The organism is Rhodococcus sp. IEGM 1408 (assembly GCF_033142235.1).
Taxonomy (GTDB): domain Bacteria; phylum Actinomycetota; class Actinomycetes; order Mycobacteriales; family Mycobacteriaceae; genus Dietzia.
Genome location: NZ_JAWLRW010000005.1, coordinates 1 through 57,671, shown reverse-complemented (window position 1 = coordinate 57,671; position 57,671 = coordinate 1). Strand labels below are relative to the sequence as shown.

Sequence of the window (57,671 nt, the reverse complement as noted above, 5' to 3'; positions counted from 1 at the left end):
CCAACACCGGCGACCGGGCCGTGCAGGTGGGCTCGCACTACCACTTCTTCGAGGCCAACCGGGAGCTGCGCTTCGACCGCCCGGCGGCCTACGGGCGGCACCTGGCGATCGGCGCGGGCCTGGCGGTGCGCTTCGAGCCCGGCCAGAGCCGCACGGTCCGCCTGGTGGACTACGCCGGCGAGCGCGTGTGTCACGGCTTCTCCGGTCTGGTCGACGGGCCGCTCGACGACCCGGCCATCCGCGAGCGCGCGCTGCAGCGCATGGTCACCGGTAGGTTTCTGAGCACGGCCGGACCAGGCGGTGGGGACGTCACCGACCGTAAGGACGACGACGACGAGGTCGCGCAGCCCGCGGGCCGGGAGCCCGTCGTCGAGGGCCCGCCCACGGTCATGCCGCGTGCCACGTACACCGACATCTACGGACCCACCGTCGGTGATCGCCTGCAGCTGGCCGACACCGTGCTGACGATCGAGGTCACGACCGACCACAACGCGGTGACCACCGACGGCTCCAGCGGGTATGGCGAGGAGGCCGTCTACGGCGGCGGCAAGGCGATCCGCGACGGAATGGCGCAGGACCCGGCGGGCACCCGGGCGTCCGGCGCGCTGGACATGGTCATCACGGGCGCGATCATCGTGGACGCGGTGCTCGGCGTGGTCAAGGGCGACATCGGGGTGCGCGACGGGCGGATCGTGGCTATCGGCAAGGCCGGCAACCCGCACCTGCAGGACGGCGTGCACCCCGACCTGGTGATCGGCCCCGGCACGGAGGTGGTGGCGGGCGAGCACAAGATCGTCACCGCCGGAGGAGTGGACACCCATATCCACTTCATCGCGCCCCAGCAGGTGGAGGAGGCGCTGTCCAACGGCGTGACCACACTGTTCGGCGGCGGCACCGGACCGGCCGAGGGCACCAAGGGCACCACCTGCACGCCGGGCGCGTGGAACATCGGGCGGATGCTGCAGGCCGCCGACGGGCTGCCGGTGAACATCGGGATCCTGGGTAAGGGCAACACCTCGCAGCCGGAGTCGGCGATCGAGCAGATCGTCGCCGGCGCGGTGGGGCTGAAGATCCACGAGGACTGGGGCACCACTCCCGCCACGATCCGCTGCGTGCAGGCGGTGGCCGATGAGTACGACGTGCAGGTGGCGATCCACACCGACACCCTCAACGAGTCCGGCTTCTACGAGGACACGCGCGCCGCGCTGGGCGACTCCACCATCCACACCTTCCACTCCGAGGGCGCGGGCGGTGGTCACGCCCCGGACATCCTGCGGGTGTGCGGCGAGCCCAACGTGCTGCCCGCCTCCACCAACCCGACGCTGCCGTACACGGTGAACTCGGTGGACGAGCTGCTGGACATGGTGATGGTCTGCCACCACCTGTCCCACGACATCCCCGAGGACGTGAGCTTTGCCGACTCCCGCGTGCGCGCGGAGACCATCGCCGCCGAGACGGTGCTGCACGACGAGGGGATCATCTCGATCTTCTCCTCGGATTCGCAGGCCATGGGCCGGATCGGCGAGTCGTGGCAGCGCGCGTTCCAGACCGCCCACCACTGCCGCGTCGAGCGCGGGCCGCTGCCCGAGGACGTGGCGGCCTCGCCCGACGGCTCGTCGCCCGACGGACGCGGCGGGGCGCGCAACGACAACGAGCGGGTCCTGCGCTACGTCGCCAAGATGACCATCAACCCCGCGATCGCCGCCGGCATCGCCGACCACCTCGGCTCGATCGAGCCGGGCAAGCTCGCGGACCTGGTGGTGTGGCCGGTCGACTCGTTTGCCGCCAAGCCCTCGCTGATCATCAAGGGCGGCATGATCGTGTGGGCGCCGATGGGCGATCCCAACGCGTCCCTGCCCACGCCGCAGCCGGTGATCTACCGCCCGATGTTCGGGGCCTACGGCGGGGCGCTGCAGTCCACGCGGGTGACGTTCCTGTCCGCGGCCGCGATCGAGGCGGGCATCCCCGAGCAGCTGGGCCTGACCTCGCCGTGCCTGCCGGTGCGTGGCTGCCGCGGGATCGGCAAGAAAGACATGGTCCGCAACGACCGCTGCCCGGACATCCAGGTGGATCCCGAGACCTACGTGGTCACCGTCGACGGCGAGCCCGCCACCATCGCCCCGGCCACCACGTTGCCGCTGGCCCAGCTGCACTACCTGGCGTGATGGGCGGCGTCGGCGGGGTTGGTGCGGAGAGGGGCGACGACGACGAGGCCGGCCGCGCGCCGGGACTGGCGCAGTTACTCCTTGCGCTCCAGTTCACCGACTCCTCGTTCCCCTCGGGCATGTACACGCTCTCGCACGGGCTGGAGGGGCTGCGGCAGCAGGGCGCCGTCGATTCGGGGTCCCTGCCGGAGGTGTTGCACGGGATCCTGCGGCACTCGGCCGGACCCGCCGATGCCACGGCGCTGGCCCTGGCGTGGGCGGCGACCCGCGAGCACGGGCCGGGCGGAGGGGGTTCCGAGCAGGGCGACGTCGGCCCTGCGGACCCTGAGCAGGGCAGCGCCGACCATGACTCTCTGCTCTCCGCGCTCACCCGCATCGACCAGCGGCTGCATGCCACCCGGCTGGCCCGCGAGTTCCGCGACGGCGCCACTCGCACCGGCAAGCAGGTCCTCGACCTGGCCGCGGAGCTGCTCGAGGACCCGGTGGTCAGTGTGTGGAACGCCCACGTCCGGGCCCGGCGCACGCCGGGTTCGCAGTCGGTGGTGATGGGCGTGGTCTACGCCCGCGGCGGGCTGGCCCAACGCGATGCCGTGGCCGCGGACCTGACAGCCCTGGTCGTCAGCCTGGCCGGCGCCAGCCTGCGCCTACGCCTGAGCGATCACCGCAGCGCGCAGGCGCTGGTCCGGGGGGCGGCGCCGGTGATCGCCGAGGTCGCCGACGCCGCGGTAAGCCGGTCGCTTGAGGAGCTCGGCGGCTTCGCCCCGATGCTCGACCTGGCCTCGTGCCACCACGAGCGCGCGGACGCGCGGCTGTTCGCCAGCTGAGCCCAACGCTCTAGTCGACCCAGTTCTCTAGTCGACCCAGTGCTCTAGCTGATCGCAGTGCTCTGACCTGCGGTGCCCTGAACAGCCTGTGCAGGGCACCCCAGGTCAGCGGCTATCAGGAGGTGCTCCCCGCGACAGCGCTGCGCAACACTGCCGAAACACGGCTCCAGTAGCGTTTCCGCCATGGCAGAGGCACAGCAGGTGTTGCGGGTCGGGATCGGTGGGCCGGTCGGCTCCGGCAAGACCGCACTCATTGAGGCACTGATCCCGGAGTTGATCGCCCGCGGGCGCACCCCGGCCGTGATCACCAACGACATCTACACGCAGGAGGACGCCGAACACGTCCGCCGCACGCTCGCCGGGGTGCTCGACCCCGCCCGCGTGGTGGGCGTGGAGACCGGCTCGTGCCCGCACACCGCCGTCCGCGACGACCCGACCATGAACCTCGCCGCGGGGGCCGAGATGCTCGAGGAGCACCCCGACGTCGACACGCTGATCTACGAATCGGGCGGCGACAACCTCACGCTCACCTTCTCCCCGGCGCTGGTGGACCTGTTCCTGTTCGTCCTGGACACCGCCGAGGGCGACAAGATGCCCCGCAAGCGCGGCCCCGGGATCACCGAGTGCGACCTGCTGGTGATCAACAAGATCGACATCGCCCAGTACGTGCGCTGCGACCTGGGCATAATGTCCTCCGACGCCGACCGCGTGCGCTCGGGCAAGCCCGTCGTCCTCACCGACTGCCTGAGCGGCACCGGGATCGACGAGGTTCTGGACTACCTCGAGTCCCGCCGGACAGGTCTGCTCGTCACGTCGTGAGCGAACACCGCGACCACGGCGCACCAGTCGGGAGCGGTGGCTCCGCAGACCGCCTCTCTCGCGCCGCCGACCCCGGGTTCGTCTGGCCCGTGGTGGCCGCCGGACCCCAGCACGGGCCGGGTTCGTTGCCCGTCGGTTCGCCCGGCAAGGTCGGGGTGCTGGACCTGGACTTCCGCGTGGACGCCGGCGGCCGCACCGTGCTGGCCGATCGGTTCCAGAAGTCGCCACTGCAGGTCATGCGCCCGCTGTACGTGGACCCGGTGCTGCGTGGGGTGCCCGTGGTCTACGTGATGTCGACCGGCGGCGGGATCGTCGGCGGCGACCGCCTGGACATGGACATCCGGCTGGCCCCCGGCGCGCACGCCCTGGTCACCACCCAGGCCGCGAACCGGGTGCACCGGATGGACGTGGGCTATGCGACCCAGACGGTCTCGCTGCGGCTGGGCGCCGGGGCGGTCTGCGAATGGCTGCCCGACCCGCTCATCCCGTACGGCGGCAGCCGGTTCCAGCAGCGGCTGCGGGCCGAGGTGCCCGAGGACGCGGTGTTGATCGCCGCCGACATCCTCTCGGCCGGACGAGTAGCCCGCGGGGAGCGCTGGGACGTGGATGCCTACGTGTCCGCTGTGGAGATCGTCCGACCCGACCAGACCCCGCTCGCGGTGGACACCACCCGCATCACCTCGGGCGAAGCCGGCCACCCGCTGGTCACGGGGGACGCCGACGCCATCGCCACTCTGTTCGTGGTGGCCCCGGGCCCGGCCGAGGAGCTGGCAACGGTGATGCGCGATGCTGCGGATGTGGCCGCGGGACAGGCCGAGGCGGAGGGGCGAACCGCGAGCGAGGGACGGGAGGGCCGGCCCGGCAGCGCGGGAGCAGTGCGCTGCGGGGTGAGCACCCTTCCCAACGGCTGCGGTGCGTGGCTGCGCGCTGTGGGCCGCGATCAGGAAGGCGTCGAAGCCGCAGTTCGCCAGGTGTGGTCGGCGGTCCGCACCCATCTGCTCGGGGCGCCGGCGCCCGACCTGCGCAAGAGCTGACCGTCGTCGTCAGGCGGGCAGTTGGGCTGGGGCTCCCCGTCGTCGTGGCGGTGCGGCGCTGTGACCTGGCGGGCGTACACAGCAGCAGCGCGACCGGCCCGGGATGCGCTGCCCCACTGTCCTGCGCGCCCTCTTGGGTCCATTCCCGCAGCGCACCAGGGCGTTCGGCGTACGAAGTGGCATCGCAAGCCGAGGGGGCAGCGTATACGGCGACGGTTACGCGGCCCCTCTGCTCGCACGGAACCCGGGGCTGGCGCCTGACCTGCGCAAAAGCTGACTGGACACGTGTCACACAGCGTTCACGCCACAGGGGTAGAGGCAACGCGCGCGAAACATTGGCGACCCCCGGGACTCACACAGCGTGAATAGCTTTACCTGCATCGAGCTTCGAGCCCCGCACCGCGGGGGAAATCGACAGCCGGTCGTCAAAGGTCAGGTCTTCAGTGAACTTCACCTCCATCTCCTCTGGTCAGCAGGGCCGCGCGAGCCGTACCCGGCGCGCGCTGGCCGCCGCCGGTCTCGTGATCCTGGGCGCCGGCGCGCTCACCGCCTGCGGCAGCAAGACATCTGACACGGCGGCGGCCGCAGCCGAGTCGTGTGTCGACACCTCCGGCGACAGCATCAAGATCGGGTCGCTGCACTCGCTCTCGGGCACCATGGCGATCTCCGAGAAGACCGTGCGCGACTCGGTGGCCCTGGCGGTCGAGCAGATCAACGCCGAGGGCGGCGTCCTGGGCAAGCAGATCGTCCCGGTGGTCGAGGACGGCGCGTCCGATCCGGCGGTGTTCGCCGAGAAGGCGCAGAAGCTCATCACCAGCGACTGCGTGGCCGCGATCTTCGGTGGCTGGACCTCGTCCTCGCGCAAGGCGATGCTGCCCGTGGTCGAGGACGCCAACGCGCTGCTCTACTACCCGGTGCAGTACGAGGGGTTGGAGGCGTCCGAGAACATCTTCTACACCGGCGCCACCACCAACCAGCAGATCGTGCCGGCACTGGACTACCTCAAGCAAGAGGGCATCAAGTCCATGTACCTGGTGGGCTCGGACTACGTGTTCCCGCAGACCGCCAACCGCGTGATCAAGGCCTGGGCCGACGCCAACGGTGTCGAGATCCTGGGCGAGGACTACACCCCGCTCGGTTCCACGGACTTCTCCACCATCGTCAACAAGGTGCGCACCGCCAACCCGGACGCGGTGTTCAACACCCTCAATGGCGACTCCAACGTGGCGTTCTTCCGCGAGTACTCCAACGCGGGGCTGTCCGCCGAGGACACCCCCGTGGTGAGCGTGTCCATCGCAGAGGAGGAGGTCCAGGGCATCGGCGCCACGAACATCGAGGGTCAGCTGACCTCGTGGAACTACTACCAGACCATCGAGTCGCCCGAGAACACCTCCTTCGTCGAGGCGTTCAAGGCCAAGTACGGCGCGAACCGCGTGACCTCCGATCCCATGGAGGCCGCGTACACCTCGCTGTTCCTGTGGAAGAACACGGTCGAGAAGGCGGGCAGCTTCGACGTGGCCGCGATCCAGGAGGCCGCCGACGGCGTGAGCTTCGACGCCCCCGAGGGCACCGTGACCATCGACGGCAGCAACAACCACATCGCCAAGACCGCGATCATCGGCGAGATCCGACCCGACGGCCTGATCTACGAGGTGTGGAGCTCCGGCGAGCCCATCCAGCCGGACCCGTTCCTCGAGACCTACGACTGGGCCGGTGAGCTGTCGGGTAACTGACACCGCACCCGGCAGACGCTTCCCGTCCCGCGCATCACACCACGCAACACGCCCGCATCCCGCCGCGGCGGTCCCGGTAAGTAAGGGCCCGCCGCGGCGGGGGGCGGGACCCGGAGAAAGGAGCCGATGTGGACATCCTCATCGGACAACTCGCGACCGGATTGAGCATCGGCTCCATCCTCCTGCTCGCCGCGCTCGGCCTGAGCCTGACCTTCGGCCAGATGGGCGTGATCAACATGGCCCACGGCGAGTTCATCATGGCCGGCTGCTACACCGCCTATGTCACCCAGCAGATCGGCTCCGCCTCCGGAATGGGGCTCGCGGTGTCCCTCGTCCTGGGCTTCATCGTGGGTGGGCTCCTGGGCGTGCTGCTGGAAATGCTCCTCATCAGACGCCTCTACGCCCGCCCCCTGGACACCCTGCTGGTGACCTTCGGCGTGGGCCTGGTCCTGCAACAGATCGCCCGCGACATCTGGGGCGCCCCCGCCGTCAACGTGGAGGTGCCCGAATTCCTGCGCGGCAGCGTCGAACTGCTGGGCGCCTCCGTCCCGCTGACCCGCGTGTTCATCTTCGTCCTGGCGATCACCTGCGTGGCCGCCGTGATGGCCGCCATGCGATTCACCCCGATGGGCCGACGCATCCGGGCCGTCACGCTCAACCGTGACCTCGCCGAGAGCTCGGGCATCAACTCCCGCCGCAGCGACGTGACCACCTTCTTCATCGGCTCCGGCCTGGCCGGTGTCGCCGGGGTGGCGCTGACGCTCATCGGCTCGACCAGCCCGACGATCGGCCAGTCCTACCTCATCGACGCGTTCCTCGTGGTGGTGGTCGGCGGCCTCGGGCAGCTGCGCGGCGCGGTGATCGCGGCCTTCGCGCTGGGCGTCCTGCACTCGTTCTTCGAATACTCCACCACCGCCTCTGTGGCCAAGGTGCTCGTCTTTGTGGCGATCATCTTCTTCCTCCAGGTCCGCCCGCAGGGCTTGTTCGCCGTCAAGACCAGGAGCCTGGCATGACTGACACCACCTCCGTCGCCCGAAACGCTGCTGCCCGACAGGACGCCGCGGCCACCTCGTCGTCGTCGTCCAGTGGTCCGGCCAGGAACGGTCCGGCCGGGAGCACGACGCACGCCGGCACCGCGCCACCCCGCCTGGCCCGCGCCCGGCGCCTGCTCGCCGGGGAGGGCGAGCGGCCCCGCTGGCTGTTCTGGGCCGGGCTCGCCGTGGCCGCGATCGTCATCTTTGGCCTCGCGCCCGCCCTGCTGTCGGACTTCCGACTGAGCCTGCTGGCCAAGTTCTTCTGCTACGCCATCGTCGCGAGCGGCATCGGCCTGGCCTGGGGGCGCGGCGGCATGCTGACCCTGGGCCAGGGCGTCTACTTCGGCGTCGGCGCCTACGCCATGGCCATGTTCCTCAAGATCTCCGACGCCCGCGACCGCGGCGGCCCGGACGCGCTGCCGGACTTCATGCAGATCGCCGGCATGCGCGCGCTGCCGTCCTACTGGGAGCCGTTCGCCTCCCCGGGGTTCGCGCTCGCGGTGATCCTGCTGGTGCCGCCGCTGCTGGCGTTCGGCTTCGGCTACCTGGTGTTCAACCGCAAGGTCAAGGGCGCCTACTTCGCGATCCTGTCGCAGGCCCTGGCCGCGGCCGCCGCGATCTTCCTTGTCAGCCGGGCCGAGCTGGGCGGCTCCAACGGGCTCAACCGCTTCACCGGGTTCTTCGGCTTCGCGCTGGCCGACCCCGCCAACCGTCAGATGCTGTACTTCCTGGCCGGCGGCGCGCTGATCGGCGTGGTGCTGCTGGTGCGCCAGCTCATGAACTCCCGCTTCGGCGAGCTGCTGGTGGCCGTGCGCGACCAGGAGGAGCGCGTCCGCTTCCTGGGTTACGACCCGGCGCTGGTCAAGTCCTTCGCCTACGCCGTCGCGGCCTTCGCGGCCGGGCTCGCCGGGGCGCTGTTCGTGCCGATCGTGGGCATCATCTCGCCGTCGGCCATCGGCATCGCGCCGTCCATCGCGTTCCTGATCGGCGTCGCGATCGGCGGTCGCGCCACCCTCCTCGGCCCGGTGCTCGGCGCGATCGGCGTGGCCTGGGCGCAGACCGCGTTCTCCGAGGCCTACCCCTCGCAGTGGACCTACCTGCAGGGAATCCTGTTCATCGTGGTGGTGGGCTTCCTGCCCGGCGGGCTGGCCTCGCTGTTCGTGCTGCGGCGCCGGCACGCCAAGGTCCAGGCCGAGACGACGACGACAACCACGACGACGAGCGAGACGACGACGAGCGCCGCCACCGCCGACCCTTCCGAGGAGACCCGATGACCCCGACCACCGCCTTCGGCATCGGCGCCGCCCTCTCGGCGGGCACCCTGACCGGCTCGGAGATCACCTTGCCCGGCGCAGCCTCCACCCGCGCCCGCGAGTCGGGCTCGGGCACCTACCTCGAGGTTCGCGGCCTGACCGTGACCTTCGACGGCTTCAAGGCAGTCGACGGCGTGGACCTCACGCTGATCCAGGGTGACCTGCGCTTCCTGATCGGCCCCAACGGCGCCGGCAAAACCACGCTGGTCGATGCGATCACCGGGCTCGTGCCCGCCACCGGCACAGTGGACAAGTCGGGGCAGCCGGTCCTGGGGCGCAAGACGCACCGGATCGCCAAGATGGGGATCGGCCGCACGTTCCAGACGGCGTCGGTGTTCGAGGACCTGACCGTCGAGCAGAACCTGGACATCGCTGCCGGCGCCCGCCGCGGACTGCTCACCCTGCTGCGTCGTCGGCGCGGGCGGGAGACCAGGGTGACCGAGGCACTGGAGACCATCGGCCTGACCGCGATGGCGGGGACCAAGGCGGGAGTCCTGCCGCACGGGCAGAAGCAGTGGTTGGAGATCGGGATGCTGCTGGTGCAGGACTCCGACGTGATGCTGCTGGACGAGCCCGTGGCCGGCATGGGCGCCGAGGAGCGCCAGGCCACCGGCGAGCTGCTGCAGCGCATCGCCGCCGAGCGCACCGTGGTGGTGGTGGAGCACGACATGGACTTCATGCGCGCCTTCGCCACCACCGTCACCGTGCTGGCCGCGGGCAAGGTGCTCGCCGAGGGCACCGTCGCCGAGATCCAGGCCGACCCCCGCGTGCAGCAGGTCTACCTGGGTACCGCGGCCGCCACCGGCACCGAGTTGGCGGATCCCGATCTGGTCGCCGACCAGGTCGCAGCCGTCCCTGTTCCGGGCACCATCACCACCTCCACCAATCCCACCACCGAGGAGACCCCACGATGACCGCTCTGCTCACGCTGTCCGGAGTCCGCGCGGGTTACGGCAGCTCCGAGGTGGTCCACGGCGTGGACCTGGAGGTCCCGGCCGGGGGAGTGGCCGCGATCCTGGGGCACAACGGTGCCGGCAAGACGACGCTGCTGCGCACCGCCGTGGGCCTGCTGCCGTGCAAAGCCGGGACCATCACCTTCGACGGCGAGGACATCACCTCGATGCGTCCGCACGCCCGGGTGGCCCGCGGGATCGGCTACGTGCCGCAGGGGCAGCAGTCGTTCACCCAGCTCACCACCGCCGAGAACCTGCAGCTCGTGGCGGACGGCCGCAAGCGAGGAAAGGCGCTGATCGACGAATCGCTGGACCTGTTCCCGGCCCTGAAGGAGCTGCTCGATCGCAAGGCCGGCCTGCTCTCCGGCGGTCAGCGCCAGCAGCTCTCGATTGCCCGGACCCTGATCACCGAGCCGCGGATGCTGGTGCTGGACGAGCCCACCGAGGGCATCCAGCCCAACGTGGTGGCGGAGATCGAGCGGATCATCGTGGACCTGGCCTCCCGCGGTGACCTCTCGGTCCTGCTGGTGGAGCAGCACGTGGGCTTCTCGCTGCGCGCCTCGGACCAGTACTACGTGATGGAGTCCGGCCGGATCTCGCACTCGGGCGCCTCGGATTCCACCGCTGCCCACGAGGTGTCGGCGGCGCTGGCGATCTGAGCATAGGCTGTGGCCCGCAGCGGCGCCTCGATCCGCAGCCGCCCGATACCTGGGTTGACCTGCCGTGCCCTGCAGCCCCGTTGCAGGGCACGGTGCTGCAGAGCGTCCGTGGACGGGCAGGCGGACCGGCCCCGGCGGCAGATGCTGCCGATCGGGCGCTGACCTGCATTGCCCTGCGGCCCCGCTTCAGGGCACCGCTGGTCAGCGACTCAGAGCAGGGTCAGTGGCCTGGTCTTCAGCGGCGGTCGGGCTACGCGCGCAGTCGAAAGATCTGACGCGAATTGTGGACGCTGTTAACCGCCCGGAACGGTGTGTGCATATTCTTATCCACAACGCCGTTTGCCCCGGCGTCATTGGCCCACCGTCCGGGTGAGAGCCAACCCTCCCTCAGGCTTGCGAGAAAGGCTCTCCCCTCATGGCGAATGCTCAACCCGGTCGTCTCAAAGAATTCCAGAAAGCTGTCGCCGGGGCCGACATGGAGGCCGCAGCCACGGCCACCATCGACTTCATCCTCAACGCCGGGGTCAACGGTTTCGGGCCGGTCAAGAGTGCGAAGACCATTGCCGACGAGGCGTTGAAGCACTCCGCGAACGACCGCGAAAAGGCGATCAAGCGGGTAGTCGCCACGCATACCCGCGTGGTCGGTGCCTCGGGGTTCGTCTCCGGTCTCGGCGGCCTGGCCACGATGGCCGTGGCTATTCCCGCAGATGTCACGGTCTTCTACACGCGTGCAACGCGGATGATCGCGGCTGTCGCCCACCTACGGGGTTACGACGTGGACAGCGAGGAGGTGCGCAGCATCATCGCGGTGTCGTTGATCGGCTCCGCCGGGGTCGAGGCCATGTCCAAGGCAGGCGTCGAGATCGGCACCAAGACGGCGGTCGCGGCATTGAAGAAGCTGCCCGGTTCCGTGCTGGTGAAGATCAACAAGGCCGTCGGATACCGGCTGGTCACCAAGTTCGGCACCAAGGGGTCGATCAACCTGGTCAAGGTCGTTCCCGTGGCCGGCGCAGCCGTGGGCGGGACCATCAATATCGCAGGCATCCGGTCGATCGCCGGGTACGCAAAGCTCAACTTCCCCGCGGTCGAGCAGGTGACGGTGCCGGGCACGGTCGGCTGACGCCGGACTGTCCCGCCGCGGCCGTGGCGTCGGCCGGGCCGATTCGAAGTCTGACCTGGGGCGCCCTGCAACCGGGGTTCAGGGCACCCCAGGTCAGCGAGCTCTGCGGGGTTAGCGGCTGCGGGGTTGACGGGTGCGGCGCCGCTGAGCTTGTCGTAACCACTGCGAATCCCGAGCGAACTTCTCGCAAGGGTTACGACAAACCTTGAAGCGGGGTTCACGCCCCGCGAAGCTCGGACAGCCGCAGCGCCAGCCTTAGCTCCAGCGCGCGGTCGCCGCGCCGCCAGCCCGAGCCCAGCACCGAGTCCAGCCGGTCGAGCCGCTGGTACACGGTGTTGACGTGCACGAACAGCCGCTCCGCGATGCCGGAGGGGCTGCCGTCGGCGGCGAACCACGCCTGCAGGGTGTCCAGCAGTGCAGAGCCGCGGGCGCGGTCGACGTCACGCACCGGTCCCAGGTTGCGATCGATGAACTGCGTGACGAACTCATGGTCGACCTCGCTGAACAGCAGCCCGTACAGGCCTAATTCCTCGGTGGCGGCGCCGTCCCCGGCACGGTCCAGCGCGATGAGCAGGCGCGCGGCTCGCCGGGCCCGCTCGACATGGTCGCTCAACCCGTCCAGTTCGGCCAGTCCGGCGATCGGCCCGGAGGCACCGACGGTCGCCCGGTGCGTCGCCAGTCGGGAGGCCACGTCGCGGGCGGTGGCGCCTGGGTCGGTCCCGGGCAGCAGCATCACCGCGCGGTCTCCGTAGGTGGTCACCAGCCCGCCGTCGGCCCGGGCGAGGCTGCGGCACTCGGCTTGGAGCGCTCGCGACATCCGGTCCTCGGCGGGCGTGACCACCAGGGCTACGAGGTCGGCGTCCACCTCCACCCCGAGCAGCGCGGCCCGTCGCGCGACGGCTTCGAGGTCGTGCTCGCCGGGAGCCAGCACCTCCGCGAGCAGCTCGCCGCGCACCCGGTTGTCGGCCTCGTCGCGCGCACGGTGGCCCAACAGGATCAGCGCGATCACCGAGCTCACGCGCTCGAGCACCCGCTCGATCGCGGGGACCGCCCCTCGGCTGGCAAAGGTGACGTAGCCCAGGTGGTCCGTTCCGGTGATGACCGGGGTGACGACGACGAGGTAACCGTCCGCATGCCGGGAGGCCAGCGCCGCAGACTGCTCGGAATCCGCGTCGACCTCCTCCAGGACCTCCCGGAGCAGGGCGATCGGAGGGCCCTCGGGGGAGCGGGCCGAGCCGATCTCCCGGTGAGCGAGGTCAAACACGGCGGCGGTGCCGCCCTCGAGGTCCACCACCAGGTCGACGATCTCCGGGACGGTGGCCCCGGCCACGACCAGCCGGGTGAGTCGCTCGTGGATCGAGACAGTGGCGGCCAGCCGCGCGGAGTTCGCACGTTCGGCGTCGAGGGCATCGCGGGTGGAGTCGAGTTCACGGCGGCGGCCGGAGCTGCGTTCAGCTGCGGTCAGCGCAGCCGAGATCTGGTCGGCGAGCAGCGCGAGCAGGGTGATCTCGTCGTGGGTGAAGTCGCGCTCGCGCCGGTCCGAGGTGAACAGCATGCCGGTGAGCCGGCCGTGGGTACGGACGGGGACGCCGAGGATCGCCTTGACGCCCTCGTCGAGGATGATCGGGTCGATGACGTGGGTGTACTGCTCGTCGGCCAGGTAATTGCGAGTCCAGCGCGGCGCCATGGCCTGGGCGACCTGGCCGCCCAGGCCGAGCCCCATGCCCAGCCGGATGGTGTCGAACTTCGGACTGGTCGCGCCCTCGGCCATCCGCATGTAGGTGTCTCCGCGCTCGGGGTCCAGCAGCATGACGTAGGCCAGGTCGGTGCCCACGAGCTGGCGGGCCCGGCGGATGGCCACGTGCAGCACCGCGTCCTCGTCCTCCGCGCCCGCCAGTTCCGCGGAGGCGTCGAGGACGTCGCGCAGGCCCAGTGCCAGGTCAACGGCCACGGTCAGCGGCCGGTGAACTGCGCCTTGCCGGGGCCGGAGTCGATGAACGACTGCATGCCCAGTTCCCGGTCCTCGGTGGCGAACAGGGCCGCGAACAGCGCGCGCTCGATGCTCAGGCCGGTGTCCAGATCGACCTCGATGCCGCGGTCGACGGCCTCCTTGACCGCCCGCAGGGCGAGGCGGGGGCCGCCCACGAACTGGCGGGCCCACTCGACCGCGCGGTCGGTGGCCTGGCCGTCCGGGACGACCTCCTCCACGGCGCGCAGCTCGAGCGCCTCGGCGGCGGTGAGCGTGCGGCCGGTCAGACACAGGTCCTTGGCCACGGCGGGGCCGACCAGCCGGGCCAGGCGCTGGGTGCCGCCGGCGCCGGGGATGATGCCCAGCAGGATCTCGGGCTGGCCGAGCTTGGCCTTCTCCGCGGCGATCCGGCGGTCGCAGCACAGGGCGAGCTCCATGCCGCCGCCCAGCGCCGCGCCGGTGAGGGCGGCGACGGTGGGCTGGGGGATCGCCGCGACCGCGGTGAACGCCGACTGCAGCGCGCGCGCCTCGGTGAGCATCTGCGCGTACGGCATGTCCCGCATCTCCTTGATGTCCGCGCCGGCGGCGAACACGCGCTCGCTGCCGGTGAAGACCACCGCGTCCACATCGTCCCGACCCGAGACCTCGCCGGCGACCGCGCGGAGTTCCTCCTGCATCGCGCGGGACAGGGCGTTGACCGGCGGTCGGCCCAGGGTGACCAGCGCGATCCCGTCGGTCACGTCAAGGGAGAGGAACTCGTATGGGGATGGAGATTCAGACATGGGCACGCTCCTAAGCTAGGGGGATTCTCCATTGTATGTGAACCACGCCACTCCTAGGTTCATGGGGTGCTCTCCGCGCGATGTGAGCGGGCTCACAGGCCGGTAGAGCGCACCGCTGGCTCACACATGAAGGAGCTGAACCAATGTCATCCACTGCTCGGGTGCGGCCCGGTCCCGGGAAGCCCTGGCGACCGCCACTGGGTCCCGAGGGCTTCCGCTGGGAGATCCCGGAACGATTCAACATCGGCGCCGCGTGCACGGAGGCTCATCCCCAGGACGACCCCGCGATCGTGGTGGACCGCGGCGACGATCCGCCGGAGATCACCACGTTCGGTGAGCTCGGCGCCCGCGCCCGTCGGCTCATCACCTTCCTCCGCGACCGCGGGGTCGGCGAGGGCGACCGCGTGGCCGTGATGTGCGCGCAGTCCGCCGAGACCGCCGTGGCGCACGTCGCCGCCTACCTCATGGGCGCGATCGCGGTCCCGCTCTCGGTGAAGTTCGGGCCCGAGGCGGCGCTCTTCCGGATGGGCGACTCGGGCGCCACGGCGGCGGTCTTTGACGCCGACTGCTACGAGCGCCTGGCCGCGGAGTTCGCCGAGCTGCCCGAGCTGGCCACCGTGCTGGTCACCGGCGACGCGGTGCCGGAGGCGACCTCGCCGGTGGCCGGGGCGATGTTGGCCGCCGGAACGGCCCCGGCGGTCGCGACGAGCGCGCTCACCGTGCTGCCGCTGTCGGTGACGGACTCGGCCGACCTCGCCGTCGACCTCCCCGACACCGGCCCCGACGACCCCGCGCTGCTCATCTACACCTCCGGAACCACCGGCCAGCCCAAGGGCGCGCTGCACGGACACCGCGTGGTCCTGGGGCACCTGCCCGGCGTGGTCCGCGCGCTCGATGGGTTCCCCGAGCAGGCCGACGTGTTCTGGACCCCCGCGGACTGGGCCTGGGCCGGCGGGCTGCTCGACGTGCTGCTGCCCAGCCTCTACAGCGGCGTGCCCGTGGTCGCCTCCAGCCGGCGTCCCAGCCCGGAGACGGTCGAGCACATCCTCCGGAGGCACGGCGTGACCTGCACCTTCCTGCCGCCGACCATCCTCAAGATGATGCGCGCGTCCGACGTGGACTACTCGCACACCGGGCTGCGGGCGGCGTTCTCCGGCGGTGAGTCCCTCGGGGAAGCCGTGGCCGAGTGGGCGCGCGAGGCGCTGGACGTGCGGGTCAACGAGATCTACGGGCAGACCGAGTGCAACCTCATCGTGGGAACCTGCCACGCCGAGTTCGACACCCCGCCCGGCTCGATGGGCCGCCCCACGCCCGGTTTCGACCTGGTGCTGCTCGACGAGCTGGGTCAGCCGGCCGCGGCGGGGGAGGTCGGCGAGATCTGCGTGCGACTTCCCAGCCCCAACGCGTTCCTGCGCTACTGGAACGCCCCCGAGAAGACCGCGGAGAAGACCGCCGACGGCGTCCTGCACACCGGCGACCTCGCCCGGGTCGACGACGAGGGGAACTTCTGGTTCTCCGGCCGCAACGATGACCTGATCTCGTCGGCCGGTTACCGGGTGGGCCCCGGCGAGATCGAGGACCAGATCCTGCGTCACCCCTCCGTCGAGATGGTGGCCGTGATCGGCGTGCCGGACGAGTTGCGCGGCGAGGCGATCGTGGCCTACGTGGTCCCCGCCGAGGGAATCGACCGGACAGACCAGCTCGCGGCCGAGATCCAGGCCTTTGTCAAGGAGCGCCTGGCGTTCTACCAGTACCCGCGGGAGGTCGTCTTCCTGGACGAGCTGCCCACCACCAACACCGGCAAGATCCGTCGGGCGCAACTGCGCGCCGATCACTCCTGACTCCTCACGAAGGACGTGCAATGAACAATCCCGTAGTGATAGGCATCGTGCTGGCCTACTTCCTGCTGATGTTCGTCATCGGCGCCTGGGCCAACACCAAGATGAAATCGGCCAAGGAGTTCCTGGTGGCCGGGCAGTCCCTCGGCTTTTTTGTCATGGCCATCGCCAGCTTCTCCTCCATCCAGTCCGGCTGGGGAATGGTCGGCGGCACCGGGCAAACCTATTCCTGGGGCCTGCAGGCGCTCATCGCCGTCGGGCTGTTCGCCCCGTTCGGCTTCGCCGCCGCCTGGTTCCTGCTGGGCAGCCGGCTCAACTGGATAGGTAAGAAGCACCACGTCTACTCGGTGCCCGACCTCATCCGGATCCGCTTCCAGGACCGGACCTCCCACGCCACGATGTCCGTGGCGGTGTTCATCGCCGCCATCGCGTACATGACGGCGCAGGTCACCTCGATCGGCGTGATCATCTCGCTGCTGCTCGGCACCTCGTTGGCCACCAGCGCCTGGATCGGCTCGCTCGTCGTGGCGGCGTACACGATGGCCGGCGGCATGCTCGCCGCCGTGTGGACCGACCTGGTGCAGGGCGTGCTCATGGTGGTCATGTCCGTGGGCCTGTTCATCTTCGCCGTCCAGGTGGCCGGCGGCTGGAGCCCCATGCTCGAGACCATCTCCTCGACCAGCGCGGAGCTGCTGGCGATCGACGGCGTCAAGTCGCCCACGTACATCTTCGCCTTTGGTCTGCTGATCTTCGTGGGCGCCGTGGGCCAGCCGCAGCTGCTCACCAAGTTCCTCATGCTGCGGGACATGACGCAGCTCAAGTGGGGCGCCGCCGTCGCCGGCATCGCCTACGGGATCACCACCCTGTTCTCGGTGGGCATCGGCCTGGCCACCCGCTCGATGACCATCACCGGCGACGCCCCGGAGCTGGAGAACATCGACGACACCGCCATCTGGTTCCTCGACTCGGTGACCAACCCGATCGTCGGCGGCATCGCACTGACCGGCCTGCTCGCCGCCATCATGTCCTCGGCCTCGAGCTTCATCACCATCGGCGCCTCGTCGATGATGCGCGACCTGCCCGCGGCGTTCGGCATCAAGGTGACCCGCGAGCTGCTGTGGAGCCGACTCGCCAGCCTCACCCTGGTGGTGCTCTCGGTGCTGCTCACCCTGTTCCTGTCCCAGGTGGTGTTCCTGCTCGGCGCGCTGGGCTGGGCCGCCTTCGCCGCGGCGATCGTCGGGCCGGTGGTCCTGTCCATCTACTGGCACCGCGCCACCGCGACCGCCGTGACCGTCACCGTGGCGTTCGCGATCCTCGGCAACATGGTCATCACCTCGCTGGCCGCGCGGGACGTCATCTCCGTCCCGGCGTTCATGCAGGTCGGCGGCGTCTCGCTGCTCGTGTCGATCCTGCTCTTCTACGTGGTCTCGCTGCTGACCTCCAACCGTCATCCCGACGCGACCCTCGAGCACCTCTACGGCGGCCCGCGCGCCACCGACGACCGTCCCCTCACCGGCACTGCTGGCGAGTCCGCCGCGGCCGCCGCGTCCACCGAAAGGACCGATCATGTCTGACCTCACCACCCGCGGCGTCGCCGCGACGCCCGAGCCCGAGCACAAGCGCGCCGGCACCCTGGTCCACGCGTTCGCTGCGGTCTCCGCCTTCGCGCTGATCGGGATGCTCGCCGACATCTGGCAGATGGTGTTCCTGGCCGTCCCGCTGTTCGCGGTGGTCATGATGATGCTGGGCTCGCTCCGCGCCAACGGCTCCTGGGATCGGGTGTCGACCCTCGCGATCGGCGCCTACTGCGGCGGGTTGGGTGTGCTGGTGCTGTGGTCGATCCTCACCGCGAGCGGCGACTCGGAACTGTGGGGCCTGCCGATGTCCATGGGCGTGATCTTCTACCTCATCTGGCCGTACACGGCGGTGGGCGCAGGGCTGCTGTACGCCTTCGTGTTTGACCGCACGATCGACGAGAAGCATCTGGCGGGGGCCGCCGGCTGATCGCCGCCTCCTCCCGCGGCTGCGGAGGAGCAGTGCGAGGCCACCCGCCGGGTCTGCCGAACAGTGCGAGTGCTCAACCGATCTCGTAACCCAGCTCGTCGGCTGCCGAGATGATCAGGTCCCGCAGCCCACTGTGCTGGAGGGGGCGCTCGAACTCGAGGTGGGCGGCCGCCAGCGAGTCCGCAGCCGTGGAGAACAGCACCACCGATGACGATGGTCCATAGCTCGAGCGGTACAGCATCCCGTCGACCTCCGGATCCGCTGCTCGTATGGCGCGCGCCCAGTGCTGCGCTACTGAGTGCTGCTCGTGCGAGAGACCGTGATGACCGCCGGCCCGGATGGCCCAGGTCGACCCCGCGGTCAGGTCGAGTAGTCGTACCGGCCTGCCCAGCCGGGCCGCGTACAGGTACGGATGACCCGTCCTGGCGTCGATCATCCGATCTCGCTGAAAGCACTCACCGATCGCGGTGGAAGGGGTGAGTGCCGCGTACCACGAGCTTTCGTCGGAGTGATCTCCAATAGGCAGTGGGTGGGGATCGAATCTCGAGTGTGGCCCGTGGGTACGGGCTGTGTTCCATGGCAGGGCGTAGGGCGCGCTGGTGAAGACGATTCGCCAGAGGAGTTGGTCATCGCCCAGCGTGGTGCAGTCGTCCGGCTCGGGTGGTGGGACTTCGGCCGGCAATGGGAATCGGGCGTCGACCATCAGGGCCCATGCCAGCCACGCGCCATATCGAGCACCGGTTCCACGGGTTCGCCGGCGGCCAGCCAGTCGCGCACCGACCAGCCCTGCAGCTCATCTCGCTCGATGGTGAGGAACCGGTAGACCGACACCGGCGTCGCGGTGTCCGGGATCAGTGGCCACAACTCCTCCCACCCCGGCAGGAGTTCGCCGGCGTGGAACTGAGTGATCGGGATCCTCCACTGGGTCCCGTCCCGGTATGCCCATATGCGTCCGGCGTCGGCGAGTTGGCGGAGGCGGGAGGCGCCTACCCTGACGTGTTGAGACGCCTGTAGGGAGGACAGGGCTGCCGCGTCCAGTTGCGCCTTTGTCGCCAGCGCCGCGGTTGCCATGTCGAGCCGACGTTCCTGGGGCACCGCGCGCACGTGCGGTGCGATCAACGCGGACTCTCGCGCGGTCAGCGGCGAATACGCAGGGCTGCGGGACTCTTCTCGGAGTTCGACGGTCAGTGCATCGAGATCCGTGTCCGACTCCAGGCCAAAGCGCCGTACCCATTCGCGCATCGCCGTTCCGAGCTCGGCCGAGCGCCTATCAATAGTGGTCATGGTGCCTCCTCGTCCCAGGGGAACGAATGCCAGGATATCAGCGTCTAACACTCACTAGTGGCTGCAAATCTGCGGGATCGGTCGGGAGTACTTCCAGTCAGAGCTGGTAGGACAGCTCCTCCCACGAATGCCGCCGCCGCCACTCGGCGCGGTTCCGGTTGCGACAGTGTGGCGGTGGGCGGCCCGCCGAACAACCGGGGCGCGCAAGATTCCGAGAAGGCCTCCGGCGCAGTACCGAGCAGTCAACGATGGGGGAGACCTGCGGCGAGAGGAGCGACATGCACGTCGACAGCGGCGGGGAACGCAACGAGACCGAGGCGCAGCGGATCGACCGCAACTGGATCGAGCTGCTGCAGGAACTGCGCATCGTCCAGACCGGCGGCCAGGTGCTCACCGGCTTTCTGCTCGTGGTGCCGTTCCAACAGCGTTTCGCCGACCTCAGCGACGGCGGTCGCGCCCTCTACCTGGTGGTCCTGTCGCTTGCTCTCGTCTCGACCGTCATCCTGCTGGCTCCGGTGATGATCCACCGCGCGGTGTTCCGCTCCCACCGCAAAGACCGGGTGCTGCGCCAGTCCGCCGCACTCCTCCGTCTGGGACTGGCCATGCTGTCCATCGCGATGGTCGGTCTGGTCGCGCTGGTCTTCACGTTGGTGCTCGGGACCGTGCCGGGGATCGTGGCGGCGGCTGTGATGGCCACCTTCGTCGTCGTCATGCTCTTCGTGGTCCCCGCCCGCGTCCGTCGCCATGTCGCGACGATCCCCTATGCCTCCGATTGACCGCCTCCAGCGTCACCTGAGCTGCCCGAGCAGCTCCTTCCACACCGGCCGCCAGAAGTCGATGGCCTCGGCCGAGTCGAGCTTGGTGTGCCCCAGTCCGATCGAGCACTTGCCGCCGGCCTTGTCGCTGAAGTTCACGGCCACCCGGGTGCCGTCGGCCAGCGGCACCCGCCAGTAGCGCCACTTCTCGCTGCTCGAGGTGGCGGCAGGTGCCTCCACCGGGACGCCGCCGAACTCCTCGCGCGAGCCGACCAGAGCCACCCACGCCTGCAGGGCCGCGTCCTTGTCTCCGATGACCGTGCGCGAGGCGGACAGCTGGAAGTCGCCGTCGCAGGACTGCCCCGGAACGCGTAGCCCGGCGTGCTGCTCGTAGGCGACGGCCGTGCCCTGGGCCCACCACTCGGCCCGCTCAACCTGTGCGGGCATGTGCTCCAGGGTCAGCCGCGCGATCGCGGTGTGGCCGAGCTCGCGGGCGCCGGCCTGATCGAGCAGCTCGGCCCACTCGTCCCACGGGCGTCCGGTGGCGGAGGCGATGGCGGCGGTGTTGGACGGCTTGGTCATGTGCTCATGGTGCCTCACCGGCGCTAATGGAGGGACGACGACAAGGCTCCTGAGCACGTGGGGTCAGCAGGCTGGTTTGATGAACGCCTTCACGTACCCGCCGGTCTCGTGCAGCAGGGCGTCCTTCCGCGACTTCGAGAGCGGCCGGGGAGTGTCGGTCACCCAGACGGCGCCGTCAAAGCACTGCTCGAAGTAGATCCGCACTCGCGAGACGTGGCCCCAGTAGGTCACGGCCAGCAGCGACTCGTATCCGCGTTCCCGGGCGATGCGGGTGGCGGCGGTGGTCTCGCCCTCCGTGGTGTCGACGTCCGGGGTGAAGCACTCGATGTCGATGCTCCGCCCGTCGCGGGCGGTGATCGGGGTGGTGGCGCAATACGACTTGAGAGCGGTGGCGTAGGGGCTGGGTCCGCCAGACGGATGAGAGACCAGGATGTGGTCGGCCACCCCTTCTTCCGCGAGGTGCCGGGCGTAGATGTAGCGGTCGTCCTGAGCTCCGGCGACCACCACGATGGCGTCGACGCGATCGGGAGAGTCGATCCGCGGAAAGAGAACCGCGCGTGCGGCGGTCAGCCCGCCTACAGCGATGGCAAGGACTACGAGGGCGGTCGCGACGAGTGCGATCCGGCGGCGCCGGGAGCGGGGTCTCACGGGATCGAGGCTACGGCGCGGTTCTGTGGCCGGGCTGAGGTCAGCGCCACGGAGAGGGCCCCGGCCGAGAAGCTCTCTCGACCGGGGCCTTTCCTCACGCCTCGGTGGTGTCGATGCTGGCCTTAACGGCGGTCTCGGCCCGGGCCGCGCTCGTCGCGGCAGACGGGCTAGTGGCAGACGGGCTAGTGGCAGACGGGCTAGTGGCTGACGGGCTGGCGGCCGGCGCCGCCGCCGGGCTCGATGTCACAGCAACTCGCGGCATGGGCGGCAGGTCGAAGGTCCAGCCGGCGGTGCCGTCGGGCCGGAGCATCGCCTGCTGCGCGGAGTCTTCGATCAGGAAGGAGATGACGATCTCGTAGTCGCGTCCCGGCGACAGGGCCGTGGTCCGCGAGCTCGATGCCTGCTCGCAATCCGAGTTGATCCGCTTGGCCTCGCGGGTCATCCCGCTTGAGCGGATCTCGGCGAAGTCGTCCGGGCCGATGGATGCCCAGCGGTCCGAACCCGCCTCGGCGGAGGTGGTGACGCTCAGGCTGAGCTCGACACCGCAACCGGGCGTGCGCACGATGTCCTGGACCTTTGCGATGCCCAACTCGACGCCGGCGCGGTTCACGACGGCGAACTCGCGGCCGACACGCACCGACGCGGGCTGCTGCGGGCCGTCGGCCACGGGGGCCTGCTCGGCGGCCTGCTCGAGGGCCTGCTCGGCGGCCTGCTCGGTGGTCGTTGGAGTCGCGGCCTGGGCCGGGACGGTCTCCGGTACGGCGGTCTCCTCCGCAGTCGGCGCGGTGGTCGCCAGCGCAGCGCTCGGATCGGACGGGTTGAGAATCGCGGGTGTCGAGGTCGCAGGTGCCGAGGTCGCAGGAGCGCTGGTCGCGGAACCCGGGATCGCGGTCTCGGTCCGCGGCGTCGCTGCAGCAGCCTCGTCGAGGGACGGCAGTGCCGCCTCGCCCGCGATGACCTCGACCTCTTCGACGTCGTCAACCGCCTCGAGGTCGTCGCCAGACTGGTCGTCTGCAGCCTGCTCCTCCGCCACCTGCTCCTCTGCTACCTCGACGATCGACCGCAAGGAGAGCGGGCTCGCGGCGGTCGCTTCCGACGGCTGGTTCGGCGATTCCGGGAGAGCGGAGGGTGCGGCGGTGGTGGGGCGCGGCGCCTCGTCCGGCGTGGCCCGCGCGAGGCCGCATTCGGCGGACGCGAGTGTGACGTGAAGAGTGAAGTTCGTAGCGGCCTCCCTGCTCGTGACATACAGACGCGCCTCGGCTTTCGCCCACCCCGGCCCCTCCGACTGGTGGTACTGCAGAACGCCGGTGACCTTGTCGTGCGTTGCGGACGTCTGGTGATTCGGCCGCGGCAGGAACAGCTCCGCCTTCTCCTTGAGGATGATCGGGCCGCCGGCGGAAACGCGGGCCCGGCCGACCTGCCCGGGGACGCACGTCGCCGTGGCGGAAATGGGGCTCTGGTTGTCGGAGGTGCCATACGCCAGGAGCTCGTTGCCCTTGAACCCTGCCTGCCAGAGTCGGAGGCGGTTCACTTCAGAGGACGCGAAGCTCGTGCCCGGAGAGAGATCCTTGCTGGTCCCGCACCGTGTGGGCTGGGGCAGATCCACGGTCGCGCATGACCTCCCGGCCATCTCGAGCGGTAGCGCCCACAACAACCCGCTGTCGCTGTGATTCAGCGGCTGGACCGCGGGGCTGGGAGCGCTGGTGTTCGCAAGGACGCGGGCCGGAGTGGTGGTGGACGAGGTGACCTGGCGTTCGATGACACCGTGGCCGGAGATGGCGCGGGCGTAGTTCTTGCCTGCGTTCGGGTTTGCCATCCCGAACACCGAGCCGCCGCGGGCCGTGTCCTGCCAGGCGGCCTCGGTGGGACGAATGGTGGCGGCGCCAAGGGCCAGGGTGGCGAGCATGGTGACGATGCCGGCGAGGACCAGGGTGATCTGAAGGTGGCCGCGGGTCTTCCGCAGTGATTTACCCAGCGTCCTACTCATTGCCCGACCGCCCGCTCGCCTCGTCCTCGTCGTCGTCATTCTTGGGCCAGAACGTCCACAACACACCGAGCGCGGCGAGCATGGTGATCCCGCCCAGGGCCATCGGGTTGCCGAACCACACGATCACCTTGGCGAGCTCCGGGACGGACCAGAGCACCTGGCGGACCGTGGTCACCCGGTACATGCCCTGGTCGATGTCGGGGTTCGCGTCACCCTTCATCCGGATGAGCGCCTCGCCGGGGACCTGCGGGTAGATCTCGACCACCCGGTGCGTCACGGGGAGCTGTCCCTCGCGGTCGACGGTCACCACGTCGCCGAGCTCGATCTGGTCCGCCGAGATCTCCTTGACCACGGCCACGGACCCGGTGGGGATGGTCGGCGACATGGACCCGGTCTTGAACATGATCAGCGTGACGTTCATCGACACGGCCAGGATCACCAGCGCCACGCAGACCACGCCGCCGGCGGCGAGCAGGTTACCGATCCCGGCCCCGAGGTACGACCAGACGGAACGCTTCTGAGGCGCGGGCTCGAGCGAGGGGTTGCCGGCGGGCTGCTGGCTCGGGCTCTCCGTGGCCGGTGCGCTCATGATGTTCTCCAGATCGAGGGGTTCAGCGGGGGGATGGCGTGCGAGGGGAGGGGCGAGAGCTGCGGCGGTGGCGGGTCAGACCCACCACCGCCGCGGATTGAGCTTCTGCTGCGGGGTCAGACCTTCTCGACGCTGGCGGCGTCGAACTTCCACTGGATGGAGTCGGTCGTGGTGGGCGGGGTCTCCGTCGGGGTCTTGGCATCGAGCGTGGCGCTGAAGCAGAACCACTGGGTGGCGCCACCGGCGAGCGTGAACGAGTTCATCAGCTGGTTGACGGCGTCGAGCTTGACCGTCTTGACGGGGGCGACGCCGACGCAGGTGGTGGGCTTGGTGGCGAGCGGGGCGCTGACGCCGACGGTGATCCACTTGCCGAGCGCCTTGGAGTCCGCGTTGACCTTGGTCAGCGTGACGTTGGCGTCCATCTTGTTGTGCTGCTCCTTGAGGCCGACCGTGGCGTAGACCGACTCGCCGGGCATCATGCCGGTCGCCTTGGGGCCGAACTGCATGGTGCCGGCCGTCTCGGCGGTCATGAACTCGTCCCACTTGGTGCCGCCGTCAAAGCTGGCCTGGATGTTGAACGCGCTGTCGCCGGTGCCGAACTGGCTGACGCCCCACGCGGTGTCCGACCAGGCGGCCAGGGTCACTGCGGCGCCGACGCCCAGCACCAGACCGGAGGCCATGATGGCGCGGGTCTTCTTGCGACGGTTCATCTTCTTGGCGGCGGGCTGGGGGGTCTGGGACACGGAGCTTATCGGAGAGCCTTTCAGGTGAGGGAGAGGGAACTGCGTCAACGGAACTTGTTGATGCGACTCATTTATTATCACTTAGCTACTCGCCGGTAACCTAATGAAATCCCCAATCTGTTCCCAACGTCACATTCTGACGAATTTGTATCATTAGCCCTCTCACCTGGGAACCTGACGCCTTTCTCAAGTTCGATGACACCGTGAACTGCGGAAACTGACAGGTGTCTGGAAAAACTGGACAGGGCATCAGGTTCGGCGATCTGGGGAAGTTGACGACGACGACGAGGCCCCGCAAACGTCGAACAACGCCGCCGACCCGGAGTTTCCGGGTCGGCGGCGGCGATTCAGGGAGTTGCGAGTCCTACGCCCACCGCTCCATAAAGCCGAGGGTGGCGGTGTCGACGACCTCGGGGTCTGACGCCGTGAGGAAGTGCTGGCCGCCCTCGATGATCTGCAGCTCCGCGGACAGGGAGCCGGTGAATCTCGCGATGCCGTCCTCGGCGTTGGCCACGGAGTACACCTGATCGGCCGTGCCCTGCAGCCACAGCACCGGGCAGGTCACCTCAGTCAGCCGCGCCTCCAGGCCGTCGCGGTCGCGCAGATTGATGGAACTGGTGCGCAGGCGCCGGCGGCCCTCATCGCCGACGTAGTTGGCGCGGTAGGTCCGGATCCGGAAGTCCGTCTCGGTCTCCGGGACGTTGTCCCCGAGGCCGGCGCCCAGGACGGCGACCGCAAAGTCGTCGTCGACCACCCAGTCCTCGCCGATGGGGGAGGCCAACGCGTCGATGGCGGAGCTGCAGAACTCGGAGCCGCTCCAGCACCCGCGGTCCACGCTGGCCCGGCTCTCGTAACCCACGGAGGTGCCGCAGATGACGATGCCCTCGATGGCACCGGGGTCGAGCAGCGCCATCCGCGTGGCGATCCACCCGCCCTGGGAGGTGCCGAGCGCGAAGGCCTTGGGGATCCCGAGCGCGTCGATCACCTGCAGATTGGCGATGGCGCTGTCCCAGTAGGTGAAGTCCTTCCGGAGCGGTGCGGCCAACCTGGACGCTCGGCCAAACTGTGATCTTCATCACGCCACAACTCGGCCCGCCGTGGCGGGGCCAGGTGTCGTCTCATGTCGAGGCCGTCGAGGCCGTCGAGGCCGTCCACCTTGGCGTCGGCGGTGGCGGCTGCAGTAGCGAGGAATTCACGCCTCGCGGGTCAGGCCAGCGTCCACCCGTTGCGAAAAGCGAACTCGCTCGCGACGGTGAACACCACCGGCCCGTTGAGCGGGGAGGTGAAAGTGGGCGCTGCCGGCAGGGCGTCTTGGCTGGCGGCGAACAGCACGGCCATGTCCTGGCCCGTGAGGGTCGACCGGACTTGCAGCCCGTCGAGCTCCTCCTCTTTGAGTTGGGCGGTCTCCCAGATGGCGTGTCCCCAGTTTCGGCAGGTTGGTTTGGGGGCGGACAGCAGCGCGTGCGATGCGCCCATGCGGAGTGGCCAGCCCTGGGTGAGATCGAGCAGCTGGAGTGTCCGAGTCGGTGACCAGGAGGTCGCGAAGGGGCTCGCTGCCACGGTATTGATCCGTTCGCGATCCTGGAACACCTCGCCGATGCAGGTTTCGAGGTCGTAGGCGGTGTAGAGGACTGTGCAGTCGGGGTGGCTGGTGACGGGTTCGGGGTGCGGGTCCCATCGCATGGCTCCGAGGGGCCCGTATGCGCGGTAGGTGTTCCAGGCGCTGGGGTGCCGCCCGCTGGTCCTGTGGATCCGCCACAGCGCTTTCCCGGGGCGGACCGGCACCAGGTCCGACGCATCCCATTCCAGTGGGCGGCGAGGTGACCTCGGGGCCTTTGCTCGGCGGCTCAACTACGTGCCACTGCGTCGAGGAGGGCCGCGATCACCTCGGGGTCGCCGCCGCCCACGAGGTAGTCAACGGGCGACAGTCCATCGAGCTCGTCGTTGGGAAGAGTCATGAAGTTGCCCAGTGACACGGTGTCCATCTCCGCAGACGTCAGTGCCCCGATGATCTCGGACATGCCCGGCAAGGCCTCGCCCTTGTAGAACTGCCACGACGGGAAGCGCGGCCGGCCATCGCGTTGGACTGCCAGGAGTTGGCCGTTGCTCACCCGCCGAGAAACCACGGTCCTATCCCTGTTCAGAAGGTGGGCGGCCTCGTCCCGGCTAAGTGTGTCCAGTATGAACTGGGCGGCGTTGGCTACGGCGATCTCTGCCCGTAGCTTGTCCTCGGCTTCTGGCCGCCAGTCGTCGAGGGTCGACGGATCGCTCAGACCGGCGTGATCGCGCAGGTAATCCAGGTCGGATTGGCTGACTGGGGCGGTCCTCGATGAGGTGGACCGCTTCATGTGTGCCCGGACGTGGTCAGCCAGGCTAGTCGCATCCTCTAAGGACAAGCCCAGATCGCTGAGCAGTGTGGCCATGACCGCTGCTGCCTGATCCTGGGGCGTGGACTCGGGCTTCCTCGAACCAAGGTTCTGCTCCACGATGCGAGCCGGAACCTCCAGCTGCCTCCCGCTGGAGGCGAGGACTGGCTGCCCCGAGGGGGTGACGAGGTTCAGTTGCATGTCGTCCTTGAGCGCCTGGTCGATCGTGACGCCTTCGCTGGCGTCGTTCTTCCGTCGCCGTGGTGTCGTCCGCCTGGTAGGAGGGTTGGCCTTGCGAGTATCTGCCATCGTTCGCTCCTTGGTTGCACACCAACGCTACCCGTGTGCAAACCTGTGCGCATCAATAGCGCGCGGCGAGGAGACCCCGATCGCACTGCGCCGCGAGAGGCAGGACTGCGGCTCACTTCGACTGTGGGCGGCGTGCTCGGGCTCCCGCCCGTGACCAGAGCTGTTCCGGCCCCCAGAATCGAGATCTGACGCGGCAGGCCCGCCCCGGTCCTGGCGCCCGTGCCGACCTGTCCTCGGCCCCGGCCCCGACCCACAACAGTCTGGGCCCCGTCAGAGATCCCCCGGCAGCTTGTCCCGGCGGATGTCCCGCCACGACGATTGCCGCAGCACGCCATCGTCGGAGAACCCCTGGTGGCGGACCTCCACCACGAGCTTGGGCAGCACCCAGATCGCGTCGCGGCGGGCGTCGGCGGGCAGTTGCTCCACAAAAGGGCTGGTCTTGCGGCGCAGGGGCTCGAGTTCGTCGAGGATCGCGCGTCCCTGCCTGTCGGTGAACCCCGTGCCCACCCGCCCGATGTAGGTCAGGCCCGTCTCGGCGGGCAGTCCGAGCAGCAGCGAGCCCAGCGACCCGGACCGGCCGCCCTTGCCCGGCCGCCAGCCCCCGACCACGGCCTCGGTGGTCGTGAGCAGCTTCTCCTTGAGCCAGGACTTGGAGCGTCGTCCCGACTCGTAGCGCGAATCGCGGCGCTTGGCCACGATGCCCTCCCAGCCGAACTCCGTGGCCTCGGCCAGTGCGCGGTCACCGGGGCCGTCGAGCACCTCGGGCACCTGCACCCGCTCGACCTGCGACAACCTGGCGGATAGCGCGTCCAGCACCTCCCGCCGACGCTCCCACGGCTGAGTTTGCAGGTCCACGCCGTCGACCTCCAGGACGTCAAAGACGAACAGGTGCACCGGACCGATCGAGGAGTCCGTGCCGCCCGCCGCGGCCTGCTTGGCCAGCGCCGCGAAGTTCGGCACGCCGTCGGGGCCCAGGACCACCAGCTCGCCGTCGATGACCGACGGCACCTTGAGCGCCTTCGCGAGCCCCGGGAAGCCGTCGGCCAGAAAGTCCAGCGAGTTGCCGTTGCGGCTCACCAGCCGGGTGTGCTCGCCGTCGGTCGCCACGGTCACGCGGTAGCCGTCCCACTTTCCCTCGAACGCCCACTTCTCGCCGGGCAGGGCCGTCACCGCGCCGGCCGTTGGGATCATCGGCAGCGGGGGAGCGGCGGGCCGCTGACCTGCATCGGGCCCCCGCTCACCTTCGGGCTGCTTCCCGGCGTCGGGTTGCCGATCAGCGTCCGTGGGGTAGGACGATTTCGGGTTGGCGTGCCCGCCATAGAAGGAGTCCGGCGACTGGTCCTTCATGTACTGCACGATCCACTGGTTCTTCTCGGCGCTCGTGCGGATCAGCACGTACCGGCCGGACACCTTGTCGCCGCTAAGCCACACGATGATCTCGTCGTCGCGCCACTTCTCGCACTCATACGTGCCGCGATCCCAGATGGTCATGTGGCCGGCGCCGTATTCGCCCTTGGGAATGGTGCCCTCGAACGTCTCGTAGCCCAGCGGATGGTCCTCGGTGTGGACGGCCAGCCGCCGGTCCTTGGGCTCGGTCGGCAGGTTCTTGGGCACCGCCCACGACGCCAGCACGCCGTGGTGCTCGAGCCGCAGGTCAAAGTGCAGTCGGCTGGCGTGGTGCTCCTGGATCACGAAGATCGGGCCCTCGTCGGGGTCGCGCTCGGAGTCGACCTCGCCGTCAAAGGGCTCGGGGGTGCGACGGCGGTCGCGCTTGCGGCGGTACTCCTCGAGGCTGGTCACCACGGCGTCGTTGCTGGTGGGGCCAGCGTCGCAGCCCTCAGAAGTCGCGGCGCCGTCGGTGTCAGCACTGTCCGTATCAGCGTTGTCGGATTCACCGCGGTGGGAATCGCCGCGCTCGGAGTCATCGTCATCGGACGACGACGACGAGCTGCTCTTCTTGCTCGCCGTCTTCCTGGCTCGGGATGCGCCCGACCGCCCTGAACCCTTAGCCGCCGAGCCCTTAGCTGCGCCGCCCTTCTTGGCGGGGCCCTCCAGCCCGTCGAGCAGGTCGCCGTCGGAGTCGAGTCGCTTCAGTACTTCGTTCCAGTGCAGATGTTTGAGTCCACCGTCGCCGAGTTCCTCCCACGACCGCGGGGCGGCGACCCACGGTTCGGCGCGCCCGCGCAGCGAGTACGGCGCCACGGTGGTCTTGAAGCCGCTGTTCTGGCTCCAGTCCACAAAGACCTTCCCCGAGCGGATGGAGCGCGTCATGGTGGCGGTGACCAGGTCGGGGGTCTGCTTCTCCAGGGACTGGGCGATCTGCTTGGCCACCGCGGAGGCGCCGGTGGCGGAGACGGCCTTGTCCAGGCGGGCGTACAGGTGGATGCCCTTGGAGCCGCTGGTCACGGGGAAGGCGTCGAGGCCGGCCTCGGCGAGCAGATCCCGCACGCGCAGGGCCACCTGGGCGGTGGTGTCCAGCTCCACGTCCTCGCCGGGGTCTAGGTCAATGACGATCCGCCGCGTGCGCCCCGGCTCGCCGTCCGAGAGGGTCCACTGCGGCACGTGCAGCTCGAGCGCGGCCTGCTGGGTGAACCACGCCAGGGTGGCGGGGGAGTCGAGCACCGGGTAGCGGACGGTGCGCGAGGAGTGCTCGATCTCCACGCTCGTCACCCAGTCGGGCGTGTGCGCGGGGAGGTTCTTCTCGAAGAAGGACTTGGACTCGGTCCCGTCGGGCCAGCGCTTTCGCGTCACGGGGCGCTCCCCGGCGTAGGTCAGCAGCAGCGGCGCGACGGCCGTGTAGTACTCCAGCACGTCGGCTTTGGTGGTGCCGGTGGCCTCGTAGAGGACCTTCTCCGGGTGGGTGAACCGGATCTTGTGCCCGTCGACCTCGATCGACTCGTCTTTGCCCTTGCTCGCCATGGGTCCACTTTGTCACTCGAGTCGGACACCGGCGACCGGCTCGGCGTATGACTTGCGCGCCCCTAGCGCCCTGAAGTCCAGCCGAGACGGGTTCCTCCGAGGCCTACGCCCTGGTACGAGAAGTCCGGGTCGTCTTGACCGTCATTGAACGGGACCGCGTAACACAACGAGCCCAAAGTGCTCCCGCCAACAGGAATCACCTGATCCTCGAGGCGGTCGACGTCGTTCAGCTCGTTGGGAGTCTTGCTCTGGCCCATACGGGAGTGCATGGCGAAGTCGAACGCGCCAACCTCGAACGGAGCATCCGAGCTGTTCGCAATGGTGACAGTCGTGCAATAGGCATCTGACGAGTACGAGTTCTTGGCGAGATTGAACTCGACTGGCGAGGCTGACATCTGAACTCCGTTGAATGAAATGGTGTCGCTGAAGTTTGCACCAATGTCAGACGGGCGCTTCCCTTTGTACTCCGGCCCCGAGCCCGGTTCGGCACTGTCGTTGCCGCCGGAAGCTGCGCTGCTCGAGCTGGAACCGGCGTTGAGCAGGAGAGCAACGATGACGGCGAGAAGGGCGATGACGACGATGAGTGCACCGATGAGCACGTACGCAGTGCTGGCAGGCAGGCTCTTACGCTGGGGCGCAGGAAAAGACATGGAGAGAAACTTAGCACGGTGCAATGGCGCGGATTAGCGTGCTGCAAGCGGTCCGCGAATGACGCAGTGCCCAGGTGCGATCAACGCCCCGATAGGTCATAGCAAGAGTCTGATCAGGCGCCCAGCCCGTGCATCACCGCGTGAAGTCGATGACCAGCCGTCCGCGCGTGCCGCCGGCTTCGAGCCGCTCGTGGGCTCGCCCCGCGTCCTCGGGCGAATAGCTGTCCGAAACGCGGAGGGTGACCACGCCGTCTTCCGCCAACTGCCGCAACTCGTCCAGCTTGCCCTGCTCCTCGGCCATATCGCCCACGCTCACGGCATGGACGCTCAAGTCGCGAGTGCCGTCGCCTTGGTACCACCGCACCGTCGCGACCCCGCCGCCGGTCTTGACTGCGGGGAGTACGGCGGCGTCCTGCACGGCTCCGTCGAAGAGGCCGTCGACCCCGTCGGGGTAGAGCTCGAGAATGCGGTCGGCAACGCCGTCTCCTCGCCTGACTATTCTGTCGGCGCCGAGCGACCGGACAAGGGCTTCGTCAGCCTCGGACGCATCGGCCACAACTGCCAGGCCGGCATGCTTGGCCAGCTGCACTACGTATCCACCGGTCGATCCCGCCGCCCCGGTGACCGCAAGAGTCTGTCCGGGCTCGAGATCAAGAAGGTCCAGAGCGCGCCGAGCCGTGAGGCCGTTCATCGGGAGCGTCGACGCGGCAACGTCGCTGGTATCGCGGGGTGCGGCGGCGATCGACTGCGCAGGCAAGACAATGTCCTCGCGATACGCACCGTGCTCGTCGCGGGGTATCACGATCCCCATCACCCGGTCGCCGACCGACAGGGAGGTCGCTGCGTCCTCGCCGATCTCCACGAGTGTCCCGGCGATGTCCATGCCCGGGATATCCGCAGCTCCGCGCGGAGTTCCGGTCTTGGAACGAGAACCGTTGCGCGTGTAGGTGTCGGTGGGGTTGATGGTTGCGGCCGTGACCCGCACACGAACGTCGGTCGGCCCGAGTTCCTCGGCAGGGACCTCAACGACCTGCAGCGCGTCTGGGCCTCCGTAGGTCGTCACTCCGACGGCGCGGACGGGGCCAGCTGAGACGCTCATAGTTTCTCTTTCCCGCAGAACCGGCAGAAAGGAGCCGTTCTGCTTGATCGTTGACGAGTGACTGCTCCTTCGCAGGGTAACCGCGGCCACGCCCAACGCGGGTCGTCGGCCGATCGGAGCTGGGCGTTGCCGGTGACACGTCGGCGGTGGTCACCGCGGCTATATGACCACGACAACGCCTTCAGCCGCCCCAGAACGAGCTACGGCTGGCTTCGCAGCGTGGGGTTACGACCTCTTCCTCGAGCTCCTTGCCGCGATCGCTTGGAGGCGGGCCCGCAACAACCGTTGGAGTAGCGCGGGGTAGAGGTGGAAGAGCACCCCGAGGGCCACCAGCCAAGCGGCGCTGTGCCACGCCCCGGTTGATAGCACGCCGACGGACAAGGCCGCACTCACGACAAGACAGATACTGTGGCCGACTTCGGAGCGCCGCGTGTGCTGATCGAGCTCTCCCAGGCCCGCCCGGGTGCCGTCGAACCCGCGTTCGCTGGCTACGACTCGGTTCCATCTGCTGATGTCTAGCAGCTTGGCGAACAGCCGGACTCCCAGTGCCGGGTAAACCCGCGTCTCCCAGTGCTTGACCCGGAGCCAGCCGTGATCCGCGATCCGTACCTGCGGGCCGAGGATCAACGACGCCCACGCCATCAGGATGAAGTGAGTCACGAGGGCAAAGGAGAACCCCACCCTGCCGATGAACACCCACGCAGCTGCGATTCCGCCGGCCGCGACGGCTGTCGCCACCGACGAGATCAGCCACACGCGCGCTGACCTGGGTGGTTGAGACACACGCCAAGGCTATAGATGCGCGGAGGGTACGACACGTGCCCCCAGTGACCGGCCGCTTTAGCCCCCTGGGCGCCAACCGCCTAGAACACCCCGGCCACGCCCCCGAGCCCCCGCCCGAGCAGCATGAGAGCTCCGGCGGTCACCACCACCACGGCGACCCGGCGACCCACCTCCGCAGGAACTCGCCGCGCAACACGCCCACCGAGGAAGATGCCGACTGGCACCATCGCCACGACGAGCCCGATCATCCACAGCGGCGGCAGTCCAGACAAGGGCGCGGCCCCCAGGCCGACCTTGGTGATCACGGAGGTCGCACCCATGGTGCAGAAGATCGGTTGCAGGGTTGCGGCAAAGGACCGCTGGCGCCACCCCGTCGCCTGCGCGTAGACCAGCATCGCGGGCGCGGCCACACCCACCGCGGTGTTGAGGAACCCTCCGGCCGTGCCGGCCACCGCAGCCGGCCACCGACCGCCCACCCGCGGCACCTGCACGAGAGCCGTAAAGACGAGCGTCCCCAGCAGAACTGCGCCGATCACCACTTCGAGCCAGCTGCGATCGGCAGCGCCGACCAGGAGCGCACCGGGCACGGACCCCACCACGATCAGCGGCGCGAGGCGGCGATACCGACGCCAGTCGATGTCGCGCCAGAGCGTGAGGGCGATGAGCGCGGCCGAGACGGTGGTCGTGAGGTTGGTCAGCAGCACTCCGGCGACGGGCCCGAGGAGCAGTGCGAGGGTCGGTGCCACCACGAGCCCGACCCCCATCCCGCTGACCCGCTGCAGGACCGTGCCCAGGACCACGGACGCCGCCGCGACAAGCAGCAGAAGGGGACCGACGTCGGCGGGCATGGAAACAGCATTCCAGGTGCCGTCGGCCATGCGTTCGCCCTCACACGCCGGTCAACCGCTCCAGGAAGCGACGCGCGCCCACGCGCCCGACAAGCCCCACTACGGAGGCGCCGCGTCCCTTGGTGACGCATACTCTTTCCATGCGATCCATCTGGAAGGGCGAGGTCTCCTTTGGCCTGGTGAACGTGCCGGTCAAGGTGTATTCGGCGACGGAGGACCACGATCTGCACGCGCACCAGGTGCACAGGGAAGACGGCGTGCGCATCAAGTACAAGAAGGTGCGGGAGGACAACGGCGAGGAGGTGGAGTTCTCCGACATCGCCAAGGCCTACGAGTCCGAGGACGGCGAGACGGTCATCCTCACCAAGGACGACCTCTCGTCCCTGCCGGTGGAGCAGAGCCACGAGATCGAGGTGACGGAGTTCGTCCCGGCCGATCAGGTGGACCCGGTGGCCTTTGACAGCGCCTACTTCCTGGAGCCCGCGTCCCGCTCCAACCGCGCGTACGTCCTGATGCGGGAGGCGCTGCAGTCCACGGACCGCCTGGCCATCTGCAAGTTCACGCTGCGTAACCGCACCCGGCTGTGCGCGCTGCGGGTGTACGACGACGTCCTGATGTTGCAGACGCTGCTGTGGCCGGATGAGATCCGCCCGGCGATCCTGGAGGGGTTGGACACGGAGGCCAAGGTCCGGCCGCAGGAGGTCAAGATGGCGGCGTCGCTGATCGAGACCATGGCCTCGGATTTCGAGCCCGACAAGTACGAGGACGACTACCAGACCCAGCTCAAGGAGCTCATCGAGGCCAAGGCCGCCGGCGGCGAGGCGTTCACCGCCCCGGAGCGAGAGACGTCCAGTGACGACGGTGACGACGAGGTGGCCGATCTGCTGGCCGCGCTGCGCGCGAGTGTGGAGGACCGCGGCGGCAAGGCTGATGCCAGTTCCGACGACGACGAGGAGGACTCCGACTCCCAGAAGAAGCCGGCCAAGAAGAGCACGGCGAGAAAGGCCCCAGCAAAGAAGGAGCCCGCCAAGAAGGCCGCGGCCACGAAGTCGAGTGCGGCCAAGAAGACCCCGGCTAAAAAGACCCCGGCAAAGAAAGCAGCGGCAAAGAAGTCGGCGTGATGGCCGGTCAGGGGCCCGCGGCGGGGCTCGCTGACCGCGTGGAAGGTCATCTCGTGTGGTTGCGGGGGCTGTACCGGCACTTCCACCGGTACCCGGAGCTGAGCATGAACGAGGTGGGCACGGCCGACCGGATCGAGCAGGAACTCGTGGCGCTGGGCCTGAGCCCGCTCCGCGTCGCCGGCACCGGCGTGGTGGCGGTGATCCAGAACGGCGAGGGCCCTGTGGTCCTGGCCCGCGCGGACACCGACGCACTGCCGGTCACCGAGGACACCGGCCTGGAGTACGCCTCCGCCGTTCCGGGCGTGATGCACGCCTGTGGCCACGATGCGCACGCCGCGGCGTTGCTCGGTGCCGTGCGGGTGCTGGCCGAGCACCGCGAGGCGTGGAGCGGTACGTACATCGCGGTGTTCCAGCCGGGCGAGGAGACGGCGGCAGGGGCGCGCGCGATGGTCGCCGACGGCCTGGTGGACCTGGTCCCGCGGCCCGACGTGGCGCTCTCGCAGCACGTCATGGCCACCGCGGCGGGGACGATCGGCACGGTGTCCGGCCCGGTGCTGTCGGCGGGGGATTCGCTGCGCATCACAGTTCACGGCCGCGGAGCGCACGGTTCCATGCCGCACACCTCGGTGGACCCGGTGGTGCTGGCGTCATCGATCGTGCTGAGGCTGCAGACAATCGTGGCGCGCGAGATCGAGCCGGGGCAGTTCGCCGTGGTGACGGTGGGGGCGATCACCGCGGGGGCCAAGGCCAACATCATCCCGGACCGCGCCGAGCTGCTGCTCAACATCCGGGCCTACGATCCCGCGGTGCGCGGGAGGGTGCTCGCGTCAATCGAGCGGATCGTGCGAGGCGAGTGCGCGGCGTCCGGCGCCCCGGCGGAGCCGGAGTTTCAGTACTACGACCAGTACCCGCTCACCAGCAACGACCCGGCGGTCACGGAGACGGTCACGCGGGTGTTCGAGGAGTACTTCGGCTCGGAGAGCGTGTACCAGGCGACTCCGGTGACGGCCTCGGAGGACTTCTCCTTCATTCCCCTGGCGTTCGGGGTGCCGTACACCTACTGGACCGTGGGCTCGGTGGAGCCGGAGCGCTACCGCGACGCGCTGGCCAGGGGAGCGGTGGGGCAGGAGATCCCTGCCAATCACTCCCCGCAGTTCGCGCCGCAGGAGGACCCGACCCTGCTCACCGCGACTCGAGCGCAGGTCGTGGCCGCGCTGGCGTACCTCGCCAAGGACGCTCGCGCCGGAAAGCCCGCCTGACGCTCGGAGAGCCACGCCACCGATATCGTTTGTGAAGCTAGGTAAAAGATGACAGTTGTGGAGTCGCTTGGTGGGCGCTAAGTTAATGCTCAGTCGGCGGCGAAACTGACACCCCCCTCAAGTTGTCGCCGGCTCCGCTGCGATGTGTGGCTTACGCTGACCGCCCCCCCTGGTCGCGGACCCGCATCGTGCGCAAGAATCGCCGGCGGCCGCTGGACTCCCCCTTCCGCGGCCGCTGGCGATTCGCCATTTGCACGTAGGGCGTGGCCTTAAGTGCCCAGCCCTGCGTCAGCACGCGGGTTTGAGGAACGCCTTCACATAGCCCCCGGTCTCGTGCAGCAGCGCGTAGCGCCGCGATATCTGGGTGGGCCGGGGAGTGTCGGTCACTAATACGGAGCCGTTGAAACATTGCTCGAAGTAGATCCGGACCCGCGAGACGTGCCCCCAGTACGTGACCACCAGGAGCGACTCCCACCCCCGGCTGTGGGCGATCCGGGTAGCCGCAGTGGTCTCCCCCTCGGTGGTGTCCACGTCTGGGGCGAAGCATTCAATATCGACTCTTCGACCGTCCCTCGCGAGGACGGGCGTAGATGCGCAATAAGAGTGGAGGGCACTGGCGTAGGAGCCCGTCGCGCTGGGTGGTTGCGAGACAAGGATGCGCTCAGCCAACCCTTCCTCGGCGAGATGCCTGGCGAAGACGTATCGGTCGTCGTTTGCCCCGGCTACCACCACAATCGCGTCCACGGTTTCAGGTGCGTCGACCCGCGGGTGTAGCACCGAGCTGGCGGCGGACAAACCTGCCACCACCGCCGCTACCATCACGAACAATGTCACAGCAGTAGTCGGCGATCGGCGTCGGCGGATTCGGCTTCTCACGGGGACTAGACTACGGAGCCAACCTGAGTACAAGCTGGAGCGTTCAGCTGTCGCTCATGACAGCCGGTTCGGTGAAGCCATGTTCATCCTGTGAACGACGAGTGTTGAGGCGCGCCTCAGCAACGTAGAGTCTGCGGTTGATTCGATTCAAGTCATTTGAACTGGGTCGCTTCTGTGTGACTGCCTCGAGGAAAGGACCCTGGAGTGGACCTGCGCGACCTGCTATCCGTGTTCCGAGCGCGCTGGATCGCCATAGTGGCGGCCACGCTCATCGGAGGGCTTTTGGGTTTGGGCATAAGCCTACTGACGACCCCCACGTACCAGGCAAAAATTCAGTTCTATGTCACTGTGGCAGGCGGCGAAAATGCCGCCGCGGCGGCCTACCAGGGTTCTTTGGGCGCCCAGCAACGTGTTCAATCGTATGCCGCGCTTGTCAAGAGCACGGACATCGCCCAAGAAGTCATTGACGCTTCCGGAACTAATCTCAGTCCCCGCGAGGTAGCGGGAAAAACCGCGGCGACCGCTGACGCGAGGACGGTACTGCTCAACGTCGCGGTGTCGGATTCCGATCCGCAGCGCGCACTGAAAGTCGCGGAGGGTTTCGGAGAGATCCTCCCGGAAGCGATCAAGCGACTCGAGACCCCGGACGGCGGCGGTCCCGCACTGGCGAAGCTCACTGTGGTCAATCCCCCGGCTCTACCGACGTCGCCCGTGGCACCCAAATCCGAACGAAACGTGGCGATCGGGCTCGTACTTGGCCTTCTCGCTGGCGTCGGCGTTGCGCTCCTGATCAACACACTTGATAGGCGGGTCAAGTCCAAGGAGCAACTAGAGTCGATCACGGGTAAACCCGTGGTCGGCTCCATTCCCTTCCGCAAGAACGAGGACAAGGAGAAGGGCGCCGAGCACCTAGTGCCCTTCCGTGAAGGGCACTCCCCGGCGGCGGAGTCTTTCCGTCGACTGCGCACGAATCTGCAGTTCCTCAACGTGGACAACCCACCGCGCGTCTTCGTGCTGACCTCTTCGGTCGCAACGGAAGGTAAGTCCGAGACCGCGATCAACCTCTCGCTTGCACTCGCTGAGGCGGGGAATCGAGTCCTATTGATCGAGGCGGACCTCCGTCGGCCGTTGGTGGTCAGCTACTTAGCGATGCCGGACAAGGTGGGCCTAACCAACATCCTCTCCGGCCAAGCAAAATTCGAGGACGTTGTGCAGGAGACGCGGCACGACGGTGTGACGCTGCTGGCGTGTGGTCCGCTTCCCCCCAACCCTTCCGAGCTCCTAGCCTCCGATATGGCTAAACACCTCTTCGAAGACCTTCGGAGCAAGTACGACTACGTAATCATCGATTCCCCGCCGCTGCTGCCAGTGACCGATGGTGCGTTGCTGGCCAGGGTCACCGATGGTGCGCTGCTTGTCGTGCGTTCACACCGCACCACCACCGATCAAGTCAAGCAGGCCGTGGACAACCTGGACAAGGCCGACGCAACTCTTCTCGGTCTTGTAGCGGTGGCCAACAAGCCCGCTAAGAAGGGGTCCACCGGCTATTACGACTCCTACTATTACTCGTCCAAGAAGTCCTCGACTCTTGAGCAGTCTTGAATGTGGCACCAGTACGAAGCACTTATTGGCCAAGGGAGGATCAAACATGATGAGAAACGCCCGATTCCCGGGCCTTAATCGGTCGGACGGCGCAATCAACAGATTCGGCGTGTCGCAGTGGATGCTCGTCGATAGCGCCTTATGGGCAGCGATGTTCATTATGGCGCTATGGATGCGATATGACTTCTCGGGAGGGCAACTTGCTCGAGCCCTTGCGACGAGCCGCTCTTATTTAGTCGTCGTTGCGCTCATCGTGCTCTCGTTGGCTGTCGGGTGGCTTACAGGTCTATATCGAGGCAGGTTCGTCCCCGGAAGTATCCTTGAATCCACTATCATAACCTGCGTTTTCTCAGCAGCGACAATCGCGGTGTTTCTCGCACATATCATTAGCGGTCAGTACGACGGGGTCCCTCCCTCAACGCCCATCGTGACCGGGGCGTTCACGATCCTTTCGGCGCTTGTACTCAGATCGCTTGTGCGACGAAAGCGACTGTTCGGCGCAGGTGTGGCGGAGGATGCAGAACGCGCACTAGTTTTCGGTGCCGGTGACGGCGGGCTACAGCTCGTGCGGCAGCTTCGTCGTTCGGAAAATTCCCAGTTCAACCCGGTAGCGATACTAGACGACGACGCCGGCAAGCGTCACATGGTAATCGAAGGGGTCCGCGTTCAAGGAGGACGTGACAAGCTCGAAGAGCTCGCTCGAAAAAACAATGCCTCCACGCTCCTGATAGCGGTTCCAAGTTTGCACGGTGACGAGCTCATCGACATCCGCGATCGGGCAGAGGCTGCTGGATTGAGTGTCTTGGTACTGCCACCGCTCGACTCCATGATGAGGGGCCGGGTCGCTGCGAATGAGCTGCGTGAAATCAACGTTAACGACCTCCTAGGTCGCAAACCGGCCCACCTTAACCAGACCCAGATCGCTGAGCACCTTCGGGGCAAGCGGATCATGGTGACCGGTGCTGGCGGCTCGATCGGATCCGAGTTGTGTCGCCAGATAATGAAGTTTCGGCCTGCTGAACTAATTATGCTAGACCGAGATGAATCGGGATTGCATTCAGTTCAGCTTTCTATCCACGACCAAGCCATGCTCGACGGTGACGACACAGTTCTAGCCTCGATCCGGGATCGAGAATCTATCAATCAAGTCTTCGCTGATCGACGGCCCCAGATCGTCTTTCATGCGGCAGCCCTAAAGCACATGCCTTTACTCGAGCAATATCCGCTCGAGGCACTAAAGACGAACGTCTTGGGTACGCTCAATCTCTTAGACGCAGCTCAAGCCAGCTCCGTGGAAACCTTCGTGAATATCTCTACAGATAAAGCGGCCAACCCGTGTTCAGCACTGGGTACTAGCAAGCGGATAGCTGAGCGGCTAACGGCGGCTCGTGGAAGCGGGTCAACCGAAGGGAAGTTCGTATCAGTTCGTTTTGGCAACGTCCTGGGATCGAGGGGCTCCGTTCTCACAGTATTCGAGAAACAGATTCGAGACGGGGGGCCGCTGACGGTTACGGATCCCGATGTCGAACGGTATTTCATGACTATTCCTGAAGCTTGCCAGCTCGTGCTGCAAGCTGCAGTGCTAGGGGAGCAGGGAGAGACCTTAGTGTTAGACATGGGGGAACCGATCAAGATTGCTGACGTCGCTCGGACTCTGATTGAGCAATCAAAGAAGAAGATTGAGATCGTGTTCACCGGTCTCCGTGAGAATGAAAAGCTATCTGAGCATCTGTTCGATGTCAGCGATATATTGACAACTGACACTAAGCATGACGCGCTGACCGCGGTGAGAGTTCCCCCGTTGTGTGTCAATAGGGATGCTATTGAAAGCTGCAATAGTCACGATGGCGCCCAAGATTGGTTGAAGGCAAACACTTACAACAATTAGATTGTGGTCTCATGACCGTCGAACCCGCCGCGATTAGGACGAAGTAGAGTTAACTCGTTTAGGTCGTTCACGGCCGGACGCTGAGTCACTCCACGGGCGGCTGAAAGGACTAACCCACAATGAATGGGCAACTAAAGATTCTGGTAATCCTCAAGACGAACGAGGGGGGACAGTGGGCGATCCCTCAGATTCTAGAGCTTTTGCGAAGAGGGCATAACGTCTCACTCGTAATGCCGGGTGGGGGAGGGAGACTTAAAAGGGATGCGGATCGCGAGCGAATAGAGGTGCTCGAGACAAACTTCCAGTTTGCCTTTTCTTCACCAGTGCAAGCGGCGAAGGGGATTGCAGAGCTTCGAAACCTTATCGTGAGGGAGAAGCCTGATGTGCTTTTCTACCATCTGTACGCATCTGCTATAGCAGCCAGAATTAGTAGCATACGGTTACGGGTCAAACGTGTTCATATGGTAGCGGGCCCTTTGTATCTTGAGTCTAGGCCCATCAGGCTTGCTGAAAAAATTCTGGTAACTCTGGACGATACCTTGATCGCGGGCAGCGAGTATACGTATCGTGCGTACAAGCGGCTTGGTGGCGCGGGCGCCGATTGGACAACCATGATTCCATATGGGACGGATTGCCAAAGGCGAGCGCCGGCGAAGCCTGGGGAGAAAAGTAGTTTACGAACAAAGCTAGGGTTCTCCGAGACGGACTTCGTCGTTGTTTTTGTTGCTTATATCTACTCGCCCAAGAGGGCCCTTGGTCAGACAATAGGGCTGAAGGGTCACGAGATCGCGATTGAAGCTTGGCGAAAATTTTCGAGGGAGAATCACGGGGTTAAGCTTGTCTTCATAGGAAGTGGATTTGGAGCTGAGGCTGCCATCTACCGGGAGTCTCTTGTCTCTTCAACTGCGTCAGAAGAGAGCATTACGTGGATCACGTCAGTAGAAGATGTTTCGCCCTGGTACAAGGCGGCAGATATTTCGATTAGCCCGTCTTTGTCCGAGAATCATGGCGCGGCGATGGAAGCAGGCGCCTACGGAATTCCCTCAATTGTAAGCAGTGCGGGAGGGTTGCCTGAAATGCTTCCCCCCTACTGCGGGTGGGTAGTCCAGGCTGGAGATTGCGATGAGCTATATGCTGCATTGAATACCGCATTGGCGACGCGAGATCAAAATGGTTTAGAGGACCAGGGACGTGAGATACGCAGGCATATTAGCGGGCGTTACGAATCTAGTTTTTGCGCGAGCGCAGTAGCCTCCGAAATCGAGATGACGGCATCTGGTCGGCCGATTTCCATATTCAGTGAGGCCCACTTTATTCGAGATCGGTATGGGCGAACATTCGCAACCGATTCAGTGAACACGGACGACCAATGGCGTAGATATTCGGATGTTCGAGGTGGAGTTCGCGTTGTAGCTAGGACGGATCTGCGGTCGTCGGTGCCGGATGGGCGCCCACTCGAATTCGCTGATATTGATCCTATTCCCGACTATCTCGGATCTAAGGGTTTCGTCCGATCGCTTTCCAGCTTACGGCGTACCGTTCGCCGTGTAACCCGGGCACCCGGAATCACCGTCGTACGACTACCTGGCCCGATAGCGATGGTGGCGGCAATCGGCACATTTGCCCGCGGAAAACCCTTCGCAGTCGAACTGGTAGGCGATGTAGGTGGCGTCCGTGATAGCGGAGTTCTACCCAAGTGGGCAAATTTTTTACCATTAGTCGCCCTAACCAGATTCTGTGTCCGAAAGGCTGCGGCAGTGCGGTACGTAACGTCGACATCGCTTCAAAACAGCTTCCCTTCGGGCGGCGGTGTCGCGTTATCGGCGTCGGATGTCGTCCTAGATGAGTTGTATGGAGACACCGAAGTTAGAATAAGAACCTCTGGCTCTGTGAATCTTCTATGTGTTGGGAGTATGGCTAACGGATATAAAGGTCATGAATACGCTATCGAAGCTGTGAGTCTGCTTCGACAGAACGGGCATGACGCGAAGTTAACTATTATTGGCAGTGGTCCCTGGAAGCACTTCTTAGAACGTGTTAGAAGTGAGTTAGGTTTGGACGATCATGTCTCACTTCCCGGCGCTTTCGGTAGGCGTGAGGTCGTGAATGCGTATGATTCTGCGGATATTCTTCTCCAACCGTCCTTAACCGAAGGGATGCCGCGAACCGTTATCGAGGCAATGGCGAGAGGTCTTCCAGTAGTTGCAACTGAGGTGGGGGGAAGCGTTGAGCTAGTTGATGAGAGACTGTTGGTTGCACCTCGCGACGCCGGCGCATTGGCATCGGCGGTAGAGCTTCTGATTTCGTCGGAGGACTTTTTCACGGAGATTTCAGCCGCTAACTTGACGCGGGCTCACGATTTTTCGGGCTCTGCTGCGCAGAGTCGGCTGGCAAGTTGGAAAGCTACTCTTGAGCAGCTGGCACGAACCAATGGTTGATGAGGGGCCGGCCATTGTGCACATAGTGTCTACCCTGGAACGAGGCGGAGCTGAGACCGTTACCCTCGACTTAATTAGGGCTCTGAACGGGATTGGCACACGCAATACGGTAATTTGTATCGGTGGCCGTGCTGGTGAACTGGAGGCGGACTATGTATTGGCTGGGGCTTCGATAGTTATCTTAGACTGGTCTGGTAAACCAGCGCACTGCGCGCTCGAGCTTAGTCGACTGGCATCCGCGATTAGGCCGCACGCTGTGATCTCGAATTTGTCGCTTCCGAGTGCCGTTTTCTTAATGCCTTTTTGGGCGAAGGGAGTGCCTGTCCGAATTGCGCGGATTCATAGCGATTCGGACGGGAGGGCTGACTCAATCAGAGTCCGTCTGAAAAGATCGCTTCTTCGTTCGCTACTGAAGGTCGCCTCTACGCAGATTCTCGCGGTTTCACCAGCTGCGCTTTTATACGCGGGAGGGCGCGGGAGTGTTCTCGGAAACGGCGTGAATACAGACGAGTACCGGTTCTCCGGGGTGAAAGGCGACAGCTGCTGCGCTATAAATGTTGGACGCCCGGAAGAGGCTAAAAATAGGCGCCGACTAATTCCTATTTCTGAAGAATTGACGAGGCGCGGTTCCCCTCCGATTCGTGTAATTGGCCGACCTGGTTATGATTTGAGTTCCGCCGATGAGCCGACTATCGAATTTGTTGGTCCGGTCGCGCCGATTCGCCCGGAGTACGAAAAAGCGGGATGCTTAGTAGTCGTTTCTACCCGTGAAGGGCTGCCGGGAGTGGTCCTCGAGGCGTTGGCCTGTGGCGTCCCTGTTGTATCTTCTCGTTTGTCCGGTGTCGAAATGCTAGCCAGGTCACTTGAGGGCATCACCATCGTCGGTCTGGATGAATCTGATGCTTGTTGGGCCGATGCGATTACTCAGGCGTTCAAAAGTAGGCGCTCGGCTGACGCGATGCTCATTGCGTCGTCGGTACGTTCTTCCGAATTCTCTCTAAGTAATGTGACTGCACACTGGCTCAGCGAGTTAAAGCTAAGTCATCTCGCCGGACGGATAGCTAGATCGTGATAAGGCGAGCCATCGTACTGGTTTTTGGCAGTGGCGTTTGGGCTGCTGCGAACGGCGCCGCTGCGTTGATCGCAACAGGTTTCCTGGCGCCAGATGATCGAGGCCATATGGTCGTAGTCTTAGCAATCGCTTCGTTAGTATCGACCGCCTCTGGTTTTGGGAGCGGGATAGCGTTTCGAATGTATTACCCGAAGGCTGCCAATGCAAGGGGGTTGACCTTCACCTATTGGTGTGTATCGGGTCTACTTTGCTTGTTGTCTGGATTTCTAGGGAGCCTGGCCGCCTGGGCCCTTGGTATAACTTCCCCCAGTTTACTTCTCGCCAGTGCGGTAGCTAGCTTTGCGCTGTTATTTAGTCTGCAGCTGTCCGAATTCAGATTTGGGCTGGGAGAGTTTCAGTCTAGCGCGCTGTGGGCCGCAGCTGCCGCATTGTCCGGTTTAGTTGGTATAGTCTGGGCGATTTCAGCTGGCGGGGACAGTGCTGAACTTTTGCTCGTACAAAACTTAATGATAGTTGGCGTATGTGTTGTTAACTTGCTATCGCTTTGCAGGAATCGCAGGATATCGCGAGGGGGCTACGCTAAGGGGTTGGCGAAGCTTCTTATATTGCGTGGCTTTTCGCCCCTGGTATGGACTCTAGGGATATTGGTCCTTTCGCGAGTCGACCGACTTGTCCTCGCTAAATTCGAGGGCCCCGAAGTTGTAGCAGTTTATGCGCTGGGGGTTACTCTTTCTGAAATCGTGCGTATGTTCCCTACGGCTTTTTCCCAATTCGTTACGCGTGAGATGGCTTTAGGCGCGTCGGGAAAAGTCATTCTAAACTACATACTTTTATCATGCGCAAGTGCGATCGTCGTGGGAGTAATCAGCGTGCCGTCTTCTTATTTCTTGGTCGGGAGGGCACTTGATCCGGTCTATCTCGAGGCGATACCACTACTTGCTGTTCTGTTGGTTGGCGAGGTCGCGATGGCGCTCTACCTTTCCGCGGCGAGGGGCTTGCAAGGCTTAGGCGATGCTAGTTCCACGGCCAGGATTGGCGCGATAGCCGCTGTGTTGGCGTTGCCGTTTTACGCGCTTGGTGCCAACTTTTTCGGCGGAATAGGTGTTGCTGCCGTTCTGGCTAGCTGCTACGTTATTCTTGGTGTGGCTTCCGCGGTACTGTTGAGAGCGCGTTTACGTCGAACACAACCCCTTGGCGAGTCGTCTGAGTTGGGTGTTTGAGTTGATGGACGCCGGTTCCGTTGGATAGCAAGCCAGCGTTTTGCAATCAACGTAGTTTAGAAGGGTGACCACTAGTGCGCAAAACAGTGGTGCGTGGTCAGTACGTACAGCCTGCAATATGGAGCACCAGATCGCTTCGCAGAGGGGATTGAAGGCGCCATGCTAACTCCAATTTGGGTTCTAGCCCTGTGTTCGGTCTTCTTCATGTTCACTCTCCGGCGTCTGATCAATGGGTCCAGGCAGGCGTTGGATTTCGTAACCGTAGTTTTCTTTATTCTTTTCGTTGTGCCGCGCATCTTCGATAGAGCCCGGGGAGTGTCCGACTTTTCGGTTTTCCCGGGTTTCCACTGGGCACAAAACGTGCCCGAAGCGTCTCAGGTGTATTCAGCTTTTTTGGTAGGAACATTTCTGATCTTTGCTGTTTTTGGCCGGCTAGGTCCAGCGCCAACTATTCGGGATGCTGGCGGATTGTCCGTTCCGCTTCAATACTTCTGCATGCTGTTATCCATTTCGCCTTTGATTACGGTAATGTTTGCACCAGAGCCATTCGCCTACTTGAAATATGCTTCAGTTGCGATCGGGACGTCCAGTAGAGAAATTTTGGCTTACCATGAGATTGTTTCGGCCTTCGCTTTGCTGGCTATTCTTTGTTCATCTGCCTTGATAGCCGGCGGCGATAATGTGCGGGCCTGGGTGCGACTCTTTGGCATTGTGGCGCTTCTTGGTTCCGTCTGGGTAACTGGGAAACGGGCCGCTGTTGCGATTGCAATCGTAGCCTTGTTAATTGTAGCCGTGCAGAGATCGCGAGTTCCGCGTCGGAACCTCGTGCTGGGTGGTTGTCTCGCGACCTTTTTCTTGGGTGCGTATTCAGTCTTCTACCAGGCCACTTTCCGGGCTGAAAGTGAGCTTGCAAATGGTGTCTTAGGATACCGCATCGATTATACGCGCGATTCGCCGTTGTTGATGGCAATCTCCTCGGAGCTTAGGCCGGGTATTCTCACCATTCTGGAGTTTCGCGGTCAAAGTTATCTGTACAACGTTCTTTCGTTGGTTCCTCGTGACTTCCTGTCGAACAAGCCCTATCCATATTCCTATTACTTCACGTCGGCTTTATTTGAGCTTCCCCCTCAGGACTTGGGTTGGGGGATGACCACCAGCATATTTGATGAGGCGGTAGCAAATCTTGGACTGTCGGGCCTGCTTTTAGCGCCCCTGGCCGTTGGCTTGCTGGCGATATTGACTGACAGGGTGACCAGTTCGTTCACGCGGGCGCTTTGCATCCTAATTATCTGCGGACTGTGTGCGATTCAAGTCTCGGTGCTTCTTCCCCTTATCGTTTTCGTTATGTCTCTCCTGCTTGTCTCTTTATCTATGCGCCTCGGGTTATTCGGTTTGCGTTCGGAACAGGTAACGCGGTCAGTATGAACCACTTTGACAGAACACATCTGGCACCACGTCTCCCGCCGCAAACGCGGGCCGAAAGAACTGACCGGGATTGTCGACCTCACCCGCGATCGAGACGGAAAGGTGTAGGCCAGGCTGCTGGACCTCGTGCCAGGCCGCTCCGGGGCAGTGCTGGCCGACTGGCTCACCGGACGCGGTGAGGGCTTCACCAGCGGTGTCGAGATCGCCGCCTTGGATCCGTTCCACGGCTACAAACGAGCCATCGACGACGAACTCGAGGACGCCACCGCTGTCCTCGACGCTTTCCACGTCGTCAAACTCGCCCTCGGCGCCGTGGACGAGGTCCGCCGTAGGTTGCAGCAGCAGATCTGCGGACACCGCGGCCGCAACGTCGGCCCGCTCTACGGGATTCGCACCGTCATCCGCTGCGACCCTGCACGGCTGACCGAACGGCAGTGGCGACGGTTCAACGACGCCGTTGCCGCCGACCCCCGGCACGAGGAACTGTTCATCGCCTGGCAAGGCGCCCACGAACTCCGACAGGCCTACCACCACAAAAACCTGGAAACCGGGCGCAGCGCTGCTGAGAAAGTACTCGCGACCTTGCCGTCCTGCCCGATCCCGGAGATCGCCCGCCTCGGCCGCGCTCTTCGCAAGTGGAAGGACTCCTTCCTCGCCTACTGGACCACCGACCGATCCAACAACGGAGGAACCGAAGCGATCAACGGCCTCATCGAACTCAACCGGCGCCTAGCCCGCGGCTACCGCAACCGGGACAACTACCGCCTGCGGATGCTCCTCATCGCCGGTGGGCTACGGACCTGACCCCACACTCAGATACGAAGAGCCATATATGCCTCGCGGGAACAGTCTAAAATCTGTCGCTCCAAGCCCGACGCTATTGGCCAAAGCACACAAGTTCGCTCAACAACTTCAGCGACCCCATGGGCAATGACGGTCGACTCAATAAGTCGAATTTTCAACAAGCACCTCATGGCGGACCGGCGACAATATCCTGTACCGTCTGTTCCTATGCTCAGCGAACTGCTTTTGGCAGATGCCTATCGAATCACTGGACGACGTTCATGGTCGGGTGTGGCCAAGCAAACTCTGCTAGGAGAGACCTATCGGTACACACTGGCCTACCGACTCGCGGCATCCGCCAAGAACCGGCCTGCTCGCTTCGTCACTAGACTATGGCTTCGCCGTCAACGTCAGCGTCTGGGTATTAACATCCCTGGCCCAACCCAAATCGGACCCGGCTTGTTAATAGGCCACGCGGGCGGAATCGTAGTAAATGCTGCAGTCACAATTGGAGCGAACTGCAACCTTAGTCACCAAGTGACCATCGGAGTGAGTCGGGGCCGCAACCCAGGAACTCCAAAGATCGGTGACCGAGTGTACATCGGCCCAGGGGCCGTCATTATCGGGAGCATCGAGGTAGGCGATGACGCTGCAATCGGCGCGAATGCTGTGGTGACACGAGATGTACCTGCCGGCCACACCGCCGTTGGCAACCCCGCGACCGTAAGGGAAGGGGGCTCTCGCGATTACATCCATCAAGTTTGGAATGGGTAACTATTTACCGGCTCTTCCGGATTTAGAGTGCATTGATTCGATTCTGGAGCTGACCGGAGTGGATGAGCGACCGCAGGATGTAGTGCTTGAGGGTGCGGAAGCCCAGAGCGATCCCGCGCAGGTGCTCGAGTCGCCCGTTGATGGCCTCGACGGGGCCGTTGGAGGCGCCGGTATCGAAGTAGGCGAGGATCTCGCGGTGCCGCTTCCACAGTGACCGGCCGAGCTGCGCGAGCTCGGGAAGTTCCTTGGGCACGCCGGCGCGAATCGACTTGAGGAGCTTGTACATCGCGATCTTGCCCTCACGTTTGCCGGAGGCCTCATAGGCGTCGATGAGCCGCTGGTAGACGCTGTAAGTGACCTCCACAGCGGTGTGCGCATCGTCGGCGACGAATGCCGTCCACAAGCGGATCTTCTGCTTGTCGGTGAGCAGTTCCGCCCGGGTGTTCAACGTCCTGCGGATCCCGTACAGCGGATCTCCGGAGCGGCCCCGGTGTCCGGTGGTGACCTGCTGGACTCGCTGGCGGCACACGGTGAGCTTGTCTGCGGCCAGGTGCACGACGTGGAACGGGTCCATCACCGTCCGCGCCGCAGGCACAGCCTTCGCGGCGGCCGAGTGATAGCCGGCGAACCCGTCCATGGTCACGACCTTGATCCGGTCACGGAACGCCTGCTCACGGGCGTCAAGCCAGTCGGTCATGACTTTCGCCGAGCGGCCGGCGACCATGTCCAGCAGGCGGGCCGGGCCGGTGCCGTCCACGACCGGGGTGAGGTCGACCAGCACGGTGACGAAAGAGCTGCTGCCATCGCCCCGGACGTGCTTCCACTTGTGCTCGTCCACCCCGAGCACGCGCACGTTCTCGAGGTGGCCGGGCTGGTCGTAGACAATCGTGCGGATCTTCGAAAGTGCCAGGTCATTGACCAGATCCCACCCCAAGCCGAGGGCCTTGGCCACGGCGGACACGCTGGTGCGGTCGATCGCCAGGCGCTGCAGGATCCAACGGGTGCACCGCCGAGTGGTCTTGGCCCGCGGCTCGGCAAGAACGGGCATGCGTTGCTGGAAGATCCTCGTCTCGCACTCAAGGTTGTCGCAGGTGAATCGCGGTACCCGTACGTGCAGGCGGGTGGGGTGGCCGACGATCGGCAGATCGGTCACCTTGCGCTCGACGTGGTCTCGGAGGCGGCCAGCGACCCCGCAGTCGGCGCAGACCGGATCGATCGCGACCGGAGCACAGAACAGGTGCGTGAACTCGCCGGCGACAGCGGCGTCGGTGATGGTCACCCCGAGTTCGACGGTGCGGCAGATGGTGTCGGCAAGCAGGCTGGCGGTAGCGTTCAAAGTGGGTCCTGGGGTGTTCGATGCGCGGCGTGAGAACCTGCATCTTCACACGCCCCAGGACCCCTTCAACTGCGCCTCACCACGTCACCGGCGAACCCCGCTACGCACTCCGGATCCGGAAGGGCCTATTTACCGGCTCTTCGCATCTGAGTGTGGGTGAGGGCGACACGCCGGTGAAGCAGTAGGGAGGTAAGGGTAGAGGCCCTGAAGGATTGGAAGTACCTCTACACCCAATCCTGAAGGGGCCTCGACCCATGTCTAGGCCTATCGGGTGCTGCCGGCCTGCCGCCGGCGCCGCACCTTCGTCTCGTTGTTCCCGCTGCGATGGGCTCGTCGGTCTCGATGACGGGTGCGTCCTTGATGCGCGTCTGGTCGACGAGCACCTGAGGTGACCGTCGAGTCCGAGCGTGGGCCGGTCGGATGCCCCGACTGCGGCGCCGTTGGAGTAGGGCATGGCCGGCAGGTGGTGCGTCTGGTCGGCATCCCTCGTTCGGCCGCCCCGTCACGATCATTTGGCGCAAGCGCTTCCTGTGCCCGGGAGCGGCGTGCGAACGCTGCACCTTCGTCGAAGATCTTCCCGGCCTCGCCTCGCCGCGGCACGCCACCACGACCCGCGTAGTGGAGTGGGAGGTACAGCAGCTGCGCCGAGAGCACGCCACCGTCAACGGACTGGCCCGCCTGTCAACGGCGGGCGAATATTGACGGCTCTTCCGGATTTAGAGTGCATTGATTCGATTCTGGAGCTGACCGGAGTGGATGAGCGACCGCAAGATGTAGTGCTTGAGGGTGCGGAAGCCCAGAGCGATCCCGCGCAGGTGCTCGAGTCGCCCGTTGATGGCCTCGACGGGGCCGTTGGAGGCGCCGGTATCGAAGTAGGTGAGTATTCGGAGGTTTGAGAGCCACCGGTTATTGAGGTTGGGAGCCACCGTTATTGCCTTTGAGAGCCGGTGGCCGATGGGGTGGGAGCCACCGGCTCTCAGGCGTCGGGCTTAGCGCTCGTTCATGGCGGCGTGTTCGCGCATGTTGTAGCTGCCGGTCTCTATCCAGATGGTGTTGTGGACGATGCGGTCCATGATCGCGTCGGCGTGAACCCCTGAGCCGAGACGTTGGTGCCAGTCCTTCTGGGGGTACTGCGTGCAGAACACTGTCGAGGTGTGTCCGTAGCGGCGTTCTAGGAGTTCGAGCAGCATGCTGCGCATGGCCTCATCCGGCGGGTCGAGGAGCCACTCGTCGATCACCAGCAGGGTGAAGGCGGCGTACTTCTTCAGAAACGTGGTCGTGCCGCGGGGCTTGTCCCTGGCCAACGCCCAGGCCTCAGCGAGGTCCGGCATCCGGATGTAGTGCGCCCGGATCCGGTGCTGGCAGGCTTGCTTGGCGAGTGCGCATCCGAGGTAGGACTTCCCGGAGCCGGTGAAGCCCTGGAACACCACGTTCTGTTGGCGCTCGATGAAGGAACAGCTTCCGAGCTGGGCGATCACACCCTGATCGAGACCCCGTTCGGCGAGAAGGTCTAACCGGCGGAGATCGGCGCTCGGGTAGCGCAGTCCAGCTCTCCGGATCAACCCCTCCACCTTGGCGTGGGTGAAAGAGGAGTGGGCCTCGTCCACGATGAGCCTGACCTGGTCCTCGAACCCGAGGCCGAGCATGAGGGTCTCGTCGCGGGCCTCGAGGGCCTCCAGCATCGCGGTGGCACCCATCTCGCGGAGTTTGCGTTTGGTCTCTGAATCGATCCGGGTCATCGGGCGCCTCCGGCCGCGTAGTAGTCGGCCCCGCGCACGTAGCCGCCGGTCTCCTCGGCGGGCGGCCGCCCGCCGGCTCTGCCGGTGGGCGCTGCGGGTTTGTCTTGTCCGGTCTCCAGGATTGGTCGCAGGTGCGCATACCGTGGCGAGCGGATCGGCCCGGCCAATGCGATGCGGCAGGCCGCCTCCACCCGCTCTGCCGAGTAGCGGCGAGTCAGCCGAAGTACCGCCAGTGCCGGATTCAGACCCTGTTCGGCGACCGGGACGGACTCGAAGATCCGGTCGGTCACGATCACCGCCGAGGGCCCGACTCGCTCGGCCCATTCCCTGGTCCTGGGCTGGTCCCATTGCCGATACTTCGGCCCGGCCGGCAGGTCGGCGTCGTTGGTGCGGTACTCGTTGACCACCGTCTCGGGCAGGAGCAGGTGGCTGGTCAGGCGCTGCTGGCCGCGGTAGATCTCCAGCATCGTGTCCGTGATCCGTAGGTCGACCTTGGCGCCCACGTTCGGATACGGCGCCGAGTAGTAGTTGCGGGCCCAGGCCACGTGCCCGTTGCGCCCGACTCGGCGCCCATACATCCAGCGGCTGATCTCGTACTCGGCGGCCGGCAGCGGCCGCAGTAGCGGCTTCTCCTCGGACTCGAACACGCTGGCCCGCGAGCCGGCACGCTTCTGGAACGGCTCAGCGTTGTAAGCCGAGAGCTGTACGGCGATGGCGACCTTGAGTTCGGCCAGGGAGTGGAACTTCTGGTCCCGCAGGGCGGCGATGATCCAGGTGGCCACGTGAGCGACCGTATTTTCCACGCTGGCCTTGTCCTTGGGTTTGCGTACTCGGCCTGGCAGCACAGCGGCCGAGTAGTGGGCGGCCATCTGGCGGTAGGCGTCGTTGAGCACGATCTCGCCCTCGCGTGGGTGCTTGATCACGCCCGTCTTGAGGTTATCCGGCACGATCCGCGGTACCGAGCCACCGAAGAACTCGAACATCGCCACGTGAGCACGCAGCCAGGTGTCCTGCTTCATGTCCAGCGTGGGTTCCACGAAGGCGTACCGGCTGAACGGCAGGCAGGCCACGAACAGGTAGACCCGGGTCGACTCGCCTGCCACTAGATCGGTCAGCTGCATCGTCGGGCCGGACCAGTCGACCTCGACCGTCTGGCCGGCCTTGTGCCCCACCCGGGATACCAGCCCGGTGACCAGCACGTGCTGTTGGTACTGCTTGCAGAATCGGTCGTAGCCCATCGCCGGGGTGCCCGAGTTGGCGCACTGGTCGGTGTACTCGCTGTGCAGCAGCTTCATCGTCACCCCGACTCGGGCCATCTCGCGGTGCACTTGGGCCCAGTCGGGCTCGGCGAAGACGCTCTGGTGTTCGCTTCGGCCTGGGAACAACAGTGAGTACACCTCGGCGTCGGGCAGCTCGGCGATGTCGTCCCACCGCACCTCGGCCGCATCGGCGGCCTCGAGCACCGATGCCACGCTGTTGCGCGAGATCTGTTGCGAGGCGGCGATCGCTCTGCCCGACAACCCCTCGGCCCGTAGCTGCAAGACGAGTTTCGCCTTGATCTTCTTTACCATTGGGAACTGCTCCTTCCGCCAGGTGCCCGTTACACCCGGCGGAAGGAGCCTAAGAAGGTGGCTCTGAAGCAGAATAACGATGGCTCCGACGGCGTACAGCGCGTCAAGCAGCCACCGGCTCCCAAGCCCAATACGACTGGCGCTCAGAGCAGCGAATACTCAACTAGGCGAGGATCTTGCGGTGCCGCTTCCACAGTGACCGGCCGAGCTGCGCGAGCTCGGGAAGTTCCTTGGGCACGCCGGCGCGAATCGACTTGAGGAGCTTGTACATCGCGATCTTGCCCTCACGTTTGCCGGAGGCCTCGTAGGCGTCGATGAGCCGCTGGTAGACGCCGTAAGTGACCTCCACCGCGGCGTGCGCATCATGGGCGGTGAACGCTTTGAACAGTCGGACCTTCTGCTTGTCGGTCAGTAGTTTGGCCCGGGTGTTCAAGGCCCGGCGGATGCCGTACAGCGGATCGCCGCTGCGGCCTCGATGCCCGGTGGTGGCCTGCTGGATCCGCTGCCGGCACAGAGTGAGTTTGTCGGCGGCCAGGTGCACGACGTGAAACGGGTCCACCACCGTCCGGGCAGCGGGAACTGCCTCGGCTGCGGCGGAGTGGTAGCCGGCGAACCCGTCCATCGTCACCACCTTGACCCGATTCCGAAACGCCTGGTCACGAGCGCCGAGCCAGTCGGTGAGCACCTTCGCCGAACGCCCCGGGACCATATCCAGCAGCCGGGACGGGCCGGTGCCGTCTACTACCGGGGTGAGGTCGACCAGGACGGTGACGAACGAGCTGCTGCCGTCACCGCGCACGTGCTTCCACTTGTGCTCATCGACCCCGAGAACGCGGACGCCGTCGAAGTGTCCGGGCTGCTCGTAGACCATGGCGCGAGTCTCGGAGACCGCCAGGTCGTTGACCAAATCCCATCCCAACCCGAGAGCCTTGGCCACCGCCGAGACGCTTGTGCGATCGATCGCCAGACGCTGCAGAATCCAGCGGCTGCAGCGACGCGTGGTCTTGGCCCGCGGCTCGGCCAACGCCGGCGTCCGCTGCTGGAAAATCCTCGTGGCACACTCGGTGTTGTCGCAGGTGAAGCGCGGTACCCGCACGTGCAGTCTCGTGGGATGCCCGACGATCGGCAGATCAGTCACCCGCCGCTCGACATGATCCCGCAGCCGCCCCGCGACCCACAGTCGGCGCACACCGGATCGAGTGCGACCGGGGAGCAGAACAGGTGCGTGAACTCGTCGGCCACCGCGGCGTCGGTGATCGTCACCCCAAGTTCGACGGTGCGGCAGATGGTGTCGGCGAGCAAGCTGGCGGTAGCGTTCAAAGCGGGTCCTGGGGTGGTCGATGCGAGGCGTGAGAACCTGCATCTTCACACGCCCCAGGACCCCTACATCTTGTGCCGCACCGCATCACCGGCGAACCCCAGCTACGCACTCCGGATCCGGAAGGGCCATATTGACCCCTATGTGACGGCCGAATCTTGACCCCTCTGGTTGTTGGTTTGTGCGGTCATGAGGTCTCGGCGTGTCTTGGTTCGGTAGGACTGTCCGCCGAGGGTGAGGACTTCGGCGTGGTGGACGAGGCGGTCGATCATGGCGGCGGCGACGATGTCGTCGGCGAAGATCTCTCCCCACCGGCCGAAGGGCATGTTCGAGGTCACCAGGATCGATCCCTGCTCGTAGCGGTGGGCCACGAGTTGGAAGAACAGATTCGCGGCGTCGGAGTCGAACGGGATGTAGCCGACCTCGTCGATGATCAGGAGTTTGTAGCGCCGCAGCTTGCGCAGCTCGGCCTCGAGCCTGTTGCTGGCGTGCGCCGCCTGCAGGCGCGTCAGCCACCCGACGGCGGTGTCGAACTGCACGGCGTACCCGGAGGCGATGGCCTTGTGCCCGAGCGCGATGGCCAGATGCGTCTTGCCCACTCCGGGTGGCCCAAGTAGGACGACGTTGTCGGCTTTGCCGATGTAGGTACTGGTCGCCAGGTGGGCCAGGACGTCCCTGCGCAGGCTGGGTTGATGGTCGACGTTGAAGTCCTCCAGCGTCTTGACCTGAGGGAAGTGCGCCGCCCGGGTGCGGACCTGCATCCCGGAGGCTTCCCGGTCAGCGACCTGCCGACCAAGGACCGCGGCGAGATACTCCTCATAGGTCCAGCCCTGCTGGCGGGCGGTGTCGGCGAGGTCGTCGAAGATGCCAGCGATCGTCGGCGTCTTGAGTACGCGGGCGGCGTAGGCGACCTGGGAGGCGGCTTCATCGCTCATGCTGACACCTCCGAACTGCTACCTGCGTGACCTGTGAAGTCGACGTCGTAGAGGTCGTCGTAGTCGCTGAGCGAGCGCACGACCGGATCGGCGAACGAGCTCATCGGCGGCTGTTGGTGGTGGCGCTTCCAATAGTCCAGCCGCAGTTGTTTCGCCTGCTCCACATGCCGCGGGCAGGTCACCGTCCCGCGGCGGGCCCAGCTACGACGGTGCTCGGCCACCACGACGCCCGCGCAGGTCACGGTCACGGTTTCCAGTCCGGCGACGATCTCGACGAGACGACCGATCACGCGGGGATCGACCGAGTAGTCCACCGAGTCGATACGGACGTAGTAGTCGCGCGCCAGCCTGGTCGTTGCCCTGATTCCTGTCGTTGGAGCGACCGGCGGAAGAACGAGCATCCGGGAGCGGTCCTCGACCAGCGCGTCGATCGGGCGGGCTCCCAGCACGCGCACGGTTCGGGTGTTGGCCTTGGCCAGCCACTGGGTCAACTGGTCGTTAAAGTCCCCGGGGCCGGTGAACTGCCGCCCGGCCATGAACGAGCCGCCGAGGTACCCGTTGTGGCGTTCGACCATGCCCTTGAACTCGGGATCCCGGGGCGGGGCAATCACCAGCTTCGACGACAACGTCCCGGCGAACGCCGCCGCGTCAACCGTTGGTTTGCCGGCGGAGGTGGCGATCGCCGATTCGCGGTCCCACCACAGTCGGTGCGTCACCGCGCCTAGCTGGCCCAGCAGCAGCCACATTCCGGCCAGGATGTCCCCGGCAGTTCGTGAGGGGATCATCGTGGCCGAGACGAACCGCGAGAACGCCAGCGTCATCACCAGGACCGGCAACTGGGCGTGCTGGCCGCCGCCCAGCGGGATCGGCGTCTTGGGGAACCACAGATCGCACTGGGTCGTGTCTCCGGGCTTGTGGTCGATTCGATCGGCCGGGTCCACGCCGCGGTACTCGGGGCGGATCGCCCGGACGCGGTCCTTGAGCACCGTCATCGAGTGCGGCCACTCGAGGCGCTCGGCGATCACTGTCGCCGGCATCGTCGGATACTCCGCCAGCAGCTTGCGGATCTCTGGCTCGAACGGATCGACCAGCGACCCTTTGGGGCCCTCTGGTACTTCGGTGGCTCGGCCGACGCCAACGCCGACCGCACCGTGTTCCTCGCGACCCCCAGCCGCCTCGAGATCTCCTTGATCGGAACACCTTCGCTGTTTCGTAACCGACGTATCTCGGCCCACTGCTCCACTGAAATCACCCTCCCAGAATCGGGAGGGGTCAAACTTCACCCGTCACCCGGGGGTCAGTATTCACCCGTCGTCGACACCGCCAGCTCGGCACCGTGGGGACACCGGTCAAGGATGTACTACAGGCGCTCGCCGATGATCCGGACCGCCTCGACGGGGTGCGCACCCTCGGCGTCGATGAACACATCTGGCACCACGTCTCCCGCCGCAAACGCGGGCCGAAAGAACTGACCGGGATGGTCGACCTCACCCGCGATCGAGACGGAAAGGTGTAGGCCAGACTGCTGGATCTCGTGCCAGGCCGCTCCGGGGTGTTATTCGCCAACTGGCTCACCGCACGGGGCAAGAGCTTTACCAGCGGTGTGAACCGCCCCAGGTTTCCCGCCGCCTCCTTTTCGAGTCGAGGAGGATGGTTGTATGCCGAAGAAGATCGATCCCGCGGTCAAAGAGCGGGCGCTGCGGATGGTGTCCGAGCACCGCGGTGAGTACGCGTCGCTGACGGCCTGCTGTGACCAGGTGGGCCGACGTCTGGGGCTGGGCAAGGAGACCGTGCGTCGGTGGGCTCTGCAGGCCGACATCGACGCCGGAGCCCGCCCCGGCGTCAGCACCGAGGAGAGCGCTGAGATCAAGCGACTCAAGGCCGAGAACCGACGGCTGACCGAGGACCTGGAGATCATGCGCAGGGCCTCGATTTTCTTCGCGGGGGAGCTCGACCCCCGCAACCGGTGATCTGCGAGTTCATCGACCAACTCCGGTCGGAAGGTCATGCGGTCGAGTCGATCTGCCGAGGCCTGCGCAAAGCAGGTCTGCAGATCGCCGCACGCACCTATCGGATGTGGACCTCACCCCGCCGGGCGGTAGCGGCCAGGGTCGTCAGCGACGCCGAGGTGGAGGACGTCGTCCGGCAGCTGGTCTGGAAACCCGACGTGCAGGGGCGTCGGAAGATGCAGCCAGCCGGGCTGTACGGGCGGCGCAAAATGCTCGCCGAGGTGCGCCGGGCCGGGCTGGCCACAGCGAGTCCGGGCGCGGTGGACCGTGCGATGCGCACGCTGGGCCTGTCTGGGGTAGTCCGGGCCAAGAAGGTGTACACGACCTCCCCGGATTCGGACGCAGTGCGGGCGCCGGACCTGCTGGACCGGGACTTCACCTCAGATCGACCGGACCGGGTGTGGGTCGCTGACTTTACTTATTCGGCTCAGTCCGTGGTTATGTGCAGCCCGGCTGGGGACGTGCGGGCAGAACGGCTATTCCGACCCCTGCGGCT

General features: G+C 66.0%; 46 protein-coding genes, 6 pseudogenes and 1 other annotated feature (1 of these 53 running past the window's edge). Of the genes and pseudogenes, 27 read left to right on the top strand and 25 right to left on the bottom strand.

The genetic code is table 11. The features are described from left to right. The 10 genes from ureC to R4P08_RS09495 form a co-directional block, all read left to right on the top strand. On the top strand, positions 1-2,165 hold the 3' portion of the coding sequence (gene ureC, locus R4P08_RS09540) for an urease subunit alpha (protein ID WP_317813576.1). Its footprint begins 82 nt before the window's first position; only the last 2,165 of its 2,247 coding nucleotides appear in the window; the start codon falls outside the window, past its left edge; its stop codon occupies positions 2,163-2,165. Further along, a complete protein-coding gene (locus R4P08_RS09535; RefSeq protein ID WP_317813809.1) occupies positions 2,165-2,989 on the top strand; it encodes an urease accessory protein UreF in 825 nt (274 codons plus the stop codon). The genes ureC and R4P08_RS09535 overlap by 1 nt, the downstream gene beginning before the upstream one ends. 183 nt (positions 2,990-3,172) lie before the next feature. Further along, entirely contained in the window at positions 3,173-3,808 is a 636-nt protein-coding gene (gene ureG / locus R4P08_RS09530) for an urease accessory protein UreG (RefSeq protein WP_317813575.1), read from the top strand. Next, positions 3,805-4,842, top strand: coding sequence for an urease accessory protein UreD (locus R4P08_RS09525; protein WP_317813574.1), 1,038 nt, complete (start codon positions 3,805-3,807; stop codon positions 4,840-4,842). Before ureG ends, R4P08_RS09525 begins: the two co-directional genes overlap by 4 nt. Positions 4,843-5,345: 503 nt before the next feature. Further along, on the top strand, positions 5,346-6,575 hold the full coding sequence (urtA, locus tag R4P08_RS09520; RefSeq protein ID WP_317813808.1) for an urea ABC transporter substrate-binding protein: 1,230 nt from the start codon (positions 5,346-5,348) through the stop codon (positions 6,573-6,575). A 128-nt stretch (positions 6,576-6,703) separates the two neighbouring features. Next, on the top strand, positions 6,704-7,588 hold the full coding sequence (gene urtB, locus R4P08_RS09515; protein ID WP_317813573.1) for an urea ABC transporter permease subunit UrtB: 885 nt from the start codon (positions 6,704-6,706) through the stop codon (positions 7,586-7,588). Beyond that, entirely contained in the window at positions 7,585-8,883 is a 1,299-nt protein-coding gene (urtC, locus tag R4P08_RS09510; protein ID WP_317813572.1) for an urea ABC transporter permease subunit UrtC, read from the top strand. Before urtB ends, urtC begins: the two co-directional genes overlap by 4 nt. Further along, a complete protein-coding gene (urtD, locus tag R4P08_RS09505) occupies positions 8,880-9,836 on the top strand; it encodes an urea ABC transporter ATP-binding protein UrtD (RefSeq protein ID WP_317813571.1) in 957 nt (318 codons plus the stop codon). Before urtC ends, urtD begins: the two co-directional genes overlap by 4 nt. Before the next feature lie 5 nt (positions 9,837-9,841). Next, the gene (gene urtE, locus R4P08_RS09500) at positions 9,842-10,534 is read left to right on the top strand and encodes an urea ABC transporter ATP-binding subunit UrtE (protein ID WP_317813807.1); all 693 of its coding nucleotides are present in this window, start codon (positions 9,842-9,844) and stop codon (positions 10,532-10,534) included. A gap of 415 nt (positions 10,535-10,949) precedes the next feature. Further along, positions 10,950-11,654, top strand: coding sequence for an EcsC family protein (locus tag R4P08_RS09495; protein ID WP_317813570.1), 705 nt, complete (start codon positions 10,950-10,952; stop codon positions 11,652-11,654). A gap of 217 nt (positions 11,655-11,871) precedes the next feature. On the opposite strand, the gene R4P08_RS09490 is transcribed toward R4P08_RS09495, so the two are convergent. Both R4P08_RS09490 and R4P08_RS09485 read right to left on the bottom strand, forming a co-directional pair. Beyond that, the gene (locus R4P08_RS09490) at positions 11,872-13,605 is read right to left on the bottom strand and encodes a helix-turn-helix domain-containing protein (protein ID WP_317813569.1); all 1,734 of its coding nucleotides are present in this window, start codon (positions 13,603-13,605) and stop codon (positions 11,872-11,874) included. Between the two features lie 2 nt (positions 13,606-13,607). After that, a complete protein-coding gene (locus R4P08_RS09485; protein WP_317813567.1) occupies positions 13,608-14,405 on the bottom strand; it encodes an enoyl-CoA hydratase/isomerase family protein in 798 nt (265 codons plus the stop codon). Between the two features lie 143 nt (positions 14,406-14,548). On the opposite strand from R4P08_RS09485, the gene R4P08_RS09480 reads away from it, so the two are divergent. The 3 genes from R4P08_RS09480 to R4P08_RS09470 are packed head-to-tail and all read left to right on the top strand — an operon-like array spanning position 14,549 to position 18,247. Further along, entirely contained in the window at positions 14,549-16,246 is a 1,698-nt protein-coding gene (locus R4P08_RS09480; protein WP_317813566.1) for an AMP-binding protein, read from the top strand. Between the two features lie 20 nt (positions 16,247-16,266). Then, complete coding sequence (locus R4P08_RS09475) at positions 16,267-17,817, top strand: sodium:solute symporter family transporter (RefSeq protein ID WP_317813565.1); 1,551 nt, start codon at positions 16,267-16,269, stop codon at positions 17,815-17,817. Next, positions 17,810-18,247, top strand: a complete 438-nt coding sequence (locus R4P08_RS09470) for a hypothetical protein (RefSeq protein WP_317813564.1) — start codon at positions 17,810-17,812, stop codon at positions 18,245-18,247. The genes R4P08_RS09475 and R4P08_RS09470 overlap by 8 nt, the downstream gene beginning before the upstream one ends. Positions 18,248-18,320: 73 nt before the next feature. On the opposite strand, the gene R4P08_RS09465 is transcribed toward R4P08_RS09470, so the two are convergent. Together R4P08_RS09465 and R4P08_RS09460 are read right to left on the bottom strand one after the other, a co-directional pair. After that, positions 18,321-18,950 carry an RES family NAD+ phosphorylase gene (locus R4P08_RS09465; RefSeq protein WP_317813563.1) on the bottom strand — a complete coding sequence of 210 codons (630 nt, stop codon included), beginning with the start codon at positions 18,948-18,950 and terminating at the stop codon, positions 18,321-18,323. Then, the gene (locus R4P08_RS09460; protein WP_317813562.1) at positions 18,950-19,531 is read right to left on the bottom strand and encodes a hypothetical protein; all 582 of its coding nucleotides are present in this window, start codon (positions 19,529-19,531) and stop codon (positions 18,950-18,952) included. The genes R4P08_RS09465 and R4P08_RS09460 overlap by 1 nt, the downstream gene beginning before the upstream one ends. Positions 19,532-19,809: 278 nt before the next feature. On the opposite strand from R4P08_RS09460, the gene R4P08_RS09455 reads away from it, so the two are divergent. Further along, the gene (locus R4P08_RS09455) at positions 19,810-20,307 is read left to right on the top strand and encodes a DUF6328 family protein (RefSeq protein ID WP_317813561.1); all 498 of its coding nucleotides are present in this window, start codon (positions 19,810-19,812) and stop codon (positions 20,305-20,307) included. Between the two features lie 12 nt (positions 20,308-20,319). On the opposite strand, the gene R4P08_RS09450 is transcribed toward R4P08_RS09455, so the two are convergent. The 13 genes and pseudogenes from R4P08_RS09450 to R4P08_RS09390 form a co-directional block, all read right to left on the bottom strand. Next, positions 20,320-20,868, bottom strand: a complete 549-nt coding sequence (locus R4P08_RS09450; protein WP_317813560.1) for a hypothetical protein — start codon at positions 20,866-20,868, stop codon at positions 20,320-20,322. Between the two features lie 63 nt (positions 20,869-20,931). After that, complete coding sequence (locus tag R4P08_RS09445) at positions 20,932-21,516, bottom strand: ElyC/SanA/YdcF family protein (protein ID WP_317813559.1); 585 nt, start codon at positions 21,514-21,516, stop codon at positions 20,932-20,934. 94 nt (positions 21,517-21,610) lie between these two features. Then, positions 21,611-23,503, bottom strand: a complete 1,893-nt coding sequence (locus R4P08_RS09440) for a hypothetical protein (protein WP_317813558.1) — start codon at positions 23,501-23,503, stop codon at positions 21,611-21,613. After that, positions 23,496-24,092, bottom strand: a complete 597-nt coding sequence (locus R4P08_RS09435; protein ID WP_317813557.1) for a signal peptidase I — start codon at positions 24,090-24,092, stop codon at positions 23,496-23,498. Before R4P08_RS09435 ends, R4P08_RS09440 begins: the two co-directional genes overlap by 8 nt. Positions 24,093-24,208: 116 nt before the next feature. After that, positions 24,209-24,835: a SipW-dependent-type signal peptide-containing protein gene (locus R4P08_RS09430; protein WP_317813556.1), complete on the bottom strand. Its 627-nt coding sequence runs from the start codon at positions 24,833-24,835 to the stop codon at positions 24,209-24,211. 364 nt (positions 24,836-25,199) lie between these two features. After that, a pseudogene (locus tag R4P08_RS09425) lies at positions 25,200-25,886 on the bottom strand (alpha/beta fold hydrolase); the annotation flags it as partial. Between the two features lie 155 nt (positions 25,887-26,041). Continuing rightward, complete coding sequence (locus tag R4P08_RS09420; protein WP_317813555.1) at positions 26,042-26,620, bottom strand: RES family NAD+ phosphorylase; 579 nt, start codon at positions 26,618-26,620, stop codon at positions 26,042-26,044. 62 nt (positions 26,621-26,682) lie between these two features. Next, on the bottom strand, positions 26,683-27,510 hold the full coding sequence (locus R4P08_RS09415) for a hypothetical protein (RefSeq protein ID WP_317813554.1): 828 nt from the start codon (positions 27,508-27,510) through the stop codon (positions 26,683-26,685). A 270-nt stretch (positions 27,511-27,780) separates the two neighbouring features. After that, a complete protein-coding gene (locus R4P08_RS09410) occupies positions 27,781-30,429 on the bottom strand; it encodes an ATP-dependent DNA ligase (protein WP_317813553.1) in 2,649 nt (882 codons plus the stop codon). Between the two features lie 62 nt (positions 30,430-30,491). Beyond that, a complete protein-coding gene (locus R4P08_RS09405; protein ID WP_317813552.1) occupies positions 30,492-31,079 on the bottom strand; it encodes a hypothetical protein in 588 nt (195 codons plus the stop codon). Positions 31,080-31,212: 133 nt separating this feature from the next. Further along, on the bottom strand, positions 31,213-32,142 hold the full coding sequence (locus R4P08_RS09400; protein ID WP_317813551.1) for an NADP-dependent oxidoreductase: 930 nt from the start codon (positions 32,140-32,142) through the stop codon (positions 31,213-31,215). A 261-nt stretch (positions 32,143-32,403) separates the two neighbouring features. Beyond that, positions 32,404-32,934 carry a hypothetical protein gene (locus tag R4P08_RS09395; protein WP_317813550.1) on the bottom strand — a complete coding sequence of 177 codons (531 nt, stop codon included), beginning with the start codon at positions 32,932-32,934 and terminating at the stop codon, positions 32,404-32,406. Between the two features lie 107 nt (positions 32,935-33,041). Beyond that, complete coding sequence (locus R4P08_RS09390) at positions 33,042-33,839, bottom strand: sulfite exporter TauE/SafE family protein (protein WP_317813548.1); 798 nt, start codon at positions 33,837-33,839, stop codon at positions 33,042-33,044. 110 nt (positions 33,840-33,949) lie between these two features. Here R4P08_RS09390 and R4P08_RS09385 point away from each other — a divergent pair, with 110 nt between their 5' ends. Together R4P08_RS09385 and R4P08_RS09380 are read left to right on the top strand one after the other, a co-directional pair. Beyond that, on the top strand, positions 33,950-34,930 hold the full coding sequence (locus R4P08_RS09385) for a Ku protein (RefSeq protein ID WP_317813547.1): 981 nt from the start codon (positions 33,950-33,952) through the stop codon (positions 34,928-34,930). Next, positions 34,930-36,189: an amidohydrolase gene (locus R4P08_RS09380; protein ID WP_317813806.1), complete on the top strand. Its 1,260-nt coding sequence runs from the start codon at positions 34,930-34,932 to the stop codon at positions 36,187-36,189. The genes R4P08_RS09385 and R4P08_RS09380 overlap by 1 nt, the downstream gene beginning before the upstream one ends. Positions 36,190-36,477: 288 nt before the next feature. Here the strand turns inward: R4P08_RS09380 and R4P08_RS09375 are convergent, their stop codons facing one another. Further along, complete coding sequence (locus R4P08_RS09375) at positions 36,478-37,023, bottom strand: ElyC/SanA/YdcF family protein (RefSeq protein ID WP_317813546.1); 546 nt, start codon at positions 37,021-37,023, stop codon at positions 36,478-36,480. A gap of 246 nt (positions 37,024-37,269) precedes the next feature. Between R4P08_RS09375 and R4P08_RS09370 the strand changes: the two genes are divergently transcribed. The 9 genes and pseudogenes from R4P08_RS09370 (at position 37,270) to R4P08_RS18545 (ending at position 48,267) form a co-directional block, all read left to right on the top strand. Further along, complete coding sequence (locus R4P08_RS09370) at positions 37,270-38,667, top strand: polysaccharide biosynthesis tyrosine autokinase (RefSeq protein ID WP_317813545.1); 1,398 nt, start codon at positions 37,270-37,272, stop codon at positions 38,665-38,667. 46 nt (positions 38,668-38,713) lie between these two features. After that, positions 38,714-40,555, top strand: a complete 1,842-nt coding sequence (locus R4P08_RS09365) for a nucleoside-diphosphate sugar epimerase/dehydratase (protein WP_317813544.1) — start codon at positions 38,714-38,716, stop codon at positions 40,553-40,555. A gap of 119 nt (positions 40,556-40,674) precedes the next feature. Next, the gene (locus R4P08_RS09360) at positions 40,675-42,993 is read left to right on the top strand and encodes a glycosyltransferase (protein ID WP_317813543.1); all 2,319 of its coding nucleotides are present in this window, start codon (positions 40,675-40,677) and stop codon (positions 42,991-42,993) included. Beyond that, a pseudogene (locus R4P08_RS18550) lies at positions 42,986-43,489 on the top strand (glycosyltransferase); the annotation flags it as partial. The gene R4P08_RS09360 and the pseudogene R4P08_RS18550, both read left to right, overlap by 8 nt. Beyond that, entirely contained in the window at positions 43,490-44,065 is a 576-nt protein-coding gene (locus R4P08_RS09355) for a glycosyltransferase family 4 protein (RefSeq protein WP_317813542.1), read from the top strand. A 587-nt stretch (positions 44,066-44,652) separates the two neighbouring features. After that, positions 44,653-45,285 (top strand): hypothetical protein, encoded by a 633-nt coding sequence (locus tag R4P08_RS09350; protein WP_317813540.1) that lies wholly within the window; start codon positions 44,653-44,655, stop codon positions 45,283-45,285. Between the two features lie 285 nt (positions 45,286-45,570). Beyond that, complete coding sequence (locus R4P08_RS09345; protein WP_317813539.1) at positions 45,571-46,710, top strand: hypothetical protein; 1,140 nt, start codon at positions 45,571-45,573, stop codon at positions 46,708-46,710. Positions 46,711-46,824: 114 nt separating this feature from the next. Then, positions 46,825-47,514: a transposase gene (locus tag R4P08_RS09340; RefSeq protein WP_317813805.1), complete on the top strand. Its 690-nt coding sequence runs from the start codon at positions 46,825-46,827 to the stop codon at positions 47,512-47,514. Between the two features lie 126 nt (positions 47,515-47,640). Beyond that, entirely contained in the window at positions 47,641-48,267 is a 627-nt protein-coding gene (locus R4P08_RS18545; protein WP_411741186.1) for a serine acetyltransferase, read from the top strand. Between the two features lie 22 nt (positions 48,268-48,289). On the opposite strand, the gene R4P08_RS09335 is transcribed toward R4P08_RS18545, so the two are convergent. The 7 genes and pseudogenes from R4P08_RS09335 to istA (R4P08_RS09305) form a co-directional block, all read right to left on the bottom strand. Further along, entirely contained in the window at positions 48,290-49,603 is a 1,314-nt protein-coding gene (locus tag R4P08_RS09335; RefSeq protein ID WP_317813538.1) for an ISL3 family transposase, read from the bottom strand. A gap of 716 nt (positions 49,604-50,319) precedes the next feature. Further along, positions 50,320-50,487 (bottom strand): annotated as a pseudogene (locus R4P08_RS09330) (transposase); the annotation flags it as partial. A 105-nt stretch (positions 50,488-50,592) separates the two neighbouring features. Continuing rightward, positions 50,593-51,342 carry an ATP-binding protein gene (locus tag R4P08_RS09325; RefSeq protein ID WP_317813537.1) on the bottom strand — a complete coding sequence of 250 codons (750 nt, stop codon included), beginning with the start codon at positions 51,340-51,342 and terminating at the stop codon, positions 50,593-50,595. Next, a complete protein-coding gene (gene istA / locus R4P08_RS09320) occupies positions 51,339-52,913 on the bottom strand; it encodes an IS21 family transposase (RefSeq protein WP_317813536.1) in 1,575 nt (524 codons plus the stop codon). Before istA (R4P08_RS09320) ends, R4P08_RS09325 begins: the two co-directional genes overlap by 4 nt. 166 nt (positions 52,914-53,079) lie before the next feature. Next, positions 53,080-54,233 (bottom strand): annotated as a pseudogene (locus tag R4P08_RS09315) (ISL3 family transposase); the annotation flags it as partial. Between the two features lie 138 nt (positions 54,234-54,371). Beyond that, positions 54,372-55,166, bottom strand: coding sequence for an IS21-like element helper ATPase IstB (istB, locus tag R4P08_RS09310; RefSeq protein WP_317813535.1), 795 nt, complete (start codon positions 55,164-55,166; stop codon positions 54,372-54,374). Continuing rightward, positions 55,163-56,418: pseudogene (gene istA, locus R4P08_RS09305) on the bottom strand (IS21 family transposase). Before istA (R4P08_RS09305) ends, istB begins: the two are co-directional and overlap by 4 nt. Before the next feature lie 84 nt (positions 56,419-56,502). Between istA (R4P08_RS09305) and R4P08_RS09295 the strand changes: the two are divergent. Both R4P08_RS09295 and R4P08_RS09290 read left to right on the top strand, forming a co-directional pair. Further along, positions 56,503-56,682, top strand: coding sequence for a hypothetical protein (locus R4P08_RS09295; RefSeq protein WP_317813532.1), 180 nt, complete (start codon positions 56,503-56,505; stop codon positions 56,680-56,682). Positions 56,683-56,824: 142 nt separating this feature from the next. Beyond that, positions 56,825-57,597, top strand: a pseudogene (locus tag R4P08_RS09290) (IS3 family transposase); the annotation flags it as partial. Continuing rightward, positions 57,094-57,228: a sequence feature (AL1L pseudoknot), on the top strand. It overlaps the preceding pseudogene by 135 nt. Positions 57,598-57,671: the final 74 nt, after the last annotated feature.

Bases quoted from the DNA above. Each gene is read 5' to 3' on its own strand.
- R4P08_RS09535 (WP_317813809.1), top strand. From the start codon at position 2,165: ATGGGCGGCGTCGGCGGGGTTGGTGCGGAGAGGGGCGACGACGACGAG.
- ureG (WP_317813575.1), top strand. From the start codon at position 3,173: ATGGCAGAGGCACAGCAGGTGTTGCGGGTCGGGATCGGTGGGCCGGTC.
- urtC (WP_317813572.1), top strand. From the start codon at position 7,585: ATGACTGACACCACCTCCGTCGCCCGAAACGCTGCTGCCCGACAGGAC.
- urtD (WP_317813571.1), top strand. From the start codon at position 8,880: ATGACCCCGACCACCGCCTTCGGCATCGGCGCCGCCCTCTCGGCGGGC.
- R4P08_RS09495 (WP_317813570.1), top strand. From the start codon at position 10,950: ATGGCGAATGCTCAACCCGGTCGTCTCAAAGAATTCCAGAAAGCTGTC.
- R4P08_RS09485 (WP_317813567.1), bottom strand. From the start codon at position 14,405: ATGTCTGAATCTCCATCCCCATACGAGTTCCTCTCCCTTGACGTGACC.
- R4P08_RS09480 (WP_317813566.1), top strand. From the start codon at position 14,549: ATGTCATCCACTGCTCGGGTGCGGCCCGGTCCCGGGAAGCCCTGGCGA.
- R4P08_RS09475 (WP_317813565.1), top strand. From the start codon at position 16,267: ATGAACAATCCCGTAGTGATAGGCATCGTGCTGGCCTACTTCCTGCTG.
- R4P08_RS09470 (WP_317813564.1), top strand. From the start codon at position 17,810: ATGTCTGACCTCACCACCCGCGGCGTCGCCGCGACGCCCGAGCCCGAG.
- R4P08_RS09465 (WP_317813563.1), bottom strand. From the start codon at position 18,950: ATGGTCGACGCCCGATTCCCATTGCCGGCCGAAGTCCCACCACCCGAG.
- R4P08_RS09460 (WP_317813562.1), bottom strand. From the start codon at position 19,531: ATGACCACTATTGATAGGCGCTCGGCCGAGCTCGGAACGGCGATGCGC.
- R4P08_RS09455 (WP_317813561.1), top strand. From the start codon at position 19,810: ATGCACGTCGACAGCGGCGGGGAACGCAACGAGACCGAGGCGCAGCGG.
- R4P08_RS09450 (WP_317813560.1), bottom strand. From the start codon at position 20,868: ATGACCAAGCCGTCCAACACCGCCGCCATCGCCTCCGCCACCGGACGC.
- R4P08_RS09440 (WP_317813558.1), bottom strand. From the start codon at position 23,503: ATGAGTAGGACGCTGGGTAAATCACTGCGGAAGACCCGCGGCCACCTT.
- R4P08_RS09435 (WP_317813557.1), bottom strand. From the start codon at position 24,092: ATGAGCGCACCGGCCACGGAGAGCCCGAGCCAGCAGCCCGCCGGCAAC.
- R4P08_RS09415 (WP_317813554.1), bottom strand. From the start codon at position 27,510: ATGGCAGATACTCGCAAGGCCAACCCTCCTACCAGGCGGACGACACCA.
- R4P08_RS09410 (WP_317813553.1), bottom strand. From the start codon at position 30,429: ATGGCGAGCAAGGGCAAAGACGAGTCGATCGAGGTCGACGGGCACAAG.
- R4P08_RS09405 (WP_317813552.1), bottom strand. From the start codon at position 31,079: ATGTCTTTTCCTGCGCCCCAGCGTAAGAGCCTGCCTGCCAGCACTGCG.
- R4P08_RS09390 (WP_317813548.1), bottom strand. From the start codon at position 33,839: ATGGCCGACGGCACCTGGAATGCTGTTTCCATGCCCGCCGACGTCGGT.
- R4P08_RS09385 (WP_317813547.1), top strand. From the start codon at position 33,950: ATGCGATCCATCTGGAAGGGCGAGGTCTCCTTTGGCCTGGTGAACGTG.
- R4P08_RS09380 (WP_317813806.1), top strand. From the start codon at position 34,930: ATGGCCGGTCAGGGGCCCGCGGCGGGGCTCGCTGACCGCGTGGAAGGT.
- R4P08_RS09365 (WP_317813544.1), top strand. From the start codon at position 38,714: ATGATGAGAAACGCCCGATTCCCGGGCCTTAATCGGTCGGACGGCGCA.
- R4P08_RS09360 (WP_317813543.1), top strand. From the start codon at position 40,675: ATGAATGGGCAACTAAAGATTCTGGTAATCCTCAAGACGAACGAGGGG.
- R4P08_RS18545 (WP_411741186.1), top strand. From the start codon at position 47,641: ATGACGGTCGACTCAATAAGTCGAATTTTCAACAAGCACCTCATGGCG.
- R4P08_RS09325 (WP_317813537.1), bottom strand. From the start codon at position 51,342: ATGACCCGGATCGATTCAGAGACCAAACGCAAACTCCGCGAGATGGGT.
- istA (WP_317813536.1), bottom strand. From the start codon at position 52,913: ATGGTAAAGAAGATCAAGGCGAAACTCGTCTTGCAGCTACGGGCCGAG.
- istB (WP_317813535.1), bottom strand. From the start codon at position 55,166: ATGAGCGATGAAGCCGCCTCCCAGGTCGCCTACGCCGCCCGCGTACTC.